Consider the following 57,671-nt stretch of genomic DNA (forward strand, 5'->3'; position numbering starts at 1 on the left):
CATATCAAAAGTTCCAAATTGATTTACAGTACCACTAAAAACTTCATCGCCTACCTCTTTATCAACTGGTAGAGACTCTCCAGTCATAACTGATTGGTTAATTGATGTTTGTCCAAAGGTTATAATACCATCCACTGCAAGAGTTTCACCTGCAAGCACACGAAGCATATCATCAATTTTAACTTCTCCTGCAGGTATAATGCTTTCTACACCACCACGAACTACTCTTGCAATTCGTGGTGTAAGATGTACTAATTTTTCAATACCAGCACGTGCCTTTGCTACAGTACGCTCCTCGAGTAATGCACCAAGTGCCATAATAAAGGCAACCTCCCCTGCAGCAAAGGTTTCACCAATAATAATAGATGCAATAAGTGCAATTGAAACCAGAATATCTGCCTTAATATCAAATTCTTTTATAAGTCCTTCAATAGCTCCTTTAATTATTGGAATGCCACATAAAATGATTGCAAGCCATGCAATATCAATTTGAAATATATTATAATGCAATATACTTAAAATTAACGAAATAGCCGAAATTATTAAAAATAGTATAATTCGTTTTTCCTCATCTTTAAAAAAATCTATTATTTTCTTCATAATATCACCTAACTCATTCTTGAAAAATGCTCTACAGCTTTTGCAAATTCGGCAATTGTTTTGTCAGCATCACCATGCTCTATACCATCTCGCACGCAATGTTGCAGATGACCCTCGAGCACTACTTGCCCAACTTTATGTAATGCACTTTTTGCTGCATTTATTTGTATTAAAAGATCTTCACATGGTACATCTTTGTTTACCATTTCTGAAATAGCTCTAAGTTGTCCCTCAATTTTTTTAATCCTTGCTTGAACCTTTGGAATATCCATACATTGACGCATATTTTGGCCTCCTAAGAAAAATTTTAATTATACCTATGGGGGTATGGGTATATATTAACTTATAAAAAAATATTTGTCCATCTCTTATTTTTTGCTAACACTCCGTGTCTATTGATATTGAACATATTTAAAATAAAGCAATATAATATAATGAATAACTAATTCTTGAAAGGAGATATTTATGTATTCAAATTTCTCTTATTACACTCCTGCCATAGATACTGTTAATACAACACGAATATTAGGTGATGTTCCACTTACATTTAATAATTATGTTACTAAGGTCATATATCCAAGTTCCAAAGTAAAATGGAGGCCTAATGCAATTATACTTGTGCCTTTTACTTCCTATCACTATGGATTACTTGCATCACCCTTAATACATTTCCCCATAAATGCACCGATAGTCTTTACAAATGCAAATTATCTTTCACAAGAAACTTTTAATGAAATTATCAGATTATCTCCAACTGGTAAAGATGTACCTGCAAAGGTACTTATAGTTGGCCCAGTAGCTCCAATTATAGAATTGCAATTATTAAATGCAGGATTGTCAGTTATAAGAATTACCGGGAATAACCCTATTCGGGCTGCAAGTGAAGCAATGGAGTTTAGATATAAAATGGCACCGGATTCTATGGAAGGTAATAAGAATATAATGATAGTCTCTGCTGATGACCATACCGAAAGTGTACCCGCTGCATATTATTCTGCACATATGGGAGTACCTATATTGTTTACTTATAGAGATAAATTACCAGAGATTACAAAACAAAAGTTAATTAAGTATAATAATAAAAATATATTTATCATTGGGGGTGAACAAACAATTTCAGATAAAGTTTTCAACGAGATACAAAGTATTGCAAAATCAAAAGTAGATAGAATTGGGGGAAGCACTTGTTATGAGGTTGCTGTAAACTTTTCAAAATATTATTCACAGGACAGCATGTTCGGTTGGAACATCAATACTAAGGATGGATGGGCATTTTGTTTTGGGACTCCAAATAACTGGGTTTATAATTTATCAGCCTGCATATTTGCACACTTAGGTAAACACCCCCCGCTTTTATATATTGAACCCTTTGAAATACCTAAAGCAACAAGTGAGTATGTACTATCCGTAAAACCTGTAGAAACGCATCCACCTAAACCTCAATTTTTGCATGGATTTATTCTTGGAGGTTTTCAACAGATTTCTCCTAATATGCAAATTAAACTTGAAGAAATATTAAATATATGAGTTTTCTCAATTGCATAAATAAGATTATACAACATTAAGTTTTTAAGTCTAGTCTGGGGAAAAGATACTATTTATACTTAAGGTAGATATTTATGTTAACTCGTATTTTCTTCGCTTACCATTTTTTTATAATCCCTATCACTTAGTTTAGTCACTAATTTATTCATAGCAGTAGAATCCCGATTTTCCATAGCAGTCACTTCATTGCTAAAACCACTACCTTTCATAATTTTAATCATATTATTAAAGCTATTATTTGATTGAGGTTTACCATTTTGTGTACCCATCATTGTGCTGTTGTTATTATATGATGATTTAGAATTACTAGTTTGTACGCTCATCATTGATCTATATATATTTATTTTACTACTCAATTGTGGAGCAATTATGAAGCTAATATAGTTGATGAATTTTTATTATATTATATAAAAGACCAATTCGTAATATGTGTATTATGAATTGGTCTTTTATAAAAAAATGCTGAATTATACCTAACAATTTTAAAGTTTACTCGGTTTAAAATAAGCGTAGAATGCGCCTACTAAATATAACCAATATGCAAGCACTTGAACTAAATTAGGACTATCTGCATACCCAAAAATAGCTTTTAACAAACCACCTATCGTAGATTTCTGATCTAATATTCCCTTGGTGCTCCAAACTTGTTCTATCCCTACTGGAATCATGTGCATTTCTTGAAATTCATGAATTCCTCCAGACAAAAGTCCTGCTGCCATGAAAATAAGGAGTATAGTCATTAATGTAAAGAATGATTTAAGCGGAAGCCGATGTGTTCCTCTATAAAGGATATATCCTAGTATAGCTGCCACACCAAATCCCAATATACTACCACCTACAGTAGCAATCGCCGATGTCTCTTGTGCAGAACCCACAATGAAAAGCACAGTCTCTATGCCTTCTCTGAGTACTGAGATAAAAGCTAAAGAAGCCAATGCCCAGGTTGAGCCATGACTTAGAGCAACTTGTATCTGACGCTTTAATCCTTCGCTGATATTTCCACCCTGTCGTTTCATCCAAATTGTCATCCACGTGAGCATAATGACGGCAAAGATCTTAAGCGTTCCTTCCAGGATGGCTTGAAATCCTTCGATTTCAGTCGTTCCCAGTATGAAAAAAATACCCAACGCAACAAGTGTACTGATCAATGCAGCCACTCCTGCTCCTAGCCACACTTTTCCTGTTTCTTTAGTCTGTCCTAATTGTTTAAGATATGACATAATAATAGCGAGAACAATCGCGATTTCAACCCCTTCGCGCAAGGTAATAATGAACACATTAAACATATTTTTCACCCTTTCTCTACGTAATCAAATGATAAAGATTATCATTATCATTATTATACCTTGGCTTCATCTGCATGTCAATAAGTATTATATTAGATATCGTAGTTCCTATATTTATTGTAAACACTCCATTAGAAATTGCTCAGAAAACGCCTTAAAACATTAATAAGCCTATAATCCTTAAACATTATATTTAAGAGATTGTAGACTTATTATATTGTATGCTTATATATATAGGAGTTAATGTTTCAATATTTCATTTTTCAAATGTTTATATATATCCACTGCTGCTCTAAATATTTGCACTAAAAATTTCCACCAGAATAAAAGATGTACTCTCCACCAATTTCTGGCATTCCATATAATCAATGCTAAAATACATATTAGAATTACTGTAATTGATATGACTACAATTTTGTATTCTTTATAAATAGCATTTGCAAATAACGATGCCGCTGCTATATATCTATCTTGAATTGTATTTGTAGGCGATGGTAGTTCAATTGATTCAAGATAGGTATCCTTATCAGTTACTTTAACACGAAGATAATGATAATAACTGTCTTTAGTTAAAAGTTCTGCTCCTGCCCCACCACTTATAACATAACGTACATTATCTTTTATATAACTGAAATAACTATGAATATGTGAAAGAAAAACTGTATGCACATGATATTTAGTCATTATATCTTCAAACCGTTTCGCTTCTTCCTTATCGGGGAATCCATGATTTAGACTTTTATATTGACTGTAATTATTCATAATCCCTTCAATAAATCCTGGCTTTTCTTCATCCGGTATGTTTGGAAGGGTATTAGCATCTACATATTTTCTTGGGTCAGAAGGTGGAATATGCGAGAAGACAAAAATTTGTTTTCCATGTGCATCCTTTAAATCCTTCTCAAGCCATTTGTACTGATCTGTCGGTATTGCTACCTTTTCAGTAAAGCCACGGGAACTGTCTAAAAACACAAGGTGTGCATTTTTATAATCAAAGGAATAATATGGAGGACCAAATAATTTTGTATAAGTTGGTCTACCATTTTCTCTAATATCATGATTACCCAATGTAGTGTACAATGGGACTTTAAGTTTGTATACCATCTGATAAAACAATCTATATTTATGAGGCTCTCCTCCAAATACTAAATCACCATCATCTACTATGAATGCTGGATTTATGGCATTGATTTGATCTAATATCAGCGAAAAAGTATCATAACCATCTCTATTATCACCAAGCATAACGAATTCAAAGCCTTCAGTACTATCCTTCGGTATAACAGCAATACTTTTTTCTTCATTTGCTTTTAAATCTATTTTTAATAATACAGTATGTGAATCTACAATTTTAACTCCATTTTTTTCAATATTACTAAAGTTAGTGCCTAATGGATTTATATTTTCCAATCTTAAATAATATGTTTTATTGTCCTTAATATTCCCTTTTATTGTTATAACAGGTGTAGGAGATATAGATCTTAACACTAAATTTTCATTCTTATTTTCTATAATCTTTCCTTTTACAAATCCACCTTTTATAGTCACTGTAGAATCATTCCATTTATAAGACGATACTGAACCAGAAGGATTAAACTTTAGTGGTAAAGTAGAAAAATTTTCACTAACTTTAAAATTTCTATAAGTATATAAAAGAAATCCAACAATAATTAGTATAATTATTAGTATTAAATATCTGTTTATCTTAAACTTTTTCATAATAAATACTCTCCTACCTTCTCTTACTATCATATTAATTTTTTTAACATTTATAATTATAACCTTTACACTGCCATACTTTACTTATTTTAAATATAGCAAATAATCCAAACATTGAACCTAGAACTACCCATTTTAATATCATTATATAATTTTTCTATATAAGTATTAATATACCTTAAATTAAACAGATTTAAAAGCACCTATTTGACATAGATGCTCGACAATCATAATTGTATTTTAGGTAGTATGCGATAAACTTCCAATAAAATAATATTAATAGTAAGCCATACTCCACCAAAAATATACCCCGCATAAACATCACTTGGATATTCAATTTGAAAGAATATAGGATTTAGACCTGCAACTATACAAATAAATAAAGTTATAACTAGGACCGCAGTTTTAGCCCAAGCTTTCTTTACATGGCGTACTATTAGGTAAACAAAGAAACCATATGCAACAATTGCCATTAAAGATTGGTTGCTTGGAAAAGTATATTGATTATTACTTATTAGTCTTATTGAAGAAGGTCCTAAACGCCTAAAAATATGCCTTAGTACATATTGTAAAATTTCCCCACCACCAATTACAATAAACAGAAACTGAATTTCAAGAATTCGATTTGTATTTCTTCCTATAATCCATATAAACATGAAAATAGTTAATGCTACCAATACCTTAATTGATGTTAATAATTCAAACAAACCAATCAACATTGACCATTTAGAATTGAAAATTGCTTTTACTAAATAAGATACAACAATATCAAATTGATCAAATTCATGTGCCAAATAATCTTGTATTACACCAATTACAAGAACGAAAAGCCCAAAAAAAGCAACTGCTACAGCAGCTATAGCGACTTTCATTTTTCCCATAGAATGAAATATAATTATAGTTCTATTTAAAATTTTATATGTGTTTTCTATTATAAGTGTCTTATGATTTCTATAAAAATAGATGATAATTAAAATTAAAGATATAATCAAACTACCAACAATAAAATATTTTGAAATATAACTATGAAATTTATCCCAGTTTGGTCCAAGAACCTTACCTAATGAAATAAAAGTAGCAGTCCACATCAACGCTCCAAAATATGCATTTAAAGCAAATCTTTTGTACGAAATTTTCGTTATACCTGAAAAATACCCCGTAATATGTCTAACTCCAGGAATAAAATATGCTAAAATTAATAATTTATTTCCAGATGCATTAAACCACTCTGATGTTTTTTTAATTTTAGCAGGTCCAAGATGAATGTATGGGCCATATTTTTCAAAAAATTTCGCACCCAATTTTGTACCAACTAAATAGGATATTGTAATGCCTAATATTACTCCCCCAGTAGCTATAAAAATGCTTAAAATCCAATTCATTTTAGATTGATAAACAAGAAAACCACAGTATGTCATCATTAACTCACCAGGTAGAGGAAATGCAATCAATTCAAGCACTAAAGCACTAAACAAAATGATATACCCATAATTATTAATTAATCCTATTACAGAATGCAAAATATCACCACCTATCTTTAATATTTATTAACAGCTTTTAACGAATATATAACAATCCATAATTTTATAATTCCCTCGATATAATACATATATAAATACTATTAAATCCTATTAAGATTTTCCATTTTATTAAATAAGCAAATTATTATTCCACTGCATATAAGCCCTAAAACTACACCGCCTAAAATATCTGTAGGATAATGTACATATAAATATAATCTTGAAAAAGCTATTAAAGACGCTAACCCTAAAAATTCAAGTGCATAATGTTTAATATATTTTGCTAATATTCCTGCAACTGCAAAAGAAGAAGTGGTGTGCCCTGACGGGAATGAATAGGATAAGGGCTTTTCAATTAAAAGGTTAACTACTGGTATATCTGCCGATGGCCTTATCCTCTCAACTACATGTTTTAATATTCCCTCTCCTAAAATTGTGCTTAATATTAAAGCTGCTAAAGCCATAAATCCTATTTTTCTATAATTTTTGCTAAACATAAGTAGCACCGCTATCATAATCCATATCATACCTTGATTACCTAAATATGTTGATAAAACCATAACTTTATCCATAATAGGTCCATGCATATTATTTTTTACATACAATAATATTAAACTATCAAATTTCTGTACTAAGAATATCATTTCTATTATTCCCCTCATTTCTTTTATAATCACTAAAACATCATTATGGATTACCAAAGAAGTAACCAACAATCATATTTATTTATAAATCTCTTAATATTTAATATTATATATTTGTAAGATTAAAAACAGATTAAGAAAGTATTAGATTTAACTTATTATAGTGACAAATAAAAAAAGCACCTACATAACAGATAAATCTGAAATATAATGTCCAGGTTATGAGTGCACATAATTAAAGTTTTGCCTGCATTATTAAGTTCTACTATTAGGTTGATTAGCCATCTTTGAGTTCTGGGATCTAAGCCGTTAGTGGGTTCATCCAAAATTAAGACTTCAGGATTTATTGATAATACTGAGGCAATAGCTACCAAAGGTATGGTTTTTAGGTGTAATACTTTGTGTTCTGGCATCTTTTGGAGGTGATATCATTCTTGGATAACGAAAAATAATGAAACTAAGAGAAGTTTCATTTGAATATATAAGGTATGTATACTCTTCTTACTGACTTTGGTCTAACATATTTAATGTTATATTTCTTGAGAAGGTTATATAATTTCAACCTATCACTTGAAGTGATTGCAATTTAACCGTCAACACCAGATGTTAGTTTTCTTTCGTGTTGAAGACCACGTATAAGAAGAGTGCAACACAATATGTATTTACTACATTATTTAGATATGACGCATTTCTTATTGTCTCTTTTGAAGGTTTAGTTGCCATGTAACACCATATTAAGTACCCCTAAAAGCCTGAAAAGCAGTAATCATTAATTTTCCTTGAGGCGTAACAACCTAAATGATAATAAAACTCCTATTTAAAGCGTTTTTCTAGTTTACTTATATATTTATCATGTACTTTATAAAATATAGATACCGTAATTACAGCACCTGTTAGCGCCCAAAGCATATCCCAATGTGTATCCCATTTATCACCTTGAAAACCTATAAAAGCATCTGCTGACTCCCCCAATATTGAACATACTCCCCATTCTATTAGTTCATAAAAAGCACTTATTGATAAACAAACACAAATAACTAAAATACCTAATATTATTCCTTTCTTAAGCTTTAACTTTCGTATTAATATTTCTCTTACAATAAAAGCAAATATAATACCTTGTACTAAGTGTACAATCCTATCATAATGATTTCTACTTAGTCCATATACTTCTTTTATCCAATTAAACAACGGTACTTCCCCATATGTATAATGTGCTCCAATTAGAATTATGATTATTTGAATTAAATTAAGTATATACACAAAATTTGTGAATCGAAATTTTTTATAAGTAAATATTAATATTGTAACTCCTATAAAAACTGGAAAAGTCTCTAAAAGCCATACAAGATAACTACTTTTGGTTTTAATAGCTGATAAAATAAAAACTATAGTGACTAGTATTAATAAAATAATATGTATTCTACTAGGCTTATTATTTTCTTTAATTCCATTCATACTTTTATACTCCCATTTCTACATTATATTATATTGGTTTTCCTATTATATAGGTTTTCCTATTAAATCTATTCTTTATACTTGTATTTTTAAATTATGTGATAAATATCACTGCTTGTCGTTATCACTAATACATCAAAAAATATATGAGTAGAATATTTATAAATGGGTTAAATTAATATATATAGGTTAAAATGAATAAAATTAAGAAAATACATTTGTATTCAAAGAAATATATATAATCTAAACATAAGATTTCATATATATTCCTGCTACTATCATAATATAAATTTTAATAGGAAGAAGGGTTAAAATGACAACCGAAGCAAAAATACAATTAACTTCAACAGAATTAGGTACAATATGGATGACTTATCAATCAACATCAGCATCTTTAGTAATGTTTGATTTATTCAAGGAAAAGACTATTAATAAAGAGGCCCAAAACATACTTGCTGACTATGTTGTTGAATGTCAAAATATAAAGAATAAAACAGTGGATATATTTAATAATGAAGACGCAGTTATCCCAATGGGATTTGAAGAATCAGATATTGTAAGAGAAGCACCTGCTCTATTTGATGACTTTTTTAACATAATGTTTCTTCGCCAAATGATGAAATTAAATTTTGGTCATTCTGCTGTGTCTTTAACTATGTCGTATATGAAAGAAGTTAATGATATATTAATGCTAAACTTTGAAGTTGCTAACAACTATTATCTTAAGGCAACAAACTTTCTATTAGAAAACGGAGTACTTCCAAAACCACCATATGTAACTATGCCAACAACGGTAGAATTTATTGAAGGCAGAAATTACATGAGTGGATCTAATCCTTTAGCTGAGAAACGTGCATTAAATACAATTGAAGTTGGTTATATTACTGAATCTATAGAAGATAACATCTTTGGTATGCAGATGATGACAGGATTTGCACAAGTTGCAAAAGAAAGTGAAGTTAAAAGATATTTCATAGAAGGTAAAGAATTATCAAAAAAGATTATTACTGAATTAAGTAAAATATTATTACAAAGTGATATTCAACCTCCGAGTACATGGGCAGGAAAAGCTACAAATTCTACAATACCACCTTTTTCAGATAAACTTATGATGTATCTAACCAGTATAGTTTCCAGTGCATCAATAGGATACACTGCTTTGGGCACGTCTTTTAGTATGAGAAAAGATTTACATCTTAAACTTGGACGAATGTCAAAGGATATATTTGATTTTTCAAAAGAGGGTGGAAAAATCATGATTAAACATAAATGGATGGAAGAACCTCCTCAAATGGAAGACAGAAATCAGCTTACAAAATAAAGAAATCCATTCAACATAAAATAAGTCTTATCTTGAATGAATTTTTATTTTCGCGAAATAATAGCTTCAAAATTTAAGAGATATTAAGAGTATCGTACGCCTTTTTTTTATGAAATGGATTCATTGCTTAATTTTCAATTCCACGATAAATATAATAATCCCCTAATTTAATTAATACTATAATTTTGATAAATTAGGGGATTATTATATTAGGGGATTATTTCTGTTAACTATCGTTAATATTCAAGTTAGGTAGGTGGGTGCTTCTATGTATCATATATTTCTTGCAGTTGTATCTATTGTTATCTGCTACAAGTTCGGGGATTGGAGAAATTGGAGAAAATATTATTCAACAATTTTATTTCTTATTTTGAGTAATGTTGTCTGTATTCTTTTAACATATAATCATATATTATGGTTGCATGAAACAAAAATATTAAATCACACTTTTTGTGATTTATTTGTTTGTATAACAGTATATCCAAGTATAGTAATGCTATTTATCCCTAAATTTCCAAAGAAAATAACGAAAATTATTACTCATATTTCATTTTATGTTGCTATTTTCACTATAGCAGAATTGATTGGTATGAAATTTGGATATTTTACTCACCATAACGGTTGGAATATATGGTTTTCTATTATATTTAATTATATATTGTTCTCGGTATTATATCTTCATTATAAAAAACCCTTATATGCTTGGGCTATTGCACTCATAAGTCCTCATATTTTATTTTTTTTAATGAAAATACCATATAATAGCATAAAATAAGATGAATTAAAGCATTATATTATTCACAACATAAGTATTTACAAATACAAATTCTCATAAAATATATAATACATTTCTGTTATTTTCATATTATAAATCTAAAAAGAAAGAAGGGTTTAAATGACAACACAAGCAAAAATACAAGTGACTTCATCTGAATTGGGAACATTATGGATGACCTATATATCAACATCGGGAAGGTTAATAATGTATGATTTTTTTAGAATTAAAACTATAGATAAAGAGGCTCAAAACATATTAGATTCTTATATTACCGAAGTACAAAATGTTCAAAATAAAATTGTAAATATATTTAATAATGAAGGGGCAGTTATTCCAATAGGATTTGATGAGCATGATGAGCATGATGAGATGAAAGGATCATCTACACTATATGATGATTTTTTTCATATAATGTTTCTTCGCCAAACGATGAAATTAAATTTTGGACATAGTGCTGTATACACATCTATGTCATACATGAAAGAAGTTAATGATGTATTTAAGCTAAACTACGATATTTCTAATAAATATTATATGCTCACTACAAACTATCTATTAACAAAAGGAGTGCTCGCAAGGCCACCTGGTGTAACTATGCCAAAGCAAGTAGAATTTATTGAAGACAAAAATTACATGAGTGGATTTAATCTTTTTTCTGATAAACGCTCATTAAATACAATTGAGGTTGGTTATATTAACGAAGCTATAGAAGATAACATTTGGGTAATGCAGTTGTTGACAGGATTTGCACAAGTTGCAAAAGAAAGTGAAGTTAAAAAATACTTTATAAAAGGTAAAGAATTAGCAAAAAAGACTATCTCTGAATTAAGTAGTGTGTTATCACAAAGTGATATTCAGCCTCCCAGTACATGGGTTGGTAAAGTTACAGATTCTATTCAGCCGCCTTTTTCTGATAAACTTATGATGTATACAAACAGTTTGATATCAACCACAGCGTTAGGATTCACAGCACTAGGCACATCTTTTAGTATGAGAAATGATTTACCTATTAAACTTGGACTTATTTCAAAGGATACATTTGCGTATGCAAAAGAAGGCGCAAAAATAATGATTAAACATAGATGGATGGAAGAGCCTCCTCAAATGGAGGACAGAAATCAGCTTACAAAAATAAAAGAATAAATATGGTGACTGCTGTGTTTTTCGAATGTAACTCAATTAGTATTAATATTTTAGACACATTTGTATTCATAAAAACTATATATTACATTATTATCATAATATAGATTTTAATAGAAAGAAGGGCTTAAATGACAACCGAAGCAAAAATACAGTTAACTTCAACAGAATTAGGTACATTGTGGATGGAATATATTTCACTGTCAGGAAGGATAAGATTTTATGATTCTTTTAAGGATAAAACTATTGATAAAGAGGCTCAATACATATTAACTACCGTTGGCACTGAAATGCGAAATATACAAAATGAGATTGTTAGTATATTTAATAATCAAAAGGTAGTTATTCCAATAGGATTTACTGAACAAGATATTGTAAAGGAAGCACCTCCTCTATTTGATGACCTTTTTAATATAATGTTTCTTCGCTAAATGTCGAAACTTGCTTTTGCGCATAATGCTATATTTTTAGCTATGTCATATTCGATAGAAGTTCAAGATGTATTTAAACATCACATAGAAGTTGCTGAAAGATATTATTCTATGACAACAAGCTATCTATCAGGAAAAGGAGTGCTTGCAAAACCGCCATATGTAACTATGCCAAAACAAGTAGAATTTGTTGAAAATAAGGATTACATGAGTAAACATAACCCTTTTTCTGAAAAACGTTCATTAAATACACTTGAGGTTGGTTTTCTTAATGAATCTATTGAAAATAACATTTTCGGTATGCAGTTGATGACAGGATTTGCACAAGTTGCAATGGATAGTAAAGTTAAAAAATACTTCATAGAAGGTAAAGAATTAACAAAAAAGATTATTTCTAAATTGAGTGGGGTGTTATTACAAAGTGATATTGAGCCTCCGAGTACATGGGCAGGTAGAGCTACGAATTCAACTGAGACACCTTTTTCGGATAAACTTATGATGTTTATGACCAATTTATTAACCAACTCAGCACTAAGTTTAAATTCTTTAGGTTCATCTTTTAGTTTGAGAAGCGATTTACATTCAAAACTTGCACTTGTTGTAAATGATACATTTGATTATTCAAAAAAAGGTGGAAAAATATTGATTGAACATAAATGGATGGAAGAGCCCCCTCAAATGGAAGACCGAAATCAGCTTACAAAATAAAATAAGCAAACAACAAATATCGTGAAAGGATAATTTCACGGCATTTGTTATTTGCTCTTATGTAGCCTATAGCATCATTTTCTCTTTTATGTATGTAATAAACCACCATATTATTGCTAATAATGGTGGCTAATTGAGAATATACACTACTTTTATGCATCCTCCATCACTTTACACATTACATTGTTAACTCTTAATCTTTTGCTTTTGATAAGAGGTAGATATTGAATAAACATCCTAGTCCAGTAATAGCTCCTGATATGATATATATCAAATTGTTTGTTTTTTTCCATAAGATAATATAACCAATTACTACACAAATTAGTATAATCCACGATATAAAAATAACTATGTTACCAATTTTATTATTTAATAAGTTTTTGTTGTTGGTATTTTTATTGGTCATGACTTCATCCTTTCTTGAATATACAATTAATTTCCCCAGATGGCACATTAACTTATTTTACTTATTGCTACTATTTCTTATTTCCTTTTGAATTTTTTTTAATGCCTTCTTAGATCCTCTCTCAATGTCTCTTTTTAACTTTCGCTGCTGAAAATCCACAAATAATGTATTAAGGTCATAATCCTCTGGGTATAAATCCTCAGCCTTCAGTTCTAGTCTTAGCCTTTTTTCATTAACCTCTAAGAAGTCGTCCTTATATAACACAGTTACATTATTAAAGCTGTCTATAGGTTTATATACAATGGCAAAATCATTATGCTCAATAAGAAACACCTTATCCCCTATTTTGTAATTATAAGTTTTTATACTAAGTATATCTTCTTCGTCTTTTTTCTTTTTTACTTTACTTTCTTTTACTAATTCTAAATTATAATCCTTATCCTGCGCATACTTTTTTGCCTTTTCAAGGATAGCGTCCTTTATACCCATTTTCTTAGAAATCCAAAGAGCATTGCTCTCCCCTGATTTGCCCGTAATAAGGTTATACATAGGCTCCAATGTATCCTTTTGAAACTGCATTGCCGCATTTTCAAAATCGCTATGCCTTTTAGAATAGTTCTTAATTTCTCCATAATGAGTGGTGGCCATAATGATGCATCCTTTATGATAAAGTTCCTCTAATATTGCAATTGCAAGTCCAGCCCCTTCATTAGGATCAGTTCCACTTCCTATTTCGTCACATAATATTAGCGTAGATTTGTTACTACTATTAATTATCTCAGCTAAATTCTTTACATGCGAGGAAAATGTGCTTAAGGAGTTTTCTATGCTTTGATCATCTCCAATATCTACAAACACATTCTCAAACACGGACATTTCGGTACCATTACCAGCTGCAATATGAAAACCTGATTGCACTGCTAAAGTTAAGAGTCCAACCGTTTTTAGCACCACAGTTTTTCCCCCTGCATTAGGCCCCGTTATTATTAATGCTCTATAATTTATTCCGATACTAAAATCTAAAGGTACTATATTTCCTTTTAACAATGGATGCTTACCGCCAGCAATATTTATATATCCATAGTCATTTAATTTAGGCTTTATTCCCTCTATGGCTCTACTATATTTGGCCTTAGCAAAAATCATATCATACTCTGCTATTACTTCTATATTAATATTAATTTCCTTTGAACTATCATATATTAACGCAGTTAACGCAGATAATATTTTATATTCTTCTAGGGCCTCCTCAGACTTTAATAGCACCCGCTCTGTAGCATATTTTGAAATAACACTTGGTTCTATAAATGCAGTAGATCCTTTAGACGATGTTTCTACAATTATGCCCGGAACTTGATTTTTATAGGCCGCCTTTATAGGAATAGTATATCTATCATTTCGCTTGCTGACAAAAAACTCTTGTATAAAAGTTTTATTTGTACTGCTTTTTAAAAACTTCTCTAATTTTTCTTGTATTTTGCTATCCGTATCTTCTATATGTCTTCTAATTTTTTTAAGCTCTTTACTTGCTTTTGAATCTACTAAACTCCCTCTTATAGAAAAATCAATTTCTTCCTCTATAGCTTTAAATTCTGTAATTGAATTACCATAACTACTTAAAGTTGGAGCGTAAAGCTCTTTTCCCATCATGAAAGCTTTAATTTTTCTGCAGCCCCTCAAGAAGTTACATATCTTTGTTAATTCCTCTGGCTCTAATATTGACCCCTTTTGTATATTCTCTATTATACTTTTTATATTAAAGATTCCTTCTAATGGAATGTGCCCTACAGTATCTAATAAAGCTCTCCCCTCACTAGTTTCATTAAGCCTACTCTGGACAACTTTTAAGCTGCTACTTGGCTTTAATCTATCTATTAAGTTTTTTCCGAGTCCACTTACACAATAAGACTTTACAATATCCTTTAGTTCATTATATTGCAACTTATTAAATGTTTTTATATTCATTTCTATCTCTCCTCATATAAAACAATTTGTTCTATGAAGATACTAATCCTGGATAAATCTCATTACCATTTTCTATATAACTCATTTTGCAAAGGTCTTATTTATCTGCAAAACAAAAAAAGCCATGGATACTCCCACAGCTAAAATACGTAACTTCATAAGAGATGGAATTCTCCATCTCTTATAACTATAACGGCACTTTGTGGATTTGTATCTTCATAGATATTACTAAATAAATCCATAACAAATAAAGGTATACTATACCCTTTTTAAAGATTTATTTAATTATAAAATTTAATCTATTTAGATACGTACACGCTCATAAAGCACCTCATTTTTTTATTTTGTTAACATATATCTAATACTATTTTATACATAATTATATATCTTGTCAACCAATTGGCGGCACGTGGGTATGTTTATTTACATAATATAACAATCACTCCGGAACTTCATTTTTCAAATTCATTCGTTTTCTCCTTCACATTCTATCAAATAAAAGATAAAAAGCCACAAAATCCTTCTTACTTTAAGAAATATACCGACCTGACATCCATATAATTATATTACAAAATCTAACATATTCTAGGAAGCTGAATTCCAGATGGCATATCAACTAGTCTTTTTCCACCAACTACTGTATTTAAATAAACTTTATTCCCCAATTCTTGTGTAACTTTTCCAATAATTACGGCTTCAGAACCTAGTGGATGTTTTCTCATTGCATTAAGTACCTTTTCAGCATATGCTTCTGGTACAAAAGCACACAGTTTTCCTTCATTAGCAATATATAATGGATCTAATCCAAGCATCTCAGTAGCACCTTTTACTTCTTCTTTTAAAGGTAAATTATTTTCTTCAAGAGCTATGGTTACATTGCTAAATTCACTAATTTCATTAAGCACTGCTGCCACTCCACCCCTTGTAGCATCACGGATAACATGAATTCCGTCATATGCTTCAAGCATTGTGTCTACTAAGGAATTTAAACAAGCACAATCACTTTTTAAATTTCCTTCGAGTCCAAGTTTATTTCTTTCACACATTATTGTCATTCCATGGTCTCCTAATGTACCATTTATTATGACGATGTCTCCCACTCTTGCATTGGCACAATTAATATCAACATCTTCATAAATCCTACCAATACCAGAAGTGTTAATAAAAATCCCATCAACACTTCCTTTTTCTACAACTTTTGTGTCTCCAGCTACAATTTTTACACCTGCATTACTCGCTTCATCAGCCATAGACTTCACAATTTTTTCTAATTCTTTAATAGAGAAACCTTCTTCGATAATAAAAGCACTTGTTAAGTAAAGTGGTTTTGCTCCACTTACAGCTAGGTCATTAACAGTACCACAAACTGCCAATTTGCCGATATTCCCACCATTAAAAAATATTGGATTCACCACAAAAGAATCTGTAGTAAACGCAAGTTTTTTAAAATCTATATATACTTGCGCTGCATCGTTCATCTGATTTAGAATATCATTATTAAAATACTTGAAAAACACTTCATTAATCAATCTATTAGTTTGCATACCGCCACTTCCGTGACTCATAGTTATCGTCTCATTCATTCCAATACCTCCTGTATTCCTTGTAAGCACGTAACAATTATCAATTGTTACGCCTCCTGTTATTTAGTATCTTTGTGGTATCTATAATATGCAGCGCATGTACCTTCTGATGAAACCATGCAGGAACCAACTGGATTTTCTGGCGTACAGAGTTTTTTAAAAAGTGGACAATCTGTTGGTTTAATTTTCCCCTTAAGTATTTCTCCACATTTACAACCAAGACTTCCATCATATTCTTCATAATCTATTTTAAAATGCTTAAGTGCATCAAAATCTTCATACTCACTATTGAATTCCAAACCACTTTTGGGTATTCTGCCAAGTCCTCTCCAACTACTATCTACAATATTAAAAGTTTTATTTAAATATTCTAAAGCTATGGGGTTGCCCTCAGTTTTAACTATTCTTTTATATTCATTTTCGATTCTATATTCCTTTTTACTTATTAAGTTTACTAATGTGTTTAACCCTTGAAGTATATCTATAGGCTCAAACCCTGTAACTACTCCAGGAATATTAAAATCCTTGCTTAGAAATTCATAGGGTCTCGTTCCTATAATTGCACAAACATGCCCTGGCAATAAAAAGCCGTCTATTTTTAATTCTTTATCCTGAACTAAAGCTTCCATTACAGGCGGAACGATTTTATGGGCCGTAAAGAAAAATAAATTGATTAAATTATTTTTTCTAGCCTCAATAGCTGTAACTGCGGTCATAGGAGCAGTAGTTTCAAAACCTACTGATAAAAATACTATCTTTTTTGTTGGGTTCTGTGAAGCCATAGCAAGGCAATCCATTGGTGAATATACAATTCTTACGTCAAAACCTTTTGCCTTTGAACTGCTTAGTGAACCTTTTTTCCCTGGAACTCTCATCATATCTCCAAAGGTTGCAATAATGACATCTTTTCTTTCTGAAAGTGTTATTGCTGAATCTATATAACTCTGAGGTGTAACGCACACAGGACAACCTGGCCCTGATATCAGATTTATATTTTGGGGAAGTACATCCCTAATACCATATCTGAATATAGCCATAGTATGGGTACCACAAACCTCCATAATATTTATCTTTTCACTAGAAATATTATTTAGCTTTTCAACTAATTTTTTAGAGTATTCATTGTTTCTAAATTCATCAACAAACTTCATTTTCCATAAGCTCCTTAAAAATATCCATAGTTATTTTTGCTTCTTCTTCATCTATCATTTGTATTGCACACCCTGCGTGTACAAGTACATATTCATCAACAGCTGCTTCTGGTACTAGCTGCATAAATACTTCTCTCTTCATGTTTCCAATCTCTACAATACCTTTATTTCCGTCTAAACTTAAAACCTTTCCTGGAATTGCTAAACACATTTTCTCTCCTCCTTTTTCTTCTTTCATTCAAAAATATTATCCAAATACTTACTTCATACATTAACAAGACTGGAGCCGCCACCACCGCAAATGTAAGAAAATCCACTGATGGTAAAAACACTCCCTCTACCACAATCACTCCTAATATAATCGGAATTTGTTTTTTTCTTAGTATCTTAGAACTTATGATAGAAAGCTTTCCTAATATGACTAATATGTATGGTATTAGAAACATAATACCTGTGTAAAGACAAAAAATTCCTATGAAATTAAAATAGGTACTACCATTTAGCACTGGTTTTAAGTATGTGTTTCCATAGGAAATTAAAAAACTAAGTGAATGTGGCAATATCATTGTATATCCAAAAACTATACCAATTATAAACAAACTAGAAAGAATAAATGCATTCTTATATAAAAACTTCTTTTCTGTTTTCGTTAAGCCAACTCGCACAAATGCCAATATTTCATATATTGTAATAGGGCTAGTTATAATTATGGCTACTATAAGGGACACTTCAAGTCTTGTAACAAAACCTTCTGTTAACTTAACGTATACTAGACTTAAATTGAACTTTGCTATAGGTTTCATGAGGATATTAATTAAATAATTAACCTTATCATAAGTATAAAAAGCAGCAGAAGAAATACTTATAACACATATTATTAATCTTTTTCTTAACTCATGTAAATGATCTACTACAGACATTTCATTTGCTGCCATACCTTCACCTCATAAAATTTGTATTTTATTTATTCTGAAAGTTCTTTACTTTTGCGTCGTTTATCCTTTTTTTCAAGTAAGAATATCGACCAAATACTTATTTCGTAAAGAACTAAAATTGGCAACGTTACAATTGTTAAAGTAAAAGCATCTGAAGATGGAGTTATTATGGCTGCAGCTATAAACGATAGTAAAATCGTCATCTTCCTTGCCTTTTTAAGCATGTTGGAATTTATAATTCCAATTCTTGATAAAGCTATCAATATTAGTGGAAGTTCAAATATTACCCCTATACAAAAAAGTAATGATCCTATGAAAGAAAAGTATTCATTTGCAGATAGTATAGGTTTCATAAAACCATCACTGGTATCCATAAGAAACTTTATAGTAGTAGGTAGAACCAGTGTATATCCAAAATACATTCCAAAAACGAAGAGGATAAAAGACAATGGTAAAATGACAAATATCAAGAGTTTCTTGATTTTTTTTGTTATTATAGGTCCAGTTGCTTGTATTATTAAAAAAATAACCACTGGGGAGGCTACAATTAGCCCTCCTAAGAAAGAAACCCGTATCTTTGCCATTAATCCTTCAGTCGGAGTCATAAAATGTAATTGTATCCCATTCAGTGGCTTTGCGAGTATATTAATTAACAAATTTGATTCAAGATATACAAGAGAGGCTGCTGCAATAATAATTAGAATTACCCAAAGGATAATTTTTCTAAATCTCTCAAGCCAGTGGGCAGCCTGAACAATTAGTTCACTCTTAATCATAGTTTTACTCCCTAAAGATTATTTTACTTCTTATTTTTTAGTTTCTTCTACTTTAACTTCCGCTTTGGTTTCTTGTGCCTTAACATCAGCTTCTTTAACCTCTGCTTTAGCTTCTTTTTTATTATCATTCATTAGTTCTGATGAGGCCTTTTTAAATTCTTTTATCGTTTCACCAACTGACTTACCCAGGGACGGTAACTTTCCTGGTCCAAAGATTATAAGTGCAATAACTAATATTATTGCAAGCTCCGGAAAACCTATTCTTGGCATAATAAAATTCCTCCTCTTATTTAATCTTCATTTTTTTATTTTTTATTTTACTCATTAACCACGAACATATTTCATCTATACCCTGATTTTTAACACAAGATGTTTCAAATAGATCCACATTAGCATTTAAAGATTTTATATCTTTGTAGAACTCTTTTTTGTCAAAATCAGTAAATTCTATTAAGTCCAGTTTGTTCAAAATAATTGCACCACTTTTTTCAAACATGAGTGGATATTTCAAAGGTTTGTCATTTCCTTCTGTGGTACTCAAAACAGAAATTTTTATATCTTCACCAATTTCAAATTCTGCAGGACATACTAGATTACCTACATTTTCGATTACTAGTAAATCAATATTATCAAGAGTTAATGAATTTAATGCACCTTTAATCATTTCTGCATCAAGGTGACACGCTCCTCCAGTGTTAATTTGAATTACTGGAACTCCCTGCGCCTCTATCCTCTGCGCATCTTTTGTGGTATAAATATCTCCTTCAATTACAGCAATATTTATATCATTTTTAAGTTTAGCTATTATTCGCTCAAGTAGCGAAGTCTTACCTGAACCAGGTGAACTCATTAGATTTATTACATAAATACCTTTTTCGTCAAGTATTTTTTTATTTTTAGAAGTTATCTCATCATTTGTTTGAAGTATGTTTCTAACTACCTTTATTTCGCTCATATTTTAATCTCCTTCTATTGTATTTATATAAAGCTCATATCCACTAATAATACTAGAACTGAATTTATTACAACATGGACAAAGTTTATTAAAATGATCAATTGGGAATTCTTGTTTACAGTCAATGCATTCAGCTACTGCCTTGACTCCTTCTATTTCTAAAGTTGAGCCTTCAAGCATTGTATCCATTGTACAGCTTTTGAATGCAAAGTTTAAGGATTCTTTCATAACGCCAGATAACTCACCTATTTTTAACGATACTTTATTAACTTTAGTAAATTTGTTTTCAATTGCTTTTTCTATTACTATTTCGATAACATTTTGAATTATAGAAACTTCATGCATACTTATCTCCTAATTAATTCCCAGTTCTTTTTTTATATTAGAAACTATCTCTGGGATCTTAGAAATCACTGTTTGTGTCATTTCTAAATCTACGCCTATTTTCTCTGGCTCAACTCCGAATATAACCACTTCAGGGTATTTGTTCATCATGTTTGCCATTCGTGCGACGTCCAGTATTTGAACATCATGGATAGAAAGATTTTCTTTTTTATAGTTTTTAATATCTTCTGGTTTTATTTTGTATATTGTGCCCGGCTTTAAGCCTGCCCTTAGACAATCTACAACTATAACTTTTTTATAATCAAGAAATAAACCAAGTGTATCAAGTGTGGAAGTACCTCCATCTACTAATTCAATAGTAGATGGAAGTTTTTCATTTTCCAGTTGTTTTATTACATGTACTCCCACACCATCATCTTGGAGTAAAATATTACCTATACCAAGAATAACGGTGTCCTTAATAATTAAACTCATATAGGTTGTACCACAAAGTTTGACATTTCAATCCCTTCTGGGGACATCACATGTACTGAACATCCTGTACATGGATCAAATGAGTGTACTATTCTTAAAAGTTCAACCGGCTCCGCTGTATCTACAACATGAGTTCCAATTAAAGCTTTTTCAATAGGTCCAACATTTCCTGCATCATCCATTGGTGAAGCATTCCAACAAGTTGGGGTTACTATCTGGTATTTAGATATTTTTGAAGTTGCAACAGAAACCCAATGTCCAAGGGCTCCTCTTGGTGCCTCTGTTAAGCCTATTCCACTTCCTGAAATTGGTGCTCCAAGATTTGTGAATGCACTTGCACCGACTACTATTTGATTGAGCCATGTCTGCATATTAGCGGCTATCTTAGCTGTTTCAGTATATCTAGCCATATGTCTATCCATTACAGAAACTCCATTTTTATAATCTCCACTAAGCCAAGTTCTTGCAATACTTCCTGCCTCATAAGGGGTACCATTGTATCTTGGTGCCTTAAGCCAGGTATAAGCTCCTGTTTTACCGTAGCTTGGAGTTGTTGTTTCACTTGATGGGTTAACGCCAGATGGTGATGTATACCAGGAATGTCCTACGTATTCTTTTACATTGGTAGCAGCAAAGCTTCCAACGATGCCACCGGTTACTGTTCCAGCGGGGAATAACTTAGTTCCAGTAGTGCTAGTATCAAATACTCCATAGGATATTAAATTACCGTATCCCTTGCCTATAGTGTAATAATCACTATATGTTGAGGCCAATAGATTAACATCAGCCTTATATGTATTTGTAATAAAAGTTGTTATAGTATTTAAATAATTTCTAAAGTTTGTTATGTCTGTTGAGGTTGGGATAGCAGTTACACCACCTGGAACTACGTTGCCCACATGTGGAAGTTTACCACCAAAAATTGCTCCCATTTCGTGTGCTTTTCGCCTAATTGACAAGGCTGTAACATAATTATTTATTAAGGTTTGACTATCAGTAGCATTAAACTTAAAATCCTGACTGTATCCTGGGGTCCATGGATTCATTTGTGGCCCCTTAACGTAATCCATTAATGCTAGTTGATAGAAATGTAATATGTGATTAGATATAAAGTTAGCTCCTTGTATAAGGTCTCTTAAAAGAAGAGCTTGTAAATTTGGAGTAAACCCTGAAGCAGCTTCAACGGCCTTTGAAGATGCAATTGCATGGGATACAGGGCAAATTCCACAAATTCTTTGTGTTAAGAATGCTGCATCCTTTGGTACTCTGCCTATAAGCATGTTTTCAAAGTCTCTAAATAAATTACCTGTAGCCTGCGCAGCTGTTACAATGTTGCTCGCGTCAAGAGTTACTGAAACCTTTAAATGTCCTTCAAGTCTGGTTATTGGATCTAATACTATAGTACTCATCTATTATCATTCCTTTCTTAAATAAATTAATAGTGGGATAGGCTTATAATAATGGACTTGTTGGGAAGGTAGGATTTGAACATCCTATACAAGGATAATTAACTTTCATACACCATGATTGTCCATTATTCCATTTCAATGATGTGCAAACATTATCGGTGGTTGTTCCTTTACATCCATATGCTAGGAAGCATCCAGTTGCTGATCCTATTTGGCTTGCTTTTCCAGTTCCTTTTCGTGGACACGTATTATGTACAGTTGTCCCATAATATTTAGTAGGTCTGTTATTTGTATCTAAAGCTGGATTACCAATTAAAATTAAATCCAAAAGTGATTGAATCAAAACAGTAGGATGAACAGGACAACTTGGTAAATTTACTATAGGGTTAGTTGTTTTCCCAGTTAGTATAGTTTTAACACTTTTGCATGCTGTACTGTTTGCACCGGTCGCCGAAACTCCACCAAAGGAAGCACAAGTTCCTGCAGCTACTACATATTTTGCCATTGGGCCATATTTTAAAACAGCTTGTTGCATTGTTAATGGAACTCCATTAACCTCTCCAATTATACAATAATTTCCACTTGCACCGGTAGGTATTGCACCTTCTATAACAAGTATAAATTGACCTTTATACTGAGTAGCACTTTGGTCAAGGGTTTGCATTGCAAGCTCACCTGAAGCAGTCATAATTGTGCTGTTATATTTCATACTTATTTTATTTAAGAGAACATCATCGATAGTGGCTGGATTAGTTACATTTAAAGTGGAAATCGTACATCCAGAGCAGCCTGCACCTTGAATCCAAATTATTGGTGGATCTGTTTCCGCTGCAAGAACAGTGTTTACATTGTCAAGATCAAAATCTACATTTAAAGCAACTGCTGCCGCAACCGACCATTTCAAAAAATCTCTTCTACTTATTTTCATAAATATCCTCCCTCAATTTTTTTATTAGCGTGTTATATTTTTTGATTTAAGTTAGTGTAACACACGTTATAAAAATAAATCAAGATTAATTATACATATTATGTCATAATATGTACTTACAAAATGAACAAAACTAATTATTGTAAATTAAATACATTTATTTTTCTCTTATATACCTTATTTATTAAATTTTTCTATACATGGTACTATTGTTTTATAACATAATTTACATTAAATGGAGTAAAATATTATGGTTGTACAACAAAGTTTGACATTTCAACTTACAGACCACTTAAAAAAATCTCTTCTACTTATTTTCATAAATATCCCTCCTTAAATTTCAGAAAACTATTTACAGTTTTCCTTAACATCAATATACATGAAAAATATGTCGTACGGATTGTTACCTCGTTAATTTTTGTTAAGTTATGTTAAATTTAATTTAACAATTAATTAAATTATTTTAATGGTGTCACTGGTTGCGCTGTGTCAATCTATTATAAATTAATCACGATTACTTAATAATGGATTCGTTGGGAATGTCGGGTTTGAACATCCTATGCAAGGATAATTAACGCCTATACACCACGCTTGTCCATTATTCCACTTCATTGATGGACATATATTTTGGCAACCTGGTCCCATGCATCCAAATTCTTCGAAACATCCAGTTTTTGCTCCTATTTGGCTGGCATCTCCAGTTTCTCTTCTTGGGCACACACTATGTACAGATTTAGCATAATATTTAGTAGGTCTGTTGTTCGTATCTATTGCTAGCGTGCCAACTAAAATTAAATCCAAAAGAGATTGAATCAATACAGTAGGATGAACAGGACAACCTGGTAAATTTACTACAGGGTTAGTTGTTTTTCCAGTTAAAATAGTTTTAACACTTTGGCATCCTGTACTATTTGCACCGGTCGCCGGAACTCCTCCAAAAGAAGCACAAGTTCCTGCAGCTACTACATATTTTGCCATAGGGCCATATTTTAAAACAGCTTGTTGCATTGTTAATGGAACTCCATTAACCTCTCCAACAATGCAATAATTCCCACTTTCTCCAGTTGGTATTGCACCCTCTATAACAAGTATAAATTGACCTTTATACTGAGTGGCACTTTCGTCAAGTGTTTGCATTGCAAGAGCACCTGATGATGTCATGATTGTACTGTTATATTTCATACTTATTTTATTTAAAAGTACATCATCGATAGTTGCTGGATTAGTTACATTTAAAGTGGAGATTGTACATCCAGAGCAGCCTGCACCTTGAATCCAAATTATTGGGGGATCAGTTTCTGCAGCAAGAACAGTATTTACATTAGTAAGGTCAAAATCTACATTTAAAGCAACTGCTGCTGCAACAGACCACTTTAGAAAATCTCTTCTACTTATTTTCATAAATATCCTCCTTCAATTTTTAAAGGAAAACTGTCCACGGTTTTCCTTTAACACTAATATACATGCAAAATATGTCGTCCCAATGTATTCGCAGTTAATTTTTGTTAAGTTATGTTAATCTTAATTTAACAATCAATTAAATTATTAAAACGGAGTTTTTAAAATATTTATCCATATAAAAAAGACAGCAGTTTTTTTAACTGCTGTCTTTTTTATAACTAATGTAATAAATTTATAAGGTATATTCATCATTAAGTAAATCATTTTCAATTATTGCATTAGCTATAATTATCTGCCCAATTGCTAACCCTCCATCATTAGATGGTAAGTCTTTATGAGTGTAGACTTCAAAGTTATTAACTTTGAGATCTCGGCTTATTTTTTTCAGTAAAAAGCAATTTTGAAAAACTCCTCCGCTAAGCGATACTTCATTTATACCCGAGTCTTCTCTAACGCTCATGCATATACTTACAGTTAAATTAACTATGGTATTTTGAAACTTTGAAGCAATACCTTTAGACGATTTACCTTCTATTTTATCTCTTATAATCTCATTAATCATTTCATAAGGCTCAATAATATACATATCTCGCTTTATTACTTTATAAGTATATGATTCCTCTACATCCATATTTGATATAGCTTCTAGCTCAATTGAAGCCTGCCCTTCATATGTGACTACATCTGTAATTCCAATTATATTTGAAATAGCATCAAAAAGTCTCCCCATACTGGAAGTCTCGATGCAATTAATGTTTGAGTTTAAGACATTGATCAGTTTAATAGCCTTATCGCCATACATATTAAAAATTATATCATTAACTTCTTTTTTGCTTTTTTGTTTACTTAAAGCCTTATAAATATAAGAAACTGCCATTCTCCATGGTTCTTTAATAGCTTTTTCTCCTCCAGACATTTTTATATAATCAAGATGAGCAACTCGTGCGAATTCAAGGTGATTACAAATTAGAAATTCTCCACCCCATATTTTCCCGTCGCTTCCATAACCAGTTCCATCAAAGCAAACTCCAATAACTTTCTGCTTTAAATTATTTTCAAACATGTTACTAACTATGTGAGCATGGTGATGCTGCACCGCAATTTTAGGCAAATTATATTTCAGCGCATACTTAGTTGACATATAGTCTGGATGCATATCATGTGCTATAAATTCCGGAGAAAAAGAAAATATGTTTTTAAAATGTTCAACATTATTTTTATAGTGATCAAAAGTTTCTAAATTTTCCAGGTTACCATTAAATTGGCTTAAAAACAAGAAATCCTCTTTGCCTATACAAAAGGTGTTTTTCATATTGGAACCACAAGCTAAAATATTTTTAATGTTATTTGCTTTAAAAGGTTCAGGTACATAACCTCTAGCTCTCCTTATTATTGTTTGCTTTTCATCTACTACCTTTAATACAGAATCATCAACTGGGACATGTATTTCACGGTTATGTTGAAGAAAATAATCCACAATACCTGATAGACCGTCTCTTGCAGAATCAGCTTTATACTCTATAGGTAAACCGTTAGTATTTGCACTTGTCATAACAAGTACTTTAAGTTTTTCAGAAAACAATAAAATATGTATTGGTGTGTATGGTAGCATTACTCCAATTGTTCTTTGGTTAGGAGCAATATTTTGCGATAAATTATAACTTTCATTTTGACCCAAAATTACAATTGGCTTTTTTATTCCAGTTAGTATTTTTTCTTCTAACTGGTTTACACTGCAATACTTCTTTACTGTTTCTATATCCTTCATCATAACCGCAAGAGGTTTAAAAGGCCTTTTCTTCCTCTCCCTTAGATTGTTAACTGCTGTTTCATTTAATCCATCGCATGCTAAGTGAAAACCTCCCAACCCTTTTATAGCTAATATTTTTCCTTCAATAAGCATATTTTGAGCAAAACTTATAGGATTCTCTATATCTAATTTGTTACCTTTAAAATCCTCTATCCAAAGCTCCGGTCCACACTTCGCACAAGCGTTTGGTTGTGCATGAAATCTTCTATTTGTAGGATCTAAATATTCACTATTACATTCCTTGCACATTTTAAATCCACTCATTGTAGTTTTTTCTCTATCGTAAGGTAATTCTTTAATTATAGAAAATCTAGGGCCACAATTTGTACAATTAGTAAAAGCATATCCTTTTCTTCTATTGTTAAAATTCAGTATATCTTCTGAGCATTCACTACAAGTAGCTACGTCTGGCGATATAAAAGTTATTTTATCTAACCTCTGTTGACTTTCTCTAATCTCAAAGTCACAATAATTTAATATCTTATCATTTTTTACAGATATCTTTTCTATTCTAGCTAGAGGTGGAGGATCATTTTTAAGACAGTGCAAAAATTTATCTATATCTTCCTCAAATCCCTCAATATCTATATAAACTCCTTCAGAGTTATTATTCACCCAGCCTTTTAAATCTAACTTATTTGCTAGATTATATACAAATGGACGGAAGCCAACACCTTGAACTATTCCTTCAACCACAATAAAACTTCTCTTTTTATCCACAATGCACATCCTTCTTATATTAACTTTTAAAACCTACTCTTATTCGACAATCTAACATAAAATAACAAGATATGCAACCAAAAAATTAAGGAACTAAGATGTATATTTTATCTTAATTCCCATTATATTATTAAACATTTAAGTATTATTTTATATACCAATAAATACCATAAAAATATTAAAAGTGGATGTAGACACCATTCATTTTATACAAGAAGTTTTACTACGAAGTTTGACATTTCAATTCCTTCTGGAGACATTACATGTACTGAACATCCTGTACATGGGTCAAATGAGTGTACTATTCTTAAAAGTTCACGGTTGCGTAGTATCTACAACATGAATAAATTAATGTTGGGATAGGCTTATAATAATGGATTGGTTGGGAAGGTAGGATTTGAGCATCCTATGCAAGGATAATTAACATTCATACACCATGATTGTCCATTATTCCATTTCAATGATGTGCAAACATTATCAGTGGTTGTTCCATTACATCCCAATGATAGGAAGCATCCAGTTGCTGATCCTATTTGGCTTGCATTCCCAGTTCCTTTTCGTGGACACGTATTATGTACAGTTGCCCCATAATATTTAGTAGGTCTGTTATTTGAATCTAAAGCTGGATTACCAATTAAAATTAGATCCAAAAGAGATTGAACCAAAACAGTAGGATGAACAGGACAACTTGGTAAATTTACTATAGGGTTAGTTGTTTTCCCAGTTAATATAGTTTTAACACTTTGGCATGCTGTACTGTTTGGACTTGAAGCCGGAACTCCACCAAATGAAGCACAAGTTCCTGCAGCTACTACATATTTTGCCATTGGCCCATATTTTAAAACAGCTTGTTGCATTGTTAATGGAACTCCATTAACCTCTCCAATTATACAATAATTCCCGCTTGCACCAGTAGGTACTGCCCCCTCTATAACAAGTATAAATTGATCCTTATACTGAGTGGCACTTTGGTCAAGGGTTTGCATTGCAAGATCACCTGAAGCAGTCATAATTGTACTGTTATATTTCATACTTATTTTATTTAAGAGCACATCATCAATAGTTGTTGGAGTAGTTACATTTAAAGTGGAGATTGTACATCCTGAGCAGCCTGCACCTTGAAGCCAAATTATTGGCGGATCTGTTTCTGCAGCAAGAACAGTGTTTACATTTTCAAGATCAAAATCTACATTTAAAGCAACTGCTGCCGCAACAGACCACTTTAAAAAATCTCTTCTACTTATTTTCATAAATATCCCTCCTTAAATTTTAGAAAACTATTTACGGTTTTCCTTAACATCAATATACATGAAAAATATGTCGTATGGATTGTTACCTTGTTAATTTTTGTTAAGTTATGTTAAATATAATTTAACTTTCAATTAAATGATTATAATGGAATTTTTAAAATGTTTTTTCCATATAAATAAAACGACAGCAGTTTATTTAACCTTCCGTTTTCTTCCTCATTACATATCCCTATTAAACAATTGGGACAAATAAAAAAGACACCCATTAGGATGCCTTGAATTAATATTCTATTATGGTTTAGAAAATTGTAAATTAATTTATATTTAGTTTGATTATTTTGCATTTGTATCTGTGGATTTTTGGTTAGTCGTTCCTACATCTTGTGAAATATTCTTTGTTAATGCTACAAGTACTTTATTATTTGGTCATCAATGGTTGTAAGACATATTTATTCTTTATTTCTAATATATTTAAGAGTTATACTTGGATTTCTAGTTTTGGTTGATCTAATCTCAAATTGATTAAGCGACGCTACGAAAGGTGTAAGTTTTGTATAGCCATAATTTCTAGTATCAAAATCTGGATATCTCTTATTTAGAGTGCTACCTAATTCTCCTAAAAATGCCCAACCATCCTCATCTGAAATCTCAGTTATAATGGTTTTAATAGCTTCTACTAATTTGTCAGAACTTATCATACCACTTTTGTGCTCATCTTGGGCTTGTGCACCTTTAGTACTACTGATCTCAGTATTCTTTGGCGACATCGAAGCTAATACTTCGAGATATTTAAACTTTTCACAAGCTGCTATAAAAGGTGTAGGCGTTTTCTTCTCGCCCATGCCAATAACGTACATACCAGCTTCCCGTAGTCGTGCTGCTAGTTTAGTAAAATCACTATCACTGGACACAATGCAAAATCCATCAACATTGTTTGAATAGAGTATATCCATTGCATCTATTATAAGTGCCGCGTCCGTTGAGTTTTTACCTGTGGTATAACTATATTGTTGTATTGGACTAATAGAATAATTAAGCAATACATTCTTCCATGAAGCTAATTGAGGTTTTGTCCAATCGCCGTAAATTCTTTTATAAGTAGGTGTTCCATGATTTGATATTTCATCAATTATATATTTTATATACTTATCAGATACATTGTCAGCATCAATTAAAACTGCAATTTTTTTATCGTTTTCCATTTTTTCTCCTTCACACTTTTTTTATTTAATTATTTTTTATCAAGTAGTAAGTTATTATTTAAAAATAATTACTACAGTATATCATTCTACTAATTAACAAATATTCCTTCTTTATCTAAAAATCTATCCTGTAGTAATAATACCCTAGTATTTGTGATTTCTACTCAAACTTCATTTAACTTTTTCTAATCTTTTTATGTCTTCTTTGCACTCTTCCATTTCCTCAATATTCTTTTTAAGAAGGCATTTTAAAAAGTAATATTCCTTTAAAATTTGTGGATTCAGCTCATAATAAACAAATTGTGTTTTTTTAGACACAATTACAACCCCATCATTTAAAAGTCTTTTTAAATGCCTTGAGGCGTTTGGTTGTGATAATTGTAATGATGATTCTACTGAACCCACACACATTGGTTCATTCTTATAATAAAGAATACTTAATATTCTTAATCTAGTCTTATCATATAAACATTTCATAATATCTAATATCATAAATTTGAGCACCCCCTAAAACAATATATATAATATAAAAATATATATTTTGCGTCTTTATATACTCCCCTTATCTATTGAAAATACAAGAATTTGGTACGACGTCCCAGCATTTATTACAAGAAATACATTTTGGTTTGTAATCTTTGTTATCTACCCATTTATTAATTAAATCCGCTTCACAAAGTATTGTCCTAGAGAGTGAAAAATATTCAATATCTGTAGTGTTCAATATTTCATCCATTAAGTTGATATTTTTATTTCCTCCAACTAGAATTACCTTTGCCTTTACCTGGCGAGCAATATTCATTGCAGAAGCTCTAAAATATGATTGTTTTTCTATTGTATTAACTCCTTTTATAGATGCAGTTTGCCCCTCTCCTGAAGAAAGATTGGCTGCACTAGGTTCAATCATATCTATTCCTAATTTGTCCATTTCCTTAAAAACTTCTATAGATTCTTCTTTAGTAAGTCCTGGATTTTTCTCCATAAGGTCATCAAAATTGATTTTTATCATAATTGGATAATTATCACCTACTCTTTTTCTTATTTCTTTTATTACTTCGTAAATTATTCTTGCACGATTATGAATATCTCCACCATATTCATCACGTCTTGTATTATAATAAGGTGTTAAAAATTGACTTAATAAATAACCATGAGCTGCATGAATTTCTACAGCATCAAATCCTGCTTTTTTCACTCTTAAAGCTGCATCTCCAAATTTTTTAACTATTGCTTTTATATCTTCTTTAGTAGCTTCCTTCGGTGTAATTCCAGTTACTATGTTTTTTACAGCTGACGGTCCATAAATATTCATTCCACTAGCGCCTGGATGATCACTTTGGGATCCGCCATAGACAATCTGCATTGCAATCTTACTTTCATGTTTGTGAACCTTATCTACTAATATTTTATATTCTTCAATAAAAGAATCATCATAAATTCCAAACATCCTAGGATTAGGTTGCTCACCCTTTGATATAAATGCATACCCTGTTAGTATTAATCCTACTCCTCCTTTTGCAATATTTTCATATCTCTCCATAACTCCCTCATTTATATGACCATTATCTTCTGCCATCTCATCCCAAGTTGCTGCTCTAATAAATCTATTTTTAACCTCTAAATTCTTAATTTTTGTTTTTTCAAATAAATCTTTCATTTTATCTCTCCTCTGTTCTTTTTTATATTAATGTGTAGAACATATACACATTCGATTATATACACACTTAGTTATATTCATAATCATGTATATAATAAACGGTTTTCATTTATTTGTCAAGTAAATGAGAATCTAAAAAAGCACCTGAATTAACAGATGCTTAGCAATATTTATGTTTAAACTTCACTACGTCCTTCTTCCTGACGTTTTGTTATACTCTTCATTAAGAAAAGTTTTATTATGCCTGCAATAGGTACAGATAAAAGCATTCCAAGTATACCCGCTATTGAACCACCTATAGTTATTGCCATAATTACAAAAATCGGATGAAGTCCCATACTGTCCCCTACAATCTTGGGTGATATAACTGCACTATCAAGTTGCTGAACAGCAAGTAGTAGAAGTACTGCCCACAGAGCCATAATAGGATTAGGACTTAGAAGACCAATAATAATGGCTGGAATACAACCAATTAGTGGACCAACATAAGGTATAATATTCGCAATTCCTGCCGTTAAGCCTATAAGGAATGCAAAATCAAGTCCTAGGATTGACAACCCAATACTACTAATTAATCCAACTATTAAGCCATCAAGTAGTTGTCCTCTTATGAAACTAGACATAATATTATTAATTTCAAATAAAGTTTTATTGAGACCCCTAAATTTACTTTCCTTCATTATAAGGCTTACTGAATTTAAATATAGTTTTTTAAAGAACTCATAGTCCTTTAACAAATAAAATGAAATAAACAATCCAATAAAACTATTTATAATGATATTGCCTATACCTGCAAATAGGCTAATAATACCATTTATCGAAACCGATAAATATGAATAAACACCCTTTATAGCTTGCGATAAATATCCCTTTATATCAATAGATAAACCACTTTCAGTAATCTTTTTGTTGATAAAATCAAAAAACTCATTATATCGTTTTATATAATCACTAATAGTTGCAAACATAACTGATAAAGTTTCATTACTACTAATTTGTCCGCCAATCATTGCATAGATACTATAAATAAGTACGATAAATAATAAGATTACTACTAAATATGTTAGTACAATGCTAATCAAATGAGTCTTAAATTTTAGTTTTAAACTCTTAGTAAGAAAACAATCTATTAACTTTGATAACGGATATAATAAATAAGCAATTATACAACCAATAATAAGTGGCATAATTATTGAAATTGAAGATTTCAATATAACAACTATATTACTAAACAAACCATTAAAATTAAAGACTACATTGTAGCTTATAAAGATCAAAGTCGCTGCCAGGACAATATATAGTACATACTTAAGATATATTCTATCTAATTTATTTCTCAACCTTACATCCTCCTTAGTAATTAATTTCTCAAAATAATATTTTATATTTATTTATATAAGGTGAATCACTATAGCTACTAACAATGCAAATGCCATACCTCTGTGTACTTTAAGCCACATACCCTTATGACTTTTATTTATAAAAGCTCCATAAACGCCTAAAAAGAATATAGTAAGCATAAATAATGCCGCAATTAAACCAGTTATACTAATGCGGCTTATAGAAAACGCGATGGAAAAGTGAGCCAGTACAGCAAAAATAGCTATGGTCCCCGCTAGTTTATGATTTTTAATAATTATCTTCATAATTTTTCTATACAACACAACTATTTCCTTTTTATCTTTCCCTAATTTAGTAATATATTTTTTATGAATATATTTTACAAAATAATTTGCAATTGCTATACCAAAACAAATAACTGCTATTGACCCTAAAAAACCAAATATCTCTCTTGTTTGCATAATATAATTTCCCCCTTCTTAACCTCTTTAATATTTCGTCTTTTTTATTAATAAATTAAACACTTTTATTTGGAAATAGTATAATTTATTATACTATTTCCATCTATATAATTATTTCTAATTTTGCAAAGTACTCTTTGAGTCATGAGATTTACTTTTTCTGATATATTTCACTACCTTTATAAGCTCATACCATATAACAGATACTACCGCTATTGAAACTGCAAGCAAACCCTGACCTAAAGATAATGGTGCGAGTTTCAAGAAGCTACACATAGGTGTATATAGAATTACTAGTAATCCTAATATTGTTCCTAAGCTCCCCCCCCACATTACTTTATCGTGTTTAAGCTTAATAAACGATTTAATTGCAAACTCAGAGTTCGAGCTATTAACTTGAACCAATAACACATTAGCTAACAATATAATAGTAAGTCCCATTGCCCTTGCTATTGGTGCATTATCCGGATACTTATTTAGAAATGCAAAATACGTCCCGAAGGATGCTCCAAATATTACAAGACCTTGCATAACACTTTTGAAAAGAATTTTTGATGTTAGCAGTTTTTCTAATGGATTGCGTGGTGATCTTTCCATAATATCCTTTTCTGATGGTTGACGTTCTAATACAATAGAACATGTCGGGTCAATTACAAGTTCAAGTAGAACAACGTGTATCGGTAGCAATAAAAGACTTGCTGGATTTATTCCGAGCAGTGGAGCAAATAATGCTGCAAATGCAATAGGAATATGAATAGTAAATACATATCCAACCGCTTTTCTAATATTATCATAAATTCTTCTTCCATCTTTTATAGTGTCAACAATAGTAGAAAAATTATCGTCAAGTAATATTATATCAGCCGCTTCTCTTGAAACTTCTGAACCACGTTTCCCCATAGCGATACCAATATCTGCATATTTAAGAGCAGGGGCATCATTAACACCATCACCGGTCATTGCTACTATCTCACCATTTTTCTTAAAGGCCTTAACAATTCTCATTTTATGCTCAGGTATAACTCTAGAGAAAACACTAACATCTTTAACCCTTTCGCAAAGCTCTTCATCACTCATTTTACTAAGCTCATCACCTGTAATAATCTTGTCGCTATTTGGCATATTAATTTGTTTTGCGATGGAACTAGCAGTTATTCCATTGTCTCCCGTTATCATAACAACGCGAACACCAGCTTTAGTGCAAGTTTCTATATCTTGCTTAACTGATTCCCTTGGAGGATCAACAAGCCCAACCATTCCTAAAAGTTGTAGACTACATTCCATAAGGCTAGCAGGGACATCAGTTTCACTATTAACTATCATTTGCCCTACAGCAATAACTCGAAGCCCTTTCCTCGACATTTCCATTATTTTAGCTTCAGCTATAGACCTATCAGCATCTGTTAAATCACATATTGTTAAAATTTGCTCAGGTGATCCTTTAGCTGCTACTACGATATCATCACGATTTTTCCAAACGTGACCCATCATTTTCGCTTCATCAGTGAACGCATATTCTTTAATTAGTTCTCCTCCAAATAAAACGTCCCTTGTGATTCCTCGCTTTTCGCAATAAGATATCATTGCCTTTTCCATTGGGTCATAGGCATCTGATTTACAACCCATGCCCATTAACTTAGTTAATTCTTTTGCGTCACCTGTTAAGTTCCAAGTGTTTGAAACTGTCATTTTGTTCATTGTTATTGTACCTGTTTTGTCAACACATAGAACAGAAACGGCACCTAAAGTTTCAACTGATGGTAATTTTCTAACAAGAGACTTTTTCTTAGCAAGTCTCCAAGCGCCCATCGACAAAAATACGGTTAGAATAACTGGAAATTCTTCTGGTATCATTGCCATAGCAAGTGTTACTCCTGATAAAATACTTTCTATAACTCTAGCTCCAAATGAGTGATCTGGTATATTATAGTATGTGATAACTCCAACAAATATAAATAAAACCGCCGCAATTCCTGCACATAACTTTACTAGCTTACCAGTTTGTTTTTCAAGTGGAGTTGGATTATCAGGAGCAGATGCAATATTTTCTCCTATTTTACCATATTCAGTTATTGCTCCTATTTTGTCTACTAAAATAGTACCCGTACCTTGAGTTACAAGAGTTCCTGTATAGCAATAATCTCTACGCCAATAATCAGCACTATTTTTATTCCGTTCCTGCGTAGTAATTTTCCATACACCCTCAGCCTCTCCCGTAAGAGATGATTCATCAATACAAAGAGTGCTTGCTTTTAATACTATACCATCGGCAGGTACTTTAACACCTTCAGCGATATACATTATGTCTCCGGGTACTAAATCAGAACTATTAATTTCCTTTTCAATTCCGTCTCGTAATACTGTAACATGTGGAGCTGATAAATCTTTTAATGCATTTAAAGTTTTGTCAGTTTTCCATTCTTGAATTACCTCAATGCTAATAATTCCAACAACGAAAATAAGCATGATAGCTCCATCTTTAGGTTGCCCTAAAATAAAATAGATCACAGCTGCAATGATTAAGAGTAAAAACATTGGCTCGCTAATGACTTTCAGAATTTTGTGTAAAAAGCTTTCCTTTTTTTTAACCACAAGTTCATTCTTTCCAAATCTTTCTTGAAGCTTCTTTGTTTCTAAAGTAGTAAGTCCTTGAAGTTCTTTGATTTGTTGCTTAGTCATAAATAGTTACCTCCTATTTTGCTTGTGTAAGCATGATTAGAATAACTCTATGGCATTGCAATCTTCAGATATGTCCTAGAAATGGGTATAAAAAAACCCGTAGAACAATTAAACTGTCCCACAGGTGTATAATTCATCCTGTTGCCATTTAGGCCCAGCCCCACGAACTTTTTTAGAGTTCATCGCCTGCTCAGTTTGTACTGTAGATTTGTATGCAGTGCAAAGAGATCTTTTTAAATTTAACATATAACCTTTTATATGTCAATATTACATTCTTTTATTTACTTGAATATTACTTATACGAATTTTTTAGGTATGCTTTCATTTCCGCTTAAATACATCATTGCTGGATAGTACATTGAAAAATTCAGTATGTCACCTAATTTAGTTTCAACATTACAATCTTCAATATCCACAATTAGATGATCAGAACTACTGCCTACAATTTCGACTCCTTGTTTTTGTGGAATTAGCTTATCGTGTAAACCAAAATCTTGTTTTCCTACTGCCAGTAATGCCCTTTTTCTTATTCCATTATCCTCATAGGTTGGTTTTGTACCAAATGCATCAATAAATATATTTCCTACAGGATATGTAGGTTTATTTTTTATTTCCACAACCTGAGCTTTTAGAACAAACGTATCCTTATGCATATATTTCATATCATATCCCCAAAATTTTTCCAGATCTATTGATAAAAGTATTCCTTCACCTAACCTTAAGTTATTTACTCTATTAGGCATTTTCCCATCTATTATTAAGGGTAATGAACTTGTAGCACCTCCTGAAATCATTTCTAATCTTCTATTTATTTTACCTTCTATTATTTCAGCGATGGTACATAACCTTCCCAAATTCTCTTCTGTAGGCATTATTGCTCCATAACATCCTAAATTTGTTCCTACTCCAAATAGCTCAACATTTTCAAGGTGATTTTCTACGTATTCTGCTAGATTAACAAATTCATCCTTATCAAAAACGCCTTCTCTTAAATCTCCAAGATCAAACATTAGAATTACCCTATGCTTTTTGCCTTGCAGTTCACATTCTTTATCTATCATATTCAGTGTTTCTAGTTCAGAATTAAGACTAACTGACGCGAACTTTACTAACTCTTTTATTTCACTAAACATTGGGATTCTAGTCATCATAAAGGGTTTCTCTAACCCATAATTTTTTAGTTTTATTATTTGATCTAGTCTAGAACTTGCTATATATGTGCACCCTGCATGTTCAAACTGTTCTGCAACTTCTGGTATTGCATTAAAGCCTTTAACTACTCCAGCAACGCTTATTCCTTGAGAGCTACATAAATCTACCATGGTTTTTACATTTTCATGTACTTTTCTTAAGTTTATCTCAAGCATTGGATATTTAATATTTATCTCTTGTTTCATACCAATTCTCCCTTAAAATAATTTTATATTTAAAATATATTTTACAATTCTTCCTTGTGTTATCTTCTGTTCTCTCACTAATTAACTTACAATAGTATACCTCATAATAAGATTATTTTAAATAAACTTATTATGATTTCAAACTCTACCATTGTATAAATACTGTTTTATATATTTTAATATTACTATATGATTAAACTGTATTATTGTTAATCTTATTTAACAAAACAACAATAAAAAAGTCAAAGTAATTTACATCACCTCAACTGTATTTTCGAATTCTTAATTTGATAAAAAGATTAGATTTCTAGAGATAAGTTATCTATTATTAACATTTTTTTAATTATAGATAATTACTAATTACTTATTAACGTACTTGTCATAAAAATTTTCATCACTTGATGTTAAATATGTTATTCCTTCAATTATACCAATCACTTCTGGTATATAAGTCCAACAAAAAATCAAATAGAAAATTCCTGTTTTAATCTTTCCAAGATAAAATTTGTGTACACCAAGACCTCCAAATATAATAGCAAGTATTCCAGCTGTAGTTTTACTTTTGCTTATATCATGAATGCTAGATGGAGTATAAATTCTAGATTGTTGGTATAGTGGCGCCTGGTATTTTTGTGCCTGTTGTGGATGGTATTGTACTTCTACAATTATTGATTCCCCACAGTATTTACACTCAGTTGAATTTAAATCAATTGTCGCTCCACATGATGAACATTTCTTTTCACACATTAAAATCGCTCCTTCAAAAGATTTATTAAAATTACTATCACTTCTCTTTTTAATTTTTCGATAATATAATTTCATATGTATATTTTCCATATAGGCATTTTCTGTATAAGTATTTACCGCTTGTACTAAATATGGTATTCCTCTGCTTATAAACATCATATTTGGGAAATAAATGCTTCATTTAGAATTATAAGTCCAACAAGTAAAACAAACAACATAAAAATGGATTTAGCTACAATATTAACGACTTCAAAAGGTGATTTACACTCCCACTGAACTTTTTCTACATTAGCATACATTGTTAATATATGCCATGAAATGATATACTATTATTAAATTATAATATCTTCAAATATTATATGAAAGGGGTAATGCGATCGCCTGTTTGATGATAAAATTTTATAGATGTAAATATAAATAATTAAAGCTAGTTGAAATATTCCAACTAGCTCTTTATCCTCTTTAAGAAGACTTTTCTAACTCCCTAATTTTTTAAATATTCATATTTTTTTATATATTCTGTAGCTGTCTGAATATTGCAATTGTTTTTCGCTAATATAGGATTAATTCTTCCTATTCTTTCTGCAATTTCCATTGTAAATTCATGTAAAGGTTTTACATAAATTCCTGCCATAATTACAAAATTATTCATAGTATTTTGTAACCTTATAGTTTCGCTATGTATGTTTTCTAATATTTTATTTAATAGATTTTTAATCTCTTCAATGTCTAACTCATTATCATCTAATATGGTAAATAAAATTGAATAAATAGCATAACCTGCACATACTGTTTCTTCCTCGCTACTATTAATCCACTTTCTTGCCGCTTCAAATTTAAATGGTGATTTTGCAGCAACTACAGCCACACAACGTTCACTCAGCATGTCCCAATTAGCATACTTAATCCATTCATCTAATTGATTCATTGTAACTTTATTAGGATCTTCGATAAGCCCAGCAAGGTACATAACATCACTATTCCCAGTTTTGTATAATTCCAAAGCTAAATTATGATCAAGCTTGATTCTCTTTTTTAGCTCTTTTAGATCATTAAGTTTAACACCATATAAAGGTTCTTTTGCCCCATGTTTTAAATATATTTTTTTAGTTTGATCATTTCCATGCTCTTTTAAAAGTATCATTACTTCATCTTTTAACATTGTATTTTACACCTGCCTCTTCTTACTACTTCTCACATGACATTATACACCTAAAAGACTTACACTTATATGCAAGTCTTTCTTTAAAGGTTATTTAACTTAAGAAAACTATCTTAGTTAGCAATATAATTAATGATATGTGCAAGTCTAAATATGTATGATGCACATACAATGTTATAATGAACTTATAGAAATACTTATATGAAAAAACAAGATATGAATACAAAAAATATAAACAAGGAAGGAATTATAATGAATGAACTTTTGTTTCAAGCAACTAATCTTATTTACAAAGCCAATCTAATTTATAATGATGTAAAAATTGAGCAAGGCAAAATTAATTTTATTGTTGGGGAAAGCGGATGTGGTAAAAGTACCTTTTTAAAGTTACTTAACCAGTCTATAAACGCAACGTCTGGAGAATTATTGTATAGAGGTAAACCCGTAAGCTCATATGACCCTATTACTTTAAGGCGTGAAGTAAGCCTAGTGTCTCAAGAGGTTTTTCTCTTTGATGAGAGCATAACAGATAATTTTAAAACTTTTTATGCACTAAGACAAAAACCTATGCCTGATCAAGAATATATTGAATACATTACTAATCTTTGCTGCGTTAATGTCCCACTTGACCAAAATGCATCTACCCTATCTGGTGGAGAACGCCAAAGAGTCTATATATCCATTTTTTTATCATTATGCCCAAGTGTTATATTACTTGACGAACCAACTTCTGCATTAGATGAAAAAAACAGCCATAAAATAATGATAAATGTAAAAAACTTCTGCATAGCGAAGAATATTGAAATTGTAATTGTAAGTCACAATAAAGATATTCTTGAAGAATTTTGTGAACATAAAATTGAAATAGTAAAGGGGGCTTAAATATGGAAGGAGCAGTTGAACTGGGTATTTTTCAGTTTTCACTTATTTATTTACTTCTAATTATAGTGCTTGTAATTATGAAAAAATCTAAGGTTAATCAATCAAAACTTCTTTTAGTTGCAAGTTTAAGAATGTCAGTCCAACTTGTGATTGTAGGTTACATACTTCAATACGTCTTTAAGAATCCAAATCCTTTATTTACTATAATCTTCTTAATACTTATGATATCATTTTCTATTCATAGAGTACTTAAAGGTAGAAAAGATTTAAACAATAATTTCAAAATTGCTATAGGAGCATCTTTAACCTTTTGCGGGCTTTTTGTTCTGATATTTTTTGTAACTGTAGTTGTTGGAAAGTCTATATTTAACCCTCAATACACTATACCTTTAGCTGGTATGATTATTGGTAACGCTATGACTGGCGTAAACATTGCAATAAAAACCTTTATGGATAATATAAGTAAAGAAAAAAACAAAATTAGTACCTTACTCAATTTAGGAGTAGAGCCTAAAGATATTCTAAAACCTTTTGCAAACAGTGCTTTAGAAACTGCACTAATCCCTACAATGAATTCCATGCTAGGAATGGGAATAATATTTTTACCAGGGATGATGACTGGACAAATGTTATCAGGTACATTACCTACCACAGCCATTATGTACCAAATAGCCATTATGATTGCTATTTGTTGCTCCGTTTGTACAACAATATTTTTATCCCTAAATTTAGGTTATAAGTCTTTATATAATACTAGAAAGCAATTTTTATAGATTTAATATACTTTTTAGGCTTATGAAGTGGTTTGCATCTAAATGTAAACTGCTTCTTTCTTATAGTCTCTTATTTAAAAAATACAAGTACAATTGCGGTGTTCCTTAGCCTTATATAGAGCCATATCAGCTCTTTTAATAATCTGTTCTATGCTGTCATTTCCTTTGTACTGCGTAATTCCAAAACTACATGTTATTTGCTTAGTGTCTTGGAAGTTAAAGCAAGCTATTTTTAATCGTATCCTCTCAGCCAATGTATATCCATCTTTTGAACTTGTATTTGGTAATACAATAAAAAACTCTTCCCCTCCCCATCTTCCAATGTGCTCAGAAATACGGAGGTCGTCCTTCATAAGTTGAGCAAGTTCAAACAAAACTTGGTCACCAGTTTGATGTCCATAGGTATCATTTATCAATTTGAACCAATCAACATCGATTAAAATAACTGAAAAAATTATCCCATAACGCTGTGCCTTAAGATATTCTTCATTAAATATCTCACTAATTTTTCTTCGGTTATATATTCTTGTAAGTCCATCAGTAATTGATACTTCTTGAAGCTCCTTGTTTTTGGCAAGCAGTTCTAATCTTACTAAATCCAGTTCTTTATTCTTAATATCAAGCAATTCCTTCTGCTCAGCTAGCTTCTCGATGCTAAAACGATATACTAAATCATAATGATCCTTTGCTTGCTCTATAAGTCTTCGACTATGTTCACAGCGTTCCAATTTTTTTTGCATAATTGCAATTTTCCTCCGCATAACATCTATACTATCGTTCTCCATTCTTAACCCCCCTTTGTGTTCACTTTAACCAAGCAACGCAACTACAAATGTTTCGTTATGGAATTCATTTGTTAATTTATTTGAATTTGGACAAAACTCACCATAGGAATAAAATCCAACAAATTTTACACTTCCTCCAATCTTTTCACGAACAATCTGGCACTCCTCTATAGTTCGTGTTCCAAGCAGGACCCTTCGAGCTGAACAAGTGAAACATAATGCTATAGTTGGTGAATAATTTGATGGAAATTTGCTAACTGCCTGGCTAATTGAACTTGTAGTACCATCTAAAATTGACTCACGGTTTACCATGGTAATACGGACTTTAGAATCAACTGGCACATTACCTAAATAGGTTATTGACCCATCATTATTATCATAATTTTCGAATGAGGTGCGCATAAAGCGAAAGTCACCGTGCTCATCGTATACGGCAATTGGTAGTTCAAGAGTAGGCTTAGTTTTTTCACCAAGAATATTACTATAAAATTCGAGTGCAGGTTTATGATTGATTTCATAAATCACATTACCTTCCGATCTTGTAATAGTTCCACAATCTCCGATTGGCTCCCAGCCACTGTCCATCCCCAAAGAAAAATCAAATTCCCCAGCTAAAAGTAAAAATGATGATATACTCGATGATGATATTTTATTGTAAAACAGTTTAGCCTCATTAAATCGCCAACTATCTGCTGATATCCCCCCCACAATTGGAAGTTTACCATCTGTAACTATATTTAGCTGTTCCATAACTGTCTCGCCATTGGTTTTAAGCACATCAGAAAACAATATACATAGCTTAGGAATCTGCCCTAATTTGCTCACAGCCTCGGATAATGCTTGACTACACTCTTTCTTCACATCTATTGCAGCATTATTGATAATTCCTGAAACAATTTTTGTTTTTTCAGATACAAATAATGTCAGAACTAATGAATCCTCTACATACTCACATTCTGAAGAAAATTCTCCATCTGTTGTACAACCAACCAAGTGTAAATCCGGCCATTTTTCATAAATTTTATCAAGTACCAATTGATGATCAACATCTATACTAGCATAGAGAATTCCCGCTGTAGGGCTCCTATTAGCAAGCTGAAACTCACACTTCTCAATTAGTTCCGTAACCGCAAAAAATGAATCTAATTCTACGCTATGAGCTATAGCTATAAAAAAGTTCGATTTCATAAATACCTTACCTCCTATACTATGCTAAAACTATACAAATTAAACAACCCTTACTCTCAATGGTAGGTGGGACACAACCACACCTTAACCCTCATAGTTTGTACTATTTTTTTGATTTTTAACTGTTCTATTTATATGATATGCTTTTTATACTGAGGTGATACTAATGACAAGAAAAAATATCAATACAACAATAGTTGTTTTAATTATAAAAGCTGTGAAATTAATTCCATAGCTTTTATAATTTAGTATCAACTGTGTAACTTTGCATCATATTTTCTTAGAATGGAACATATCTGCCAAATGAATTCCTTTATTCGATACAACTCACTCTCGCGGCTAACAGTCCTCCACTCAATGCAATAATCCATCAGCCAATACTCAAGTTTACTTGCCAATTCATAAGGGGTATCCAAAGGATGTACATCCTGAGCGTATTCTCGTTCTTTAATTATTAGCGTCAATTCCTGCATAAGTGCCACACCACGAGCAGCAAGATAATACTCTAGCATTTCTTCTTGACGATCTGCATAGGACCCACTATCATTCTGTTTAAGGCAGTTAATGATTTCACTACATTTAGTAACTGCGCTCTTAAGTTTCTCCTCGGATACCATCATCATTTCATTTTTAGCTTTTTCATACTGGCTAATTCCAGAATCAAGATATGTCTGATTGTATACCTTATAATCTCTAAAAAAAGCTAAATCATTAAAAATAATTATATCCTGACGAGAAAGCTCACGTAATAGACTTACTAAGTTTTGCTTTTGATCTCCATATTCAACCAGTGAAACAACCTGGTCTATTGTATTAAAATCTCTGTCATCCTCAACATTCCATCCTTGTGCTGCGCCGTATATCATACCTGGAATGGCAAGTGCTGGCATATTAATATGACCACAATCACCCCAATCAGTATTTAAAAATCCAATCGCATGGTATTTAGCACCTAACTTGGCCATTTCCCTAATGTTTGTAAAGCTTTTGTCATAGGCATTAACCAATCGGCTGTACCCAGACACGCTAGGACATACATATTGCATTAAGCCAATGTCTGAAAACATTTTAACAACTTGTTCTTTTGCACCATAATCATAATACCAGTTAAGGCAAGTAACCTTTTCATTAAGTTTACCCATATGCTCATGATGATTTTGAATAATGTCGCCCCAAATCATTACCTTTTTTCCTTTACTTTGGAGATATTCAACTAACTTGTTCACATAAGATATATACATTTCTCCGTAAACCATTTTTTCAGCCATGGATGCACTTTTGCCCTTGCCTAAATCAAATGTTTCATCACAGCAAATGTTTATTTTATCACTACGAAACAAAGGCATGTATTGATCAAGGATACCTGTTATAAGCGTAAAGCTTTCGGGGTCTGACACATTAATGGTATGATATCTCATGCGGTGATACCATGTAAATGTCTCTCCTATGCCTGTATTCATTTCTTTGTATTTACCAAAACTCTCAGAGCGGAGTATATCATACAAATGTCCAAAGGAGGCTATGCAAGGTACCAGCTCAATCCCTCGTGTATTGCAATAACGATCCAAATCCAAAATATCTTCTGGTGTAAAAGGGTCAGTTTGCGACCATATTTCCTCAAATCCATCTAAACGCAGGCAATTTTCCATATATAGCTGAAGTTGATTGATTTTATACAAGGCTAGCCTGTCGACCATCACTTTTAGGCTATACATTGTGGGCACTCTTCCACGGCTAACATCAAGCATATAACCCCTGTTAGGATAAGATGGTTCATCATATATAACAGTGCATTCAATTTCCGCACGAGATATTTTGCATATTTGTATAAGTGTAGCTACCCCATATAAAAAGCCACGGCTTGAACAAGCTGCAATTACAATTTTATTTGGTTTCACAGTTAGCATGTAGGCTTCTGCTCCTCTACTCATTTTTTCATACTCAAAGCAAATACAGTTTTCTTCAAGATTTTCAACACTACGTTGCACTTTTTTAATAGGCAATGTAATTGCAATAACTTTTTTTATTTCCCGTTGCAACAACTTTGCTGTTTCTAAATCATTATCGCCTAGGACTTCATCGAGTACAATGTCAGTATTGTGTCTTATTAAAAATAATCCCTCTTGCAATGTTATTTTGCGTGGTAATGGGATCAAATTCATATTGGTTCCTCCTTTTTCGTATTCCCCATTCACAATTCACTAAAATTATATATATATATCATTTCTTACATTTCATTATCAATTCATTTCATATAACTATTATTATATATCCTTATGTTATACATATGTACTTTAATGTGGTTTTGATATATATATAGTATATTTTTATATAATAAAATAAACCTGCAGTCCAAAATACAACTACAGGTTTTAATATTTATTTCATTTTGTTTATGTCATTTACCCATTGATGATGAAATGTTCCTTCTTTGTCTATTCTTTCGAATGTATGAGCTCCGAAGTAATCTCTCTGAGCCTGAAGTAAGTTCGCTGGAAGTTTAGCACTTCTATAACTGTCATAATACATTACTGCGCTAGAAAATCCTGGAACTGGAACTCCTATATTTACAGCTGTTGCTACAACGAATCGTAAGTCCTTTTGATAACTATGAAGAATATCTTTAAAATACGAATCTAACATTAAATTATTAAGATTTAAATCTTTTTCATAAGCTTCATTTATCTTGTTAAGGAACTGGGCTCTAATAATACACCCACCTCTAAATATTTTAGCTATTTTACCATACTTAAGATCCCAGCCATACTCCACTGATGCCGCTTTCATAAGTGCAAATCCCTGTGCATATGAACATATTTTACTTGCATAAAGAGCTTTTCTTACAGCTTCTATAAATCCATTTATGTCTCCGTTAAATTTTACATTTGGTCCTTTTAATATACTGCTTGCGGCCATTCTTTCATCTTTGATTGCAGATAAACACCGTGCATAAACAGCCTCTGTTATAGTAGGTATTGGTACTGCGAGGTCCAAAGCACTTTGACTGGTCCATTTTCCTGTTCCCTTTTGACCTGCTTTATCCAAAATAACATCAACCATGTATTTACCAGACTCTTCATCCTTTTGTGCAAATATTTCACTAGTTATTTCTATTAGATAACTATTAAGTTCCCCTTTATTCCATTGTGTAAAAACATTATAAATCTGGTCATTTGTTAGCCCTGCTACGCCCTTTAAAAGTGCATAAGCTTCACAAATAAGCTGCATATCACCATACTCAATGCCATTATGAACCATTTTAACATAATGTCCGGCGCCGTTTGTCCCAATATAAGTACAGCATGGCTCTCCATCTACTTTAGCAGATATGGCTGTCAGAATTGGTTCAACTATTTCGTACGCCTCAAGCTCTCCTCCTGGCATAATTGCTGGTCCTTTTAAAGCTCCCTCTTCACCCCCTGAAACTCCTGTACCTATGAATTTTATGCCTTTGTTTTCAAGTTCTTTACTTCTGCGTATAGTATCCATAAAAAATGAATTACCACCATCAATTAGTATATCTCCCTTAGAAAGAAATGGTACTAATTTTTCTATAGTTTCATCAACAGGTTTTCCTGCTTTGATCATAATTAATATTTTTCTTGGAATTTCTAGCGAATTTACGAATTCCTCTACAGAATATGTTCCCTTAAATTTTTTTCCTTTAGCCTCTATTAAAAATCCATCAGTCACAATTTTTTTTCTTGAGTATACTGAAACAGATATTCCTCTACTTTCAACATTTAGTGCTAGGTTCTTTCCCATTACACCTATGCCTAAAACTCCAAATTGCTGTTTATCCATATCTAAATTCCTCCCCTAAATAAAAATTACTCTCCTCGAATCATAGTTTATATTATACTATAATATGCCATATATTATTCAATTACATAAATAAAAAAACGCCGTTGTACTTTTAAAGTACAATGCGTTTATTCAAATTAGTGTTATTCATCCTTAGTCTCAGTTACCCATTCATGATGGAATGTACCCTCTTTGTCCACTCTTTCAAATGTATGAGCACCAAAATAATCTCTCTGTGCCTGAAGTAGGTTTGCTGGAAGATTTGCACTTCTATAACTGTCATAATACATTATTGCACTAGAAAATCCCGGAACTGGGATACCTAAATTTACTGCTGTGGATACCACAAAACGCAGGTCGGTCTGATAACTACTAAGAATATTTTTAAAATATGAATCTAACATAAGATTTTTAAGAGTAGGCTCATTTTCATAAGCTTCACTTATTTTGTTAAGGAATTGAGCCCTAATAATACACCCGCCTCTAAATGTTTTTGCAATTTCTCCATATTCAAGGTCCCAACTATACTCCTCTGCTGCAGCTCTTATAAGTGCAAATCCTTGCGCATATGAACATATTTTACTTGTATAAAGGGCTTTTCTTACAGATTCTATAAACTCATTTATATCTCCTTTAAATACTGCATCTGGCCCCTTTAAAAAGTTACTTGCGAAAACTCGTTCATCCTTTATTGCAGACATACATCGTGCAAAAACCGCCTCTGTTATTGTAGGTATTGGTACTGCTAAATCCAGAGCGCTTTGACTAGTCCATTTTCCTGTTCCCTTTTGGCCTGCTTTATCAAGAATGATATCAACCATGTATTCCCCAGACTCACTATCCTTTTGTGTGAATATTTCACTAGTTATTGCCATTAGATAGCTATCAAGCTCCCCTTTATTCCATTCTTCAAATACTTCATGAATTTTATCATTAGAAAGCCCTGCGACTCCCTTTAAAAGTGCATAAGCCTCACAAATAAGCTGCATGTCGGCATACTCAATGCCATTATGGACCATCTTTACATAATGTCCTGCCCCATTTTCTCCAATATAATTACAGCAGTCTTCTCCATCTACTTTTGCAGCTATAGCTGTGAAAATTGGTTTTACCAATTTATAAGCATCGAACTGACCTCCTGGCATAATTGCTGGGCCTTTTAAAGCTCCCTCTTCTCCTCCTGAAACTCCTGTGCCTATGAATTTAAACCCTAGATCTTCAAGTTTTTTACTTCTCCGTATTGTATCCTTAAAAAATGAATTTCCGCCATCAATTAATATATCACCCTTTGATATGTATGGTATTAATTTTTTTATAACTTCATCAACAGGTTTCCCTGCTTTAATCATAAGCAATATTTTTCTTGGAGTTTGGAGAGAATTCACAAATTTATCTATAGAATATGTTCCCACAATATTTTTTTCTTTTGCCTCTATTAATAACTCATCTGTCTTAATTCTATCTAAATCATATACTGAAACAGGTATTCCTCTGCTTTCAACGTTTATTGCCAGATTTTTCCCCATAACACCAATGCCTATAACTCCAAATTGCTGTTTACCCATAATATAAATTCCTCCTTTTAAATGAACTTGTACAGGAGAAGCACAGCTTCTCCTGTACAAAATTTTAATGTACAAACATACTTAATAATAGAACCATTACTAAACCAACCACAGAAATTATAGTTTCGAGTACTGTCCAGGATTTTAATGTTTCTGGTATTGATAAATTAAAATATTCTTTAAACATCCAAAACCCAGGATCATTAACATGTGATAATATAAGACTTCCAGCCCCTGTAGCTAATACCATTAGTTCTGGACTAGCGCCTGTTGCTACAATTAATGGTCCAACTATACCTGCTGCTGTAAGTCCAGCTACTGTTGCAGATCCTAATGCTATTCTAAGTATTGCTGCAATTGACCATGCAAGTAATAGTGGTGAAATGCTTGATCCTTTCATAATTAGTGCAACATAATCTGCAACTCCGCTGTCTACTAAAACCTGTTTGAAGGCTCCTCCTCCACCTATTATTAATAGTATCATAGCTATTGCTGCTATAGATTCGGTTACAGTTTTCATCACTTCAGGCATCTTTTTACCCCGGTTTAGTCCAAAAGTGAATATAGCTAAAAGTACAGCTATAAGTAATGCTATTACTGGATCACCTAAAAAAGTAGTATAACTTAATATGGGTGAAGTTTTTGGTAAAACAATAGTAGCAATAGCTCTTGCTGCCATGAGTATTACTGGCACTAAAGCAGTAAACACACTTATTCCAAAACTAGGCATTTCTTCTTCCGTAAATATTTTAGGGTTAAATAAACCTTTTGGTATATCATGTTCCATATGCTTTAAGAACTTTGTAAGTACAGGACCTGCAAGAATTACTGCTGGTATAGAAACCACAATACCATAAAGTAATGTCTTACCTAAATCCGCTTTATAGATAGCTGCTATTGCTGTAGGACCTGGATGTGGTGGTAAAAATCCATGAGTGGCTGAAAGTGCTGCTGCCATTGGAACTCCTATATATAAAAGTGGGATATCAGCAGCTGCTGCAATTGTAAATACTAGAGGTATTAAAAGTACAAAACCTATTTCATAGAATAAAGCCATACCAACTATAAAACCTGTCAATACAACTGCCAATTGTATTCTTTTCTTACCAAATTTTTCAATTAATGTAAGGGCTATTCTTTGAGCACCACCACTGTCTGCCATAAGCTTACCAAGCATAGCCCCAAAGCCAAGTACTAATGCAAGTGTACCTAATGTACCACCAACGCCTTTCGTAATAGAAAGTACAACACTTGGAAGTGGCATGCCTTCCAAAATACCTACTGTTAGTGCTACAAGAATTAATGACAAGAAACCATTTAATTTAAAAGCTATCATAAGAACTAATAATAACACAACTCCTAAAGCTACAATTAATAATGGCATAATAAAATCCCCCTCTTATTTTTGTAATAAACCGATACTTACAAACTCATCTTTTAATTTCAAGTACAATCTTTCGTAGATTTCGAAGGTTTTCATGTAAACTTCATGATTTTTTATATCTGGTTTAAATGTTTGAGAAATAGGAACTAACTTTTCTACTTCTTCGATATTATTTATAAGTCCTATTGCCTTCATGCCAAGTGCTACCGCTCCTAAACATGAACTTTCATAACTTTCTGCTATTACTACCTTTTTATTAAATACATCTGCTAACATTTGAACCCAAAGCTCTGATCTAACAAACCCTCCAGTAGCATAGATTGTATCAATATTACCAGTTGTCTCCTCTAAAGCTTTCCCCACACTATAAATGCCAAATATTACTCCTTCCAGAAGTGCTCTTAGGAAGTTCTCTCTCTTATGTGTAATGTTTATTCCAAAGAAAACACCCTTTGAGTTTGCATCCCAATGTGGCGCTCTCTCTCCAAGCAGATAAGGTAAAAATATCAAACCATTTGACCCCGCCGGTACCTTCGACGCCTCCTTTGTCAATAATTCATAGGTATCAACTCCTAACGCTTCAGCCTGTTCTAATTCTAAATGTGAAAAATTATCCCTGAACCATCTAAAAATTATTCCTCCATTATTAACTGGCCCTCCAAGTACAAAATGATCTTCAGTCAGAATATAACTAAAAATTCTTTCACTTTCATCATTTTTAGGTTTATCTGCTATTATTCTTATAGCTCCACTAGTTCCAATTGTAACTGCAGCATCTCCAGGTTTTACAGCATTAGCACCAAGGTTTGCAAGACAACCATCGCTTGCTCCAATTACAAATGCAGTATCTACGTCAATGCCCATTAAATCTGCATATTTTTTATCCATTCCTTTAAATATCTGCGTTGGAGATACTGGTGTAGATAACTTGTCTTCACTTATACCTGCAACCTCTAATGAATTTTTGTTCCACTCAAGTTCATAAATATCAAACAAACCTGTAGCGGATGCAATCGAATAATCCACAACATATTTATGGAACAGTTTAAAGAAAACATATTCCTTAATAGAGATAAACTTACTTGTATTTCTAAATACTTCATCCATATTATCCTTCATCCACGCAATCTTACAAAGTGGTGACATTGGATGAATCGGTGTGCCCGTTCTCATATAAATTTCATGGCCTATTTTGCTGTTTTTTATAGACTCTGAATACTGTGTACTTCTAGTATCTGCCCAAATAATACAATCAGTTAATTTGTCTCCATTTTCATTTACAGCAATTATACCGTGCATTGCAGCACTGAAACTTACACCAAGAAGTTTGTTTTCCTTGTTAGCGTTTTCATTTACAACACATCTAATTGAATTAATAACTGCCTCAAACATCTCCTCAGGACATTGCTCACTCCAAGAAGGCTTAGGATTTAAAATGGGATAGCCTATATTACACTTAGAAATTATATTTCCCTGTAAATCAAACGCAATTGCTTTAGTGCTACTTGTTCCAATATCTAGTCCTATTAAATACTCCATGATATCCCCCTTTGAAATAAATTTTCTTTTATCTCTTAATTCTATATGTTATTGCTACTTAATGAAAATTATTCTCTTTTTTATTATTATATAATAGTGTAAAGGTTTAATCAACAGTTTTATGAAAATATTTTTCATTTTACCAATAAAAAATACACTCTTATCGAGTGTATGAAAATTATTTTAGTATCTCTTGTTTGCTATAGCTTCTCTTATTTGTCCTAGGACCTTATAATAATTATCTTTATCTTTTAGACAAGTACCTACAAACATACAATCTATAAGTGATAAGGCACTAATCCTTGACTCCATTGCCTCACTTTTTGATAGATTTTCTCTGCCATATGAAACAAGCACAACATCTGATACCTTTGATATTGGAGATTTGTAATTTGAAGTTATTGATATAATTTTTACTCCTTTTTCCTTCCCGATTTTCAGATTCTCTACTAATTCTTTATTACTTCCAGTATTTGAAATAGCTATTATACAATCATTTTCATCATACATGGAGCTTAGCATAGCTTGAAAATGAGAATCATCATGAAATATACAGTACTTCCCCGTTCTCATAAATTTATGATATGCATCAAGAGCTATTGCTGCAGACCCCCCCATACCAAAGAAAGCTATTCTTTTTGCATTATGAATATATCCTATAGCTTTATCTAACTCCTTACTGTCGTTTATTCTTAACGTTTCATTAAGAGAACTTATCGTGGAGTTAAATATCTTTTGCATTAAAACCAAACTATCATCATTTTCTTTTATTTCCTCATGTATATTTACAATAGGTTTTACAATTTCACTAGCTATACTTATCTTTAAATCCTGATATCCTTTAAACCCTAATTTTTTACTAAGTCTAAATACTGTTGCTTCGCCACAGCTACAATTTTCAGCTAATTCAGTTATAGATGAATGGATAATATCCTTTGGATTTTTAAGTATAAATTCACCAACTCTTTTTTCCGTTCCTTTAAGTTCTGAATATATATTTCTTAATCTTTCTATACCGCCTATGTCATTCATTACATTACCACCTAACAGCATTTTTGACTCTATTTTAACATTAAAACATAAAAAACGCTATGTACCTTTTAAAGTACAACGCGTTTTTTAAATTAGTATGATTAGATGTAAACGTCATAATATAATTACATCTATCTGTTTATTTTAGTATAAACTTTTCTAGAACACGCCTGACTCCATCTTCATCATTCGAATGGGTTACAAAATCAGCCGCTTGTTTTAAATAATCTGGGGCATTTGCCATTGCAACTCCTAGTCCTGCGTATTCTATCATATCCATATCATTAAAGTTATCTCCTATAGCAATGGTTTCTTCTCTTTTTATATTAAATTTAATTGCTAAACTTTGTAACGCATTTCGCTTATTTGCTTCCTTGTGAACAATCTCAACAAAATGGGGTAATGAAAAATAGAAATTCAATTTTTCCTTATATAATTCATATAATTTTCGTGTATGCTGTTCTAGATTATGTTTATTACTACTATTAAACATTATTTTAATAATTGAACCATCTAAAAGTGAATCAAAATCATTTACAATTTGAGGTTTTGCATGATCCAGTTGTATGTGTATATCTAAATTTTCACTATTCTTTTTAATATATATATCATCTTCCCTATAAATACTTACTGATAAACCAGCCTCTTCGCAGTATCTTATAATTTCTGATGAATGTTCTTTATCAATTATCTTTACATCATATACTTTCCCTGTTTTAGAACATTTAATGAGGGCTCCATTACAAGTTATTATAGGAACATCTAAATTTAGCATACTTGCAAATGGCATAGCTGCAAGATACATTCGTCCCGTTGAAAGAGTGAATATCACACCTTTTTGTATAACCCTATTTATAGTTTCTATAGTCTCTTTAGATATTTCTAGTTGTGGAGTAAGAAGGGTTCCATCCATATCTACAGCAACAAGTTTATACTCCATAATTTATCCCCTCAATTCATTTATAATTGTAAATACTTCTTCATCTGTAACTTGCTTAAAATTAACATAATATGAACCTACTGCATAAAATACATCCGGTATATATAGGCATATTACCTCATCTACAAGTTCTTTAAATTCCTCAATAGTTTCTCTAGGACCTACCGGAATAGCTAGAATGATTTTTTTAGCTCCTTGCTTTTTAACAGCTTTTATTACAGCTAGTATAGTAAATCCCGTAGCAATACCATCATCAATAATTATAACCGCTTTATCTTTAACCTCAGGAAATGTATCCTTTCCACGGTACTCTTTCATTCTTCTTTTTATTTCGTTTATTTGCTCTGAAACTTCATTTTCTATATATTCTCGTGATATACCGAGTTTTTCCACATAATCATCGTTTATAAAGTAGCTACCATCCGCAGATACTGCCCCTATAGCAAACTCCTTATTATGTGGTGCACCTATTTTTCTAGGAATAATCAAATCCCATTTAAGTCCAAACCTTTTTATTGTATCATAAGCTATTTCTAGTCCACCTCTTGGCACTGCAAGTACAATTGCATCTTCATCTTTAAATTTTTCAAGACTATAAGTTAGCTTTTCACCTGCGTCTTTTCTGTCTAAAAACATCATATTAATCCACCACACTTTTAAGTTGATTTTTACTTATAAGGCTTTGTTTTTTAGACATACCTTTATATCTATACTTCCAAAGATTGAGACAAATTATCCCTAATTTTATTTCAATGTGCCTTATTAGTTTTATTCTGCACTTTTAAGTGATTCAATCATATCTATTTTACCAAATTCCTTGTACATAGCTAAATTTACAATTACAGAAAATGAAATTGTAAGTAAAACTGAATACAGAAAATAAATAGGATCTATTTTTCTCATAATTATAAGCCCTAGAACCTGAAGGCTACCTCAATCTCTAGGGCTTATGTTTATTATATTCTTTTTTTACTCTTGTAATATGTAATTATTTATCGCATAAGCGATTCCAGACTCATTATTAGATTTAGTTATATATTTAGCTTGAAATTTAATATCCTCTACGGCATTTTCCATTGCTATAGGCATCCCAACACATTCAAGCATTTCCATATCATTATAATTATCTCCGAAAACAATGACTTCACTTAAGTCTACTTGTAATTTTTGAGATAATATTTCTAAAGCATTACCTTTAGAAATATTTGATGCCATAATATCTAAAAGGCATTTTCCTGAACTCACTACCGTAAGATCATCATATTTTGAAAAAAACTTTTCTAAAAGCATAACCTCTTCATGCTTTTCACAAACTAATAAAATTTTCAAAGCATCTATATCATTAATATTTTCAATTATTTTTTTATCTATATATTTCATAGGTAATTGTTCATCTTTTGATAATGATTTATTAAGATTTTCATATTTTTTACCCAATGGATTATTTTCGTTGTAATATACAATTTCAGCAGTATATATAATATATTTTATATCAAAATTTATACAATAATTTATAATTTTTTTTACAGTTATCTTATCCATTATCTTTGAATAAATAACTTCTCCTGTTTCAATATTTCTAATTAGTCCGCCATTACAAGATATAACAGGGCCCTTTAAACCTAGCTGCTTAATAAAAGGCGTCACCATAAGGTCAACTCTTCCTGTAGCAATAATTACTTCTAACCCAAGTTTCTTAAGCTTCTTTAATGCGACTTCATTTTCCTTTGAAATGAGACCATCTGAATTTAATAATGTTCCATCCATATCACATACACACCATTTATATTTAATCATCTTTACATTCTCCTTTATTATTCGCTATCATTATAAATATATCAAAAAGTATTTTATATCTAATTATCCACCCTTATAGTCTTTATTTCAACATTAACTTTTTAATGTTCCTAAATCTTTCTTAGTAAAATTATAAATAAAAATAAAAACATCTGTAAATAGTAGTAAGGTGTATATAATTAACTCAGTTATATACACCTTACTTATTTTATAAACATATTAAAAATAATAATATATTTCCTGTACACTACCCTCTTATCGAGTAAAATAATCTTCTATACTTTCAAAGCAAGCATTCACCATAAATTCTATCTCCTCTTTATTTATAATGTATGGAGGAATAAAATAGAGTACATTCCCTATGGGTCTGAGCACTAACCCTTTTTTAAGAGCAATCTTGTAAATCTCATAGCCCACTCGCATCTCAAAGGGATAACTTTCCTTTGTTCCCATATCTTTTACTATTTCGATAGCTGTTATCATACCAATACTTCTTACTTCACCTACATGTTTTAAGCCTTCAGACTTTTCTAGTGTAAGGCTTCTTATAAGTTCACCTTTTTCTATATTGTTTTTTATAATATTACCTTCTTCGAATATCTTTAGATTTTCGAGTGCTATGGCACAACCCATAGCATTACCTGAATAAGTATGACTATGTATAAATGATTTTCTTTCTTTATAATCTCCATAAAAGCAATTATATATTTCATCTGTAGTCATAACTACAGACATTGGCATATATCCAGCAGAAATCCCTTTTGAAAGGCACATAAAGTCTGGACTTATTTCAGCATGATTACAAGCAAACATCTCTCCAGTTCTACCAAAACCCATTGCAATTTCATCTGCAATAAGGTGTACATCATATTTATCACAAAGCTTTCGAAGTTTCTTTAAATAAATTGGTGAATAAATCTTCATACCTGCGGCACCTTGAACCATTGGTTCAACTATTACTGCACTTATCTCCTCATGATTTTCGGATAAACATTTTTCCATATCCTCAAAGCACTCTGCATTACAACACTCTCTATTAAAACCATATTTACATCTATAACAATCTGGTCCTTCTACTCTGAATGTATCTAAAAGAAGAGGCTTGTATACCATATTAAACTCATCTATATCACAAACAGACAAGGCACCTAACGTTTCCCCATGGTATGCATCACTTAGTGCTACGAACCTTTTCTTTTTAGTATTTCCCTTTTGCATGTTATAATGAAAACTCATCTTTAAAGCTATTTCTACCGCAGAGGACCCATTATCAGAAAAGAACACTTTTGTAAGCTTGTCCGGTGTTATATTTACAAGCTTTTCCGCAAGCTCTATAGCCGGTTTGTTTGAGAAATTTGCAAATATAACATGTTCAATACTGTCTATCTGCTTTTTTATAGCCTCATTAATTCTCTTATTGCTATGTCCTAGAGTATTCGTCCACCAAGATGATATACAATCTAAATATCTATTTCCATCAATATCATAAAGCCAAACCCCTTCTCCTCTTTCAATAACTATTGGATTAAGATCCTCATAGTCTTTCATTTGTGAACAAGGATGCCATATATATTTTAAATCTTTTTCTACGTAACTATTCATTCATTTACCTCAACTTTCACTTTATAATTGATCCATGCATTCTTCTAATGTCTTAATACTAAAGTCTTTTTCTGCATTTATTCTTATAGCTTGCAGCATGTTGTCCTTTAAATTTTTAATTTGCCTAAGTTTGCCTATAATCGGCACTTTAGTAAGCTTTTCTATCATCTGAATATTGTCATCACAGATGATACTTTCTGAATAATTGTTTATTATAATCCCTTTAATATTAATCCCTAGTGATTCTATATATTTTACAGTAAGTACTGTGTGGTTAATTGTTCCTACCCCAGCTCTTGCCACAATAATAACACTCATATTTAAATCTTTAATAAGATTCTCGAGGGTATATAATCCTCTTTCATCATCTATCAATGGACATACTATTCCTCCACTACCTTCAGCAATTATGTAATCATATTTTTTCTTTAAGTATTCGTATTTTTCTTTTATTATCTCTATTTGAATTGGATTAT

56 protein-coding genes and 1 riboswitch (2 of these 57 running past the window's edge) are annotated in these 57,671 nt (G+C 31.5%); of the genes, 8 read left to right on the top strand and 48 right to left on the bottom strand.

What is annotated here, in order from left to right:
- Together LGK95_RS04425 and LGK95_RS04430 are read right to left on the bottom strand one after the other, a co-directional pair.
- A protein-coding gene (locus tag LGK95_RS04425; protein WP_226122652.1) for a heavy metal translocating P-type ATPase crosses the window boundary here: on the bottom strand, positions 1-600 show its beginning. It extends 1,266 nt beyond the left edge of the window; the window shows 600 of its 1,866 coding nt (coding positions 1-600); it begins with the start codon at positions 598-600; the stop codon falls past the left edge of the window.
- Positions 601-608: 8 nt separating this feature from the next.
- The gene (locus LGK95_RS04430; RefSeq protein WP_226122683.1) at positions 609-884 is read right to left on the bottom strand and encodes a metal-sensing transcriptional repressor; all 276 of its coding nucleotides are present in this window, start codon (positions 882-884) and stop codon (positions 609-611) included.
- A 181-nt stretch (positions 885-1,065) separates the two neighbouring features.
- Here LGK95_RS04430 and LGK95_RS04435 point away from each other — a divergent pair, with 181 nt between their 5' ends.
- Entirely contained in the window at positions 1,066-2,127 is a 1,062-nt protein-coding gene (locus tag LGK95_RS04435; protein ID WP_226122685.1) for a cell wall-binding repeat-containing protein, read from the top strand.
- A 95-nt stretch (positions 2,128-2,222) separates the two neighbouring features.
- On the opposite strand, the gene LGK95_RS04440 is transcribed toward LGK95_RS04435, so the two are convergent.
- The 7 genes from LGK95_RS04440 to LGK95_RS04470 form a co-directional block, all read right to left on the bottom strand.
- Positions 2,223-2,471 carry a hypothetical protein gene (locus tag LGK95_RS04440; protein WP_226122688.1) on the bottom strand — a complete coding sequence of 83 codons (249 nt, stop codon included), beginning with the start codon at positions 2,469-2,471 and terminating at the stop codon, positions 2,223-2,225.
- A gap of 156 nt (positions 2,472-2,627) precedes the next feature.
- Positions 2,628-3,431: an FTR1 family iron permease gene (locus LGK95_RS04445; protein WP_226122690.1), complete on the bottom strand. Its 804-nt coding sequence runs from the start codon at positions 3,429-3,431 to the stop codon at positions 2,628-2,630.
- 240 nt (positions 3,432-3,671) lie between these two features.
- Positions 3,672-5,150 carry a metallophosphoesterase family protein gene (locus LGK95_RS04450; protein ID WP_226122692.1) on the bottom strand — a complete coding sequence of 493 codons (1,479 nt, stop codon included), beginning with the start codon at positions 5,148-5,150 and terminating at the stop codon, positions 3,672-3,674.
- 227 nt (positions 5,151-5,377) lie between these two features.
- Positions 5,378-6,670 (bottom strand): VTT domain-containing protein, encoded by a 1,293-nt coding sequence (locus LGK95_RS04455; protein WP_226122693.1) that lies wholly within the window; start codon positions 6,668-6,670, stop codon positions 5,378-5,380.
- A gap of 101 nt (positions 6,671-6,771) precedes the next feature.
- The gene (locus tag LGK95_RS04460) at positions 6,772-7,314 is read right to left on the bottom strand and encodes a phosphatase PAP2 family protein (protein ID WP_226122694.1); all 543 of its coding nucleotides are present in this window, start codon (positions 7,312-7,314) and stop codon (positions 6,772-6,774) included.
- 158 nt (positions 7,315-7,472) lie between these two features.
- Complete coding sequence (locus LGK95_RS04465) at positions 7,473-7,727, bottom strand: AAA family ATPase (RefSeq protein ID WP_319001897.1); 255 nt, start codon at positions 7,725-7,727, stop codon at positions 7,473-7,475.
- A gap of 400 nt (positions 7,728-8,127) precedes the next feature.
- Positions 8,128-8,772, bottom strand: coding sequence for a DUF2238 domain-containing protein (locus tag LGK95_RS04470; protein WP_226122695.1), 645 nt, complete (start codon positions 8,770-8,772; stop codon positions 8,128-8,130).
- A gap of 313 nt (positions 8,773-9,085) precedes the next feature.
- Between LGK95_RS04470 and LGK95_RS04475 the strand changes: the two genes are divergently transcribed.
- From LGK95_RS04475 to LGK95_RS04490, 5 genes are all read left to right on the top strand, one after another.
- Positions 9,086-10,093 carry a DUF3231 family protein gene (locus LGK95_RS04475; RefSeq protein ID WP_226122699.1) on the top strand — a complete coding sequence of 336 codons (1,008 nt, stop codon included), beginning with the start codon at positions 9,086-9,088 and terminating at the stop codon, positions 10,091-10,093.
- 268 nt (positions 10,094-10,361) lie between these two features.
- The gene (locus tag LGK95_RS22785; protein ID WP_404814401.1) at positions 10,362-10,868 is read left to right on the top strand and encodes a CBO0543 family protein; all 507 of its coding nucleotides are present in this window, start codon (positions 10,362-10,364) and stop codon (positions 10,866-10,868) included.
- Between the two features lie 120 nt (positions 10,869-10,988).
- On the top strand, positions 10,989-12,014 hold the full coding sequence (locus LGK95_RS04480) for a DUF3231 family protein (RefSeq protein WP_226122701.1): 1,026 nt from the start codon (positions 10,989-10,991) through the stop codon (positions 12,012-12,014).
- A gap of 128 nt (positions 12,015-12,142) precedes the next feature.
- A complete protein-coding gene (locus tag LGK95_RS04485; protein WP_226122703.1) occupies positions 12,143-12,442 on the top strand; it encodes a DUF3231 family protein in 300 nt (99 codons plus the stop codon).
- The gene (locus tag LGK95_RS04490; RefSeq protein ID WP_226122704.1) at positions 12,443-13,150 is read left to right on the top strand and encodes a DUF3231 family protein; all 708 of its coding nucleotides are present in this window, start codon (positions 12,443-12,445) and stop codon (positions 13,148-13,150) included.
- Between the two features lie 463 nt (positions 13,151-13,613).
- On the opposite strand, the gene LGK95_RS04495 is transcribed toward LGK95_RS04490, so the two are convergent.
- From LGK95_RS04495 to LGK95_RS04615, 25 genes are all read right to left on the bottom strand, one after another.
- Entirely contained in the window at positions 13,614-15,521 is a 1,908-nt protein-coding gene (locus LGK95_RS04495; protein ID WP_226122707.1) for an endonuclease MutS2, read from the bottom strand.
- A 575-nt stretch (positions 15,522-16,096) separates the two neighbouring features.
- The gene (gene hypE / locus LGK95_RS04500) at positions 16,097-17,104 is read right to left on the bottom strand and encodes a hydrogenase expression/formation protein HypE (RefSeq protein WP_226122709.1); all 1,008 of its coding nucleotides are present in this window, start codon (positions 17,102-17,104) and stop codon (positions 16,097-16,099) included.
- A 59-nt stretch (positions 17,105-17,163) separates the two neighbouring features.
- Positions 17,164-18,255 carry a hydrogenase formation protein HypD gene (gene hypD / locus LGK95_RS04505; protein ID WP_226122710.1) on the bottom strand — a complete coding sequence of 364 codons (1,092 nt, stop codon included), beginning with the start codon at positions 18,253-18,255 and terminating at the stop codon, positions 17,164-17,166.
- Positions 18,242-18,466 (bottom strand): HypC/HybG/HupF family hydrogenase formation chaperone, encoded by a 225-nt coding sequence (locus LGK95_RS04510; protein ID WP_226122711.1) that lies wholly within the window; start codon positions 18,464-18,466, stop codon positions 18,242-18,244. Before LGK95_RS04510 ends, hypD begins: the two co-directional genes overlap by 14 nt.
- On the bottom strand, positions 18,420-19,190 hold the full coding sequence (gene tatC / locus LGK95_RS04515) for a twin-arginine translocase subunit TatC (protein WP_226122715.1): 771 nt from the start codon (positions 19,188-19,190) through the stop codon (positions 18,420-18,422). Before tatC (LGK95_RS04515) ends, LGK95_RS04510 begins: the two co-directional genes overlap by 47 nt.
- A 29-nt stretch (positions 19,191-19,219) precedes the next feature.
- The gene (gene tatC / locus LGK95_RS04520; RefSeq protein ID WP_226122716.1) at positions 19,220-19,966 is read right to left on the bottom strand and encodes a twin-arginine translocase subunit TatC; all 747 of its coding nucleotides are present in this window, start codon (positions 19,964-19,966) and stop codon (positions 19,220-19,222) included.
- A gap of 30 nt (positions 19,967-19,996) precedes the next feature.
- Positions 19,997-20,236, bottom strand: coding sequence for a twin-arginine translocase TatA/TatE family subunit (gene tatA / locus LGK95_RS04525; protein ID WP_226122718.1), 240 nt, complete (start codon positions 20,234-20,236; stop codon positions 19,997-19,999).
- 16 nt (positions 20,237-20,252) lie between these two features.
- Positions 20,253-20,921 carry a hydrogenase nickel incorporation protein HypB gene (hypB, locus tag LGK95_RS04530; protein ID WP_226122719.1) on the bottom strand — a complete coding sequence of 223 codons (669 nt, stop codon included), beginning with the start codon at positions 20,919-20,921 and terminating at the stop codon, positions 20,253-20,255.
- 3 nt (positions 20,922-20,924) lie between these two features.
- Positions 20,925-21,266, bottom strand: a complete 342-nt coding sequence (gene hypA / locus LGK95_RS04535) for a hydrogenase maturation nickel metallochaperone HypA (RefSeq protein WP_226122721.1) — start codon at positions 21,264-21,266, stop codon at positions 20,925-20,927.
- Between the two features lie 9 nt (positions 21,267-21,275).
- Positions 21,276-21,740 (bottom strand): HyaD/HybD family hydrogenase maturation endopeptidase, encoded by a 465-nt coding sequence (locus LGK95_RS04540; protein WP_226122723.1) that lies wholly within the window; start codon positions 21,738-21,740, stop codon positions 21,276-21,278.
- Positions 21,737-23,149 carry a nickel-dependent hydrogenase large subunit gene (locus LGK95_RS04545; protein ID WP_226122725.1) on the bottom strand — a complete coding sequence of 471 codons (1,413 nt, stop codon included), beginning with the start codon at positions 23,147-23,149 and terminating at the stop codon, positions 21,737-21,739. The genes LGK95_RS04540 and LGK95_RS04545 overlap by 4 nt, the downstream gene beginning before the upstream one ends.
- 43 nt (positions 23,150-23,192) lie before the next feature.
- Complete coding sequence (locus LGK95_RS04550) at positions 23,193-24,077, bottom strand: hydrogenase small subunit (RefSeq protein WP_226122728.1); 885 nt, start codon at positions 24,075-24,077, stop codon at positions 23,193-23,195.
- A 504-nt stretch (positions 24,078-24,581) separates the two neighbouring features.
- A complete protein-coding gene (locus LGK95_RS04555) occupies positions 24,582-25,478 on the bottom strand; it encodes a hydrogenase small subunit (RefSeq protein ID WP_226122731.1) in 897 nt (298 codons plus the stop codon).
- Between the two features lie 232 nt (positions 25,479-25,710).
- On the bottom strand, positions 25,711-28,008 hold the full coding sequence (hypF, locus tag LGK95_RS04560) for a carbamoyltransferase HypF (protein ID WP_226122733.1): 2,298 nt from the start codon (positions 28,006-28,008) through the stop codon (positions 25,711-25,713).
- 206 nt (positions 28,009-28,214) lie between these two features.
- Positions 28,215-28,340, bottom strand: a complete 126-nt coding sequence (locus tag LGK95_RS22790) for a nickel-dependent hydrogenase large subunit (RefSeq protein WP_226122838.1) — start codon at positions 28,338-28,340, stop codon at positions 28,215-28,217.
- A 33-nt stretch (positions 28,341-28,373) separates the two neighbouring features.
- Positions 28,374-29,258, bottom strand: coding sequence for a hydrogenase small subunit (locus LGK95_RS04570; RefSeq protein WP_226122735.1), 885 nt, complete (start codon positions 29,256-29,258; stop codon positions 28,374-28,376).
- Between the two features lie 449 nt (positions 29,259-29,707).
- Positions 29,708-30,460: an NYN domain-containing protein gene (locus tag LGK95_RS04575; RefSeq protein WP_226122737.1), complete on the bottom strand. Its 753-nt coding sequence runs from the start codon at positions 30,458-30,460 to the stop codon at positions 29,708-29,710.
- Between the two features lie 171 nt (positions 30,461-30,631).
- Entirely contained in the window at positions 30,632-30,952 is a 321-nt protein-coding gene (locus LGK95_RS04580) for an ArsR/SmtB family transcription factor (RefSeq protein WP_226122739.1), read from the bottom strand.
- Between the two features lie 70 nt (positions 30,953-31,022).
- Entirely contained in the window at positions 31,023-32,117 is a 1,095-nt protein-coding gene (locus tag LGK95_RS04585; protein ID WP_226122740.1) for an NADH:flavin oxidoreductase, read from the bottom strand.
- Between the two features lie 176 nt (positions 32,118-32,293).
- The gene (locus tag LGK95_RS04590) at positions 32,294-33,457 is read right to left on the bottom strand and encodes an AI-2E family transporter (RefSeq protein ID WP_226122741.1); all 1,164 of its coding nucleotides are present in this window, start codon (positions 33,455-33,457) and stop codon (positions 32,294-32,296) included.
- 51 nt (positions 33,458-33,508) lie between these two features.
- Positions 33,509-33,919 (bottom strand): hypothetical protein, encoded by a 411-nt coding sequence (locus tag LGK95_RS04595; RefSeq protein WP_226122742.1) that lies wholly within the window; start codon positions 33,917-33,919, stop codon positions 33,509-33,511.
- Positions 33,920-34,036: 117 nt separating this feature from the next.
- Positions 34,037-36,598, bottom strand: coding sequence for a cation-translocating P-type ATPase (locus LGK95_RS04600; RefSeq protein WP_226122743.1), 2,562 nt, complete (start codon positions 36,596-36,598; stop codon positions 34,037-34,039).
- A 111-nt stretch (positions 36,599-36,709) separates the two neighbouring features.
- A riboswitch (NiCo riboswitch) is annotated at positions 36,710-36,802 on the bottom strand.
- Positions 36,803-36,894: 92 nt separating this feature from the next.
- The gene (locus LGK95_RS04605; protein ID WP_226122744.1) at positions 36,895-37,995 is read right to left on the bottom strand and encodes an alanine/ornithine racemase family PLP-dependent enzyme; all 1,101 of its coding nucleotides are present in this window, start codon (positions 37,993-37,995) and stop codon (positions 36,895-36,897) included.
- A 360-nt stretch (positions 37,996-38,355) separates the two neighbouring features.
- On the bottom strand, positions 38,356-38,901 hold the full coding sequence (locus tag LGK95_RS04610) for a TM2 domain-containing protein (RefSeq protein ID WP_319001898.1): 546 nt from the start codon (positions 38,899-38,901) through the stop codon (positions 38,356-38,358).
- A gap of 325 nt (positions 38,902-39,226) precedes the next feature.
- Positions 39,227-39,904: a DNA alkylation repair protein gene (locus tag LGK95_RS04615; RefSeq protein ID WP_226122746.1), complete on the bottom strand. Its 678-nt coding sequence runs from the start codon at positions 39,902-39,904 to the stop codon at positions 39,227-39,229.
- Positions 39,905-40,105: 201 nt separating this feature from the next.
- Between LGK95_RS04615 and LGK95_RS04620 the strand changes: the two genes are divergently transcribed.
- Both LGK95_RS04620 and LGK95_RS04625 read left to right on the top strand, forming a co-directional pair.
- Positions 40,106-40,786: an ABC transporter ATP-binding protein gene (locus LGK95_RS04620; protein ID WP_226122748.1), complete on the top strand. Its 681-nt coding sequence runs from the start codon at positions 40,106-40,108 to the stop codon at positions 40,784-40,786.
- Between the two features lie 2 nt (positions 40,787-40,788).
- Complete coding sequence (locus LGK95_RS04625) at positions 40,789-41,559, top strand: ABC transporter permease (RefSeq protein WP_226122750.1); 771 nt, start codon at positions 40,789-40,791, stop codon at positions 41,557-41,559.
- A 74-nt stretch (positions 41,560-41,633) separates the two neighbouring features.
- Here the strand turns inward: LGK95_RS04625 and LGK95_RS04630 are convergent, their stop codons facing one another.
- The 14 genes from LGK95_RS04630 to bioD form a co-directional block, all read right to left on the bottom strand.
- On the bottom strand, positions 41,634-42,344 hold the full coding sequence (locus LGK95_RS04630; protein ID WP_226122752.1) for a GGDEF domain-containing protein: 711 nt from the start codon (positions 42,342-42,344) through the stop codon (positions 41,634-41,636).
- A 24-nt stretch (positions 42,345-42,368) separates the two neighbouring features.
- Entirely contained in the window at positions 42,369-43,532 is a 1,164-nt protein-coding gene (locus tag LGK95_RS04635; RefSeq protein WP_226122753.1) for an FIST signal transduction protein, read from the bottom strand.
- 251 nt (positions 43,533-43,783) lie between these two features.
- Positions 43,784-45,694: a beta-N-acetylhexosaminidase gene (locus tag LGK95_RS04640; RefSeq protein WP_226122754.1), complete on the bottom strand. Its 1,911-nt coding sequence runs from the start codon at positions 45,692-45,694 to the stop codon at positions 43,784-43,786.
- Between the two features lie 217 nt (positions 45,695-45,911).
- Positions 45,912-47,336, bottom strand: coding sequence for an NADP-dependent phosphogluconate dehydrogenase (gene gndA / locus LGK95_RS04645; RefSeq protein WP_226122764.1), 1,425 nt, complete (start codon positions 47,334-47,336; stop codon positions 45,912-45,914).
- A 143-nt stretch (positions 47,337-47,479) separates the two neighbouring features.
- Positions 47,480-48,901, bottom strand: a complete 1,422-nt coding sequence (gene gndA / locus LGK95_RS04650; protein ID WP_226122767.1) for an NADP-dependent phosphogluconate dehydrogenase — start codon at positions 48,899-48,901, stop codon at positions 47,480-47,482.
- A gap of 64 nt (positions 48,902-48,965) precedes the next feature.
- Complete coding sequence (gene gntT / locus LGK95_RS04655) at positions 48,966-50,285, bottom strand: gluconate transporter (RefSeq protein ID WP_226122768.1); 1,320 nt, start codon at positions 50,283-50,285, stop codon at positions 48,966-48,968.
- Between the two features lie 15 nt (positions 50,286-50,300).
- Positions 50,301-51,824: a gluconokinase gene (gntK, locus tag LGK95_RS04660; protein ID WP_226122770.1), complete on the bottom strand. Its 1,524-nt coding sequence runs from the start codon at positions 51,822-51,824 to the stop codon at positions 50,301-50,303.
- Between the two features lie 183 nt (positions 51,825-52,007).
- Positions 52,008-52,856, bottom strand: a complete 849-nt coding sequence (locus tag LGK95_RS04665) for a MurR/RpiR family transcriptional regulator (protein ID WP_226122772.1) — start codon at positions 52,854-52,856, stop codon at positions 52,008-52,010.
- A 139-nt stretch (positions 52,857-52,995) separates the two neighbouring features.
- The gene (locus LGK95_RS04670) at positions 52,996-53,796 is read right to left on the bottom strand and encodes a Cof-type HAD-IIB family hydrolase (RefSeq protein ID WP_226122774.1); all 801 of its coding nucleotides are present in this window, start codon (positions 53,794-53,796) and stop codon (positions 52,996-52,998) included.
- Between the two features lie 3 nt (positions 53,797-53,799).
- Complete coding sequence (locus LGK95_RS04675) at positions 53,800-54,435, bottom strand: phosphoribosyltransferase (RefSeq protein ID WP_226122775.1); 636 nt, start codon at positions 54,433-54,435, stop codon at positions 53,800-53,802.
- 129 nt (positions 54,436-54,564) lie between these two features.
- Complete coding sequence (locus LGK95_RS22345) at positions 54,565-54,699, bottom strand: hypothetical protein (RefSeq protein WP_264174474.1); 135 nt, start codon at positions 54,697-54,699, stop codon at positions 54,565-54,567.
- Between the two features lie 66 nt (positions 54,700-54,765).
- Entirely contained in the window at positions 54,766-55,593 is an 828-nt protein-coding gene (locus LGK95_RS04680) for a Cof-type HAD-IIB family hydrolase (RefSeq protein WP_226122777.1), read from the bottom strand.
- Positions 55,594-55,848: 255 nt separating this feature from the next.
- Positions 55,849-57,195 carry an adenosylmethionine--8-amino-7-oxononanoate transaminase gene (gene bioA, locus LGK95_RS04685; RefSeq protein ID WP_226122780.1) on the bottom strand — a complete coding sequence of 449 codons (1,347 nt, stop codon included), beginning with the start codon at positions 57,193-57,195 and terminating at the stop codon, positions 55,849-55,851.
- Between the two features lie 21 nt (positions 57,196-57,216).
- On the bottom strand, positions 57,217-57,671 hold the 3' portion of the coding sequence (gene bioD / locus LGK95_RS04690; protein ID WP_226122782.1) for a dethiobiotin synthase. It continues 271 nt past the right edge of the window; 455 of the gene's 726 nt are visible here — the last part of the coding sequence; the start codon falls outside the window, past its right edge; its stop codon occupies positions 57,217-57,219.

This window comes from Clostridium algoriphilum, assembly GCF_020443705.1.
Classification (GTDB): domain Bacteria; phylum Bacillota; class Clostridia; order Clostridiales; family Clostridiaceae; genus Clostridium_AD; species Clostridium_AD algoriphilum.

What these genes read in the sequence shown, in the direction of transcription:
- LGK95_RS04430 (WP_226122683.1), bottom strand. Translation starts at nt 884, where the DNA reads ATGCGTCAATGTATGGATATTCCAAAGGTTCAAGCAAGGATTAAAAAA.
- LGK95_RS04435 (WP_226122685.1), top strand. Translation starts at nt 1,066, where the DNA reads ATGTATTCAAATTTCTCTTATTACACTCCTGCCATAGATACTGTTAAT.
- LGK95_RS04440 (WP_226122688.1), bottom strand. Translation starts at nt 2,471, where the DNA reads ATGATGAGCGTACAAACTAGTAATTCTAAATCATCATATAATAACAAC.
- LGK95_RS04445 (WP_226122690.1), bottom strand. Translation starts at nt 3,431, where the DNA reads ATGTTTAATGTGTTCATTATTACCTTGCGCGAAGGGGTTGAAATCGCG.
- LGK95_RS04450 (WP_226122692.1), bottom strand. Translation starts at nt 5,150, where the DNA reads ATGAAAAAGTTTAAGATAAACAGATATTTAATACTAATAATTATACTA.
- LGK95_RS04460 (WP_226122694.1), bottom strand. Translation starts at nt 7,314, where the DNA reads ATGATATTCTTAGTACAGAAATTTGATAGTTTAATATTATTGTATGTA.
- LGK95_RS04465 (WP_319001897.1), bottom strand. Translation starts at nt 7,727, where the DNA reads ATGCCAGAACACAAAGTATTACACCTAAAAACCATACCTTTGGTAGCT.
- LGK95_RS04470 (WP_226122695.1), bottom strand. Translation starts at nt 8,772, where the DNA reads ATGAATGGAATTAAAGAAAATAATAAGCCTAGTAGAATACATATTATT.
- LGK95_RS04475 (WP_226122699.1), top strand. Translation starts at nt 9,086, where the DNA reads ATGACAACCGAAGCAAAAATACAATTAACTTCAACAGAATTAGGTACA.
- LGK95_RS22785 (WP_404814401.1), top strand. Translation starts at nt 10,362, where the DNA reads ATGTATCATATATTTCTTGCAGTTGTATCTATTGTTATCTGCTACAAG.
- LGK95_RS04480 (WP_226122701.1), top strand. Translation starts at nt 10,989, where the DNA reads ATGACAACACAAGCAAAAATACAAGTGACTTCATCTGAATTGGGAACA.
- LGK95_RS04485 (WP_226122703.1), top strand. Translation starts at nt 12,143, where the DNA reads ATGACAACCGAAGCAAAAATACAGTTAACTTCAACAGAATTAGGTACA.
- LGK95_RS04490 (WP_226122704.1), top strand. Translation starts at nt 12,443, where the DNA reads ATGTCGAAACTTGCTTTTGCGCATAATGCTATATTTTTAGCTATGTCA.
- LGK95_RS04495 (WP_226122707.1), bottom strand. Translation starts at nt 15,521, where the DNA reads ATGAATATAAAAACATTTAATAAGTTGCAATATAATGAACTAAAGGAT.
- hypE (WP_226122709.1), bottom strand. Translation starts at nt 17,104, where the DNA reads ATGAATGAGACGATAACTATGAGTCACGGAAGTGGCGGTATGCAAACT.
- hypD (WP_226122710.1), bottom strand. Translation starts at nt 18,255, where the DNA reads ATGAAGTTTGTTGATGAATTTAGAAACAATGAATACTCTAAAAAATTA.
- LGK95_RS04510 (WP_226122711.1), bottom strand. Translation starts at nt 18,466, where the DNA reads ATGTGTTTAGCAATTCCAGGAAAGGTTTTAAGTTTAGACGGAAATAAA.
- tatC (WP_226122715.1), bottom strand. Translation starts at nt 19,190, where the DNA reads ATGGCAGCAAATGAAATGTCTGTAGTAGATCATTTACATGAGTTAAGA.
- tatC (WP_226122716.1), bottom strand. Translation starts at nt 19,966, where the DNA reads ATGATTAAGAGTGAACTAATTGTTCAGGCTGCCCACTGGCTTGAGAGA.
- tatA (WP_226122718.1), bottom strand. Translation starts at nt 20,236, where the DNA reads ATGCCAAGAATAGGTTTTCCGGAGCTTGCAATAATATTAGTTATTGCA.
- hypB (WP_226122719.1), bottom strand. Translation starts at nt 20,921, where the DNA reads ATGAGCGAAATAAAGGTAGTTAGAAACATACTTCAAACAAATGATGAG.
- hypA (WP_226122721.1), bottom strand. Translation starts at nt 21,266, where the DNA reads ATGCATGAAGTTTCTATAATTCAAAATGTTATCGAAATAGTAATAGAA.
- LGK95_RS04540 (WP_226122723.1), bottom strand. Translation starts at nt 21,740, where the DNA reads ATGAGTTTAATTATTAAGGACACCGTTATTCTTGGTATAGGTAATATT.
- LGK95_RS04545 (WP_226122725.1), bottom strand. Translation starts at nt 23,149, where the DNA reads ATGAGTACTATAGTATTAGATCCAATAACCAGACTTGAAGGACATTTA.
- LGK95_RS04550 (WP_226122728.1), bottom strand. Translation starts at nt 24,077, where the DNA reads ATGAAAATAAGTAGAAGAGATTTTTTGAAATGGTCGGTTGCGGCAGCA.
- LGK95_RS04555 (WP_226122731.1), bottom strand. Translation starts at nt 25,478, where the DNA reads ATGAAAATAAGTAGAAGAGATTTTCTAAAGTGGTCTGTTGCAGCAGCA.
- LGK95_RS04570 (WP_226122735.1), bottom strand. Translation starts at nt 29,258, where the DNA reads ATGAAAATAAGTAGAAGAGATTTTTTAAAGTGGTCTGTTGCGGCAGCA.
- LGK95_RS04575 (WP_226122737.1), bottom strand. Translation starts at nt 30,460, where the DNA reads ATGGAAAACGATAAAAAAATTGCAGTTTTAATTGATGCTGACAATGTA.
- LGK95_RS04580 (WP_226122739.1), bottom strand. Translation starts at nt 30,952, where the DNA reads ATGATATTAGATATTATGAAATGTTTATATGATAAGACTAGATTAAGA.
- LGK95_RS04585 (WP_226122740.1), bottom strand. Translation starts at nt 32,117, where the DNA reads ATGAAAGATTTATTTGAAAAAACAAAAATTAAGAATTTAGAGGTTAAA.
- LGK95_RS04595 (WP_226122742.1), bottom strand. Translation starts at nt 33,919, where the DNA reads ATGCAAACAAGAGAGATATTTGGTTTTTTAGGGTCAATAGCAGTTATT.
- LGK95_RS04600 (WP_226122743.1), bottom strand. Translation starts at nt 36,598, where the DNA reads ATGACTAAGCAACAAATCAAAGAACTTCAAGGACTTACTACTTTAGAA.
- LGK95_RS04605 (WP_226122744.1), bottom strand. Translation starts at nt 37,995, where the DNA reads ATGAAACAAGAGATAAATATTAAATATCCAATGCTTGAGATAAACTTA.
- LGK95_RS04610 (WP_319001898.1), bottom strand. Translation starts at nt 38,901, where the DNA reads ATGATGTTTATAAGCAGAGGAATACCATATTTAGTACAAGCGGTAAAT.
- LGK95_RS04615 (WP_226122746.1), bottom strand. Translation starts at nt 39,904, where the DNA reads ATGTTAAAAGATGAAGTAATGATACTTTTAAAAGAGCATGGAAATGAT.
- LGK95_RS04620 (WP_226122748.1), top strand. Translation starts at nt 40,106, where the DNA reads ATGAAAAAACAAGATATGAATACAAAAAATATAAACAAGGAAGGAATT.
- LGK95_RS04625 (WP_226122750.1), top strand. Translation starts at nt 40,789, where the DNA reads ATGGAAGGAGCAGTTGAACTGGGTATTTTTCAGTTTTCACTTATTTAT.
- LGK95_RS04630 (WP_226122752.1), bottom strand. Translation starts at nt 42,344, where the DNA reads ATGGAGAACGATAGTATAGATGTTATGCGGAGGAAAATTGCAATTATG.
- LGK95_RS04635 (WP_226122753.1), bottom strand. Translation starts at nt 43,532, where the DNA reads ATGAAATCGAACTTTTTTATAGCTATAGCTCATAGCGTAGAATTAGAT.
- LGK95_RS04640 (WP_226122754.1), bottom strand. Translation starts at nt 45,694, where the DNA reads ATGAATTTGATCCCATTACCACGCAAAATAACATTGCAAGAGGGATTA.
- gndA (WP_226122764.1), bottom strand. Translation starts at nt 47,336, where the DNA reads ATGGATAAACAGCAATTTGGAGTTTTAGGCATAGGTGTAATGGGAAAG.
- gndA (WP_226122767.1), bottom strand. Translation starts at nt 48,901, where the DNA reads ATGGGTAAACAGCAATTTGGAGTTATAGGCATTGGTGTTATGGGGAAA.
- gntT (WP_226122768.1), bottom strand. Translation starts at nt 50,285, where the DNA reads ATGCCATTATTAATTGTAGCTTTAGGAGTTGTGTTATTATTAGTTCTT.
- gntK (WP_226122770.1), bottom strand. Translation starts at nt 51,824, where the DNA reads ATGGAGTATTTAATAGGACTAGATATTGGAACAAGTAGCACTAAAGCA.
- LGK95_RS04665 (WP_226122772.1), bottom strand. Translation starts at nt 52,856, where the DNA reads ATGAATGACATAGGCGGTATAGAAAGATTAAGAAATATATATTCAGAA.
- LGK95_RS04670 (WP_226122774.1), bottom strand. Translation starts at nt 53,796, where the DNA reads ATGGAGTATAAACTTGTTGCTGTAGATATGGATGGAACCCTTCTTACT.
- LGK95_RS04675 (WP_226122775.1), bottom strand. Translation starts at nt 54,435, where the DNA reads ATGATGTTTTTAGACAGAAAAGACGCAGGTGAAAAGCTAACTTATAGT.
- LGK95_RS22345 (WP_264174474.1), bottom strand. Translation starts at nt 54,699, where the DNA reads ATGAGAAAAATAGATCCTATTTATTTTCTGTATTCAGTTTTACTTACA.
- LGK95_RS04680 (WP_226122777.1), bottom strand. Translation starts at nt 55,593, where the DNA reads ATGATTAAATATAAATGGTGTGTATGTGATATGGATGGAACATTATTA.
- bioA (WP_226122780.1), bottom strand. Translation starts at nt 57,195, where the DNA reads ATGAATAGTTACGTAGAAAAAGATTTAAAATATATATGGCATCCTTGT.